Origin of the sequence: Streptomyces sp. NPDC016640, from assembly GCF_043076215.1 — a bacterium.
GTDB lineage: Bacteria > Actinomycetota > Actinomycetes > Streptomycetales > Streptomycetaceae > Streptomyces.
On sequence record NZ_JBIBRG010000005.1, the window covers coordinates 284092 to 339984 of the forward strand.

Consider the following 55893-nt stretch of genomic DNA (forward strand, 5'->3'; position numbering starts at 1 on the left):
TGGTGGAGTGCACCAACGGCGGCGGGGCCGGGGGGGGGGGGGGGGGGGGGGCGGGGGGGGGGGGGGGCGGGGGGGGGGCACCCCCCCCCCCCGGCCCTCCTCCGTCCGCTTTCCCGCTCTTCCCACCTCGCGGTACTTCCCGCGCGCGGGGGCGCGTTCAGCCGCCGTGGCCGGCGGCGTGCGAACCGCCGCCGTGCTTCCCGCCGCTGTGGTCGATGCCCTCCTCCAGGGTGCCGCCGAGCCGGCCCCGCAGGCCGGCGACCACGTCCGCGTGGCCGACTGCGACCCATTTGCGGCCGACGAGGTAGTGACCGCCGTAGTCCTTGGCCGTGTTGATCCACTCGCGCTGGCCCCGGTCGGTGGCGAAGGTGGCGAGGACGTACTTCTCGTCGCCCTTCCCGCACAGGGCCTGGCGGATGGTGTCGGCGTCGGTCTGCATGTCCGGCTCGCACTCGGCCTCGGCGGCCAGGTGCTCCAGGCTGCCGGTCGCGGTGGGCGGCGCCCGGTCCTCCCCGTCGCCCCCGGCCCCGCAGCCCGCCAGCGCCAGGGCCGCCAGCGCGCCGGTCAGCGCGAGCATCGGTCGGGTCACCCTCATGTGTTCCTCCGGTCCTTGACGGCCACGTCGTGACGGCGGCACGCCGCACGGGGCCCCGGCACGGGACCCCTCGGCCTTCGATACGGCCGCGCCGCCCCCGGCGCTCAAATCCCGGTGCGATCACGGGTCCCCGCGTGCGAGGGTGATCCGGTGGACAGCGACTGGGAAGACCGCGTGGACGCCGCCTGGGCGAGCTTCGAGGAGTACGCCGAGGAGGACGCGGCGGCCTTCCGGGCGGTGATCGACGCGCTCGCCGCGGAGCTTGCCGAGGACAGTCCGCTGGGTCCCTTCGAACGGGCCTGTGCCTGGGACTCCACCGGCCACCCGGACCGGGCGGTCCCGCTCTACCGGCAGGCGCTGGACGGCGGACTGGCCCGGGCCGACGGTTACCGGGCACGGCGGGCGAGGATCCAGCTGGCGAGTTCGCTGCGGAACACCGGCCGCGCGGCGGAGGGGGTGCGGCTGCTCACTCCCGAACTCGACGCTCCGCCGGACGAGCTGGACGACGCCGTACGGGCCTGTCTCGCCCTGTGCCTGTCGGATCTCGGACGGGACCGCGAGGGTCTGTCGCTGGTCCTCGGCGCGCTCGCCCCCCATCTGCCGCGCTACCGGCGCTCGATGGCGGCCTACGCCCGGCTGCTCGTCGAGCCCGCCGCGGAGTGACGCCCCCCGGGGGCAGGTGACCATCCACCGGTCCGCTCGTTCAGCTGGATGTGCAGTCACAGGATGCCGACCAGCCCTCCGCTCCCCCCTTCCCGGCCGGCCCGGCCGTGGACGTCGAGCAGGCCGAGGCCGCGCTCGTCGAGCACTACCCGCGCCTCGTCCGGCTCGCCTACCTGGTGCTGCCGTCCGGCACGGGCCGCGGCCGGCGGGTGCTCACCGCGCACTCCCTGGTCCAGCGGGCGCTCCCGCGCGGCCGCACCCCGGCACCGGCGATCCCCGCCCAGCCGGCCGGCCGCGACGGCGACCGGGGGTACGCGCTGGTCCGCCAGGAAGTGGTGCGTACGGCGCTGCGAGCGGGCCGGCCGCCGAGGCGGCGGGCGCACCTGCCGCCGCTGCTCCCCCAGGTGTGGGGCCTGAGGCTGTTCCCGCGCCCGGGCGGCGCCGACGGACTCGCGCTGGACCAGCGGCTGTCCACGCTGTCCGGCCCGGCCCGCGCGGCCCATGCGCTGCGCGGCCTGGAGCGGCTCCCGGACGGGGAGGTGCGCGCGGTGCTCACCGCCGCGGGCGTCACCGACGTGGACGGCGCGCTCGACGAGGCCGACGCGGTACCCGACGCGTACCGGCTGCTCGACTCCCCCGAGTTCGACCCCTGCTCGCTCCAGGCCCGGCCGACGGATCTGCTGCGCCGTCGCCGGCGCCTGCGGGCCGCCCTGGTCGCCGGGGCGGCGCTGGCGGTCTGCGGGACGCTGCTCGGGCTGCCGGGCGACGGCTGGGGCGGCGACGGCCCCGCCGCACCCCCGTACGCGCGCACCCCCTCCGCGCGGGCCGCCCTGGACCCGGGGAAGCTGACCCGGGTCTCCCCCACCGCCTGGAAGACCTCCGCGCGCACCGACTTCTCCGTGTGGCCGGCGCGCGGCGCCCTCACCGGCGACCGGCACCTGCTGCGCCGCGCCCTCGCCGTCTGGGCCCGGCCGGGCAGGAGCGTCCAGGTGTCGGCGACCCCCGGCACCCCCGCCGGCGGGCCGCCCGGACCGCCCCAGCTGCTGTACGCCGGGACGGTCGACACCGCCCGCGTGGTGATCCTCTACGACGGTCTGCGCATCGCCCGGTACGCCGAGCCGCAGGACGGCACCCGGGGCGCCGCGCTCGACTTCGCCCGGGTCGACGGCGCCGGCCGGGCCGGGGCGGGCGCGGTGGTGCTGAGCCGGACGGACGGCAACGTCCGCTTCCTGACGGCGCCCTGGGTGCGTGCGGCCGGCGAGCGCGACCTGCGCGCGCCGGGGTCCGGCACGCGGGACCTCACCCTCACCGGCGGTGTGACCCCGCTCCTGGCCAGCCCCGCCCTGAAGCCGGAGCCGTGCGCCTCGTGGAACGTGCTGCGGCTGACCGACGGCACCGGGACCCGGCTGGTGACCGATCTCGGTGAACTGGTCCCGGCCCTGCTGACGGCGGGCCCGCCCGAGGTGCCCCGGCCGGCCTGGGGTGCGCGGGAGCTGCGCACCTGGGCGCCGTTCGCCTGCTCGCTGAGCGCGATGCGTTCGGCGGGGGTGCGGAGTGTGAACGCCTGGGCGTTCGCCGAGCAGCCGCTGCCCGGCGCCTCCCGGGACGGGACCGGGCCGGCGGCGTGGGTGTGCACGCGGGCCGACACCTGGCGCGGCGGCGGGTCCCGGGTACTGGCCCAGTTCCACACACCCGGCGGGCGGTTCGGGGCGGTGGCCGCGAAGGCGCAGAACGTGCCGGCGTGCGGGAGGCGGGATCCGCGCGTGCTGGCCGGGGTGTTGTGGAGGTCCGCGTCGGGCTCCTGGTACCTGCTGGCCGCCGGCAGCGAGGGCACCGCGTCGGTCAGGGCGACGGGCGGCGTCGAGGGCTCGGCGCGGGGCCGTCTGCTGACCGTCCGCGCCGAGAAGGGCGCCCGGGCGTATCTCGAGGGCACGCTGGACAACGGGGAGGCGATCACCGGGCTGCGCTGATCCGGTGAACTCCTCTGGCCGGTCTGAACCGTTCACGGCCGGATTCGATCGGTAAGGTGTTCGTATGACTACCGGGGCGCGTCGCAGAATGGGAGTGGAGGAGCGGCGGCAGCAGTTGATCGGCGTGGCCCTCGAACTGTTCAGCCGTCGTTCCCCCGACGAGGTCTCCATCGACGAGATAGCGTCGCGCGCGGGCATCTCGCGTCCGCTGGTGTACCACTACTTCCCCGGCAAACTCAGCCTGTACGAGGCTGCGTTGCGGCGCGCCTCGGAGGACCTGGCGTCCCGGTTCGTCGAGCCGCACGAGGGCCCTCTGGGGTCGCGGCTGCGGCGGGTGATGAGCCGGTTCTTCGACTTCGTCGACGAGCACGGCCCCGGTTTCGCCGCGCTGATGCGCGGCGGCCCGGCGGTGGGCTCCTCGACGGCCGACGCGCTGGTCGACGCCGTCCGGCAGGCCGCGTACGAACAGGTGCTCTCGCACATGGGGGTGACCGGCCCGGTGCCGGCGCGGCTGGAACTGGTCGTGCGGTCCTGGATCTCGCTCGTCGAGTCGACGGCGCTGATCTGGCTGGACGGGCGGCGCATTCCGCGCGCCGAGCTGGAGGCACAGCTGGTGCAGGACTTCGCCGCGCTCGCCGCCGTCGCCGCCGCCCGCGACGAGGAGCTGGCCGAGCTGCTGCGCGGGCTGCTCGGGAAGGAGCCGGGCGACGGGCCGTTCACCGACCTGGCCACCCGGCTGATCTCGCTGGCTTCCTGAGACGGATCCCGTCTACTCCTCGGACTTCCGGTAGGAGGCGTCGAGGTCGCGGACCTCGGCGGAGGCGTGCAGCGTCAGGCCCCCGCCCGGCTTCACGTACTGCCGCAGCAGTTCCAGCACGGCCTCGGTGAGCCGGGCCTTGGTCTCCTCGCTGCGGCCCGCCAGCAGGCCGATGTGGACGTGCACCAGGGCGTGCCCGTCGGTGTCGGGGCCGACCACCACGTCCTCGGTGCGCCGGAAGCGCGTCTTGCACGCGGGCGGCTCGGCGGCCGCGATCTCCACGACGGCGGTGTGCAGGTCCCGCGCGAAGGCGGGCCGGTCGAAGCCGTCCGCCAGTCGCTCGGAGTAGTCGACGGTGATCTGCGGCATGAGCCCTCCTGTTCCGGGTCGGAAGGGCTCACCCTAACCGCAGCTCCGTGACCGGTCAGCCGGCCCTGGTGAACACCGCCACCGTGCGGGCCGGGACGGTGAACGTGCCGGTGTCCCGCGCGTAGGACGAGGTCTTCACGACCGCGTCCCCGCCCGCCGCCTGCACCGGGTGCAGCCGGTGCCCCGTCCCGGCGAGCGCGGCGACGCGCTGTTCCCGCCGCTCGGGCGTGGCGTTGAAGACCACGACCAGGTCACCGAGGGTCATGGTGATCACGCCGGGCGTCTCGTCCGTGCCGGACAGCGGGAAGGCGAGCCGGGACTGCACCTGCGCGGCCGTGTCGAGGGAGAACGCCTGCTCCGTCGAGCGGATCCTCAGCAGGTCCCGGTACGCGGCCGAGGCGCCCTCGATCTGCGGGCAGCCGGCCTCGACCGTGCCGAACAGGGGCTTGGCGTAGGGCCACTTGGCCTCGTTGTCGGCGGCCGGCGGCAGGCCGCGGCCGAAGCCGTTGCCGTCCGCGCAGTTCCAGTGGACGGCGTTGAACCAGTCGCCGCTGTCGTAGGAGTTGCGGTCCAGGGACTTGGAGCGCAGCAGATCGGTGCCCGCCTGGGAGAGGGCCGGGCCCTGCGAGAGGGTGGCCGTCGCCATGGCGAGGACCTGCATGCGGGCCCGGTCGTCCGCCGACGTCTCCCGGGGCAGTTTGAAGGCGAGCGCGTCGAACAGCGACTCGTTGTCGTGGGCGTCGGCGTAGGCGAGGGCGTCGCCGGGCGCGTCGGCGTATCCGGCGGGGGCGCCGTTGTAGTCGACCCCGGAGCCCTTGACCTCCCTGCCGCTGGTGTCGGTGAAGGTGTAGTCGGCGAGGTTGCCGCTCAGGCCCACCTTGATCAGGTCCTGGTAGTGCAGGAGGCGGGCCTTCTGCTCGGCCTCGGTGCCGTTGGCCTTCGAGGAGTTGGGGTCGGTGTAGAGGCCGGAGGCGAAGCCCTGCACACCGGGGTCCTCGTCGAAGGGGCCGCCGCCGCGCACGGCGTCCCGGGCCCGGTCGGAGAAGGTGGCGACGCCGGTGCCTGCCATGTTCTCCTGCGTGGCCTGGACGAAGCGGGCGTCGTCGGCGATCTCGCCGAAGTTCCAGCCCTCGCCGTACAGGATGATCTTCCTTCCGTCGACGCCGTCCTTCTCGGCGGTGAGCGCGTCGAGGGCCTCGCGGACGGCGAGGATGTTGGCCTTGGGGTGGTGTCCCATGAGGTCGAAGCGGAAGCCGTCGACCTTGTACTCCCTGGCCCAGGTGACGACCGAGTCGACGACCAGCTTGCCCATCATGGCGTTCTCGGTGGCCGTGTTGGCGCAGCAGGTGCTGTCGGCGACGGAGCCGTCGGCCAGCAGCCGCTGGTAGTAGCCGGGCACGATCCGGTCCAGGACACTGGTCTTCGCCTGGCCGCTCGCGGCGGTGTGGTTGTAGACGACGTCCATGACGACGCGCAGGCCGTCCTCGTTGAGCGCCTTGACCATCTCGCGGAACTCGACCGTGCGGGCGGTGCCGTCCGGGTCGGTGGCGTAGGAGCCCTCGGGGACGGTGTAGTGGTACGGGTCGTAGCCCCAGTTGTAGGCGTCCTTGGCGGCGGACTTCGCCACGCACTCCTGCTGCTTGTCGGAGTCGGCGGGGTAGGAGGCGAGGTCGCAGTCGACGCCCGCCCGGTCGGACTCCTTCTCGGGGATGGTGGCGATGTCGAACGCGGGCAGCAGGTGCACGTACGAGGTGCCGGCCTCCGCCAGCTCGCGCAGGTGCCCGGAGCCGTCGCTGTCCCGGTCGGTGAAGGCGAGGTAGGTGCCGGGGTTGCTCGCCGTGCGGTCCTCCACGGAGAAGTCGCGGATGTGCAGTTCCTGGATCTGGGCGTCCTTCAGCGGCACGGCCTTCGGCTTGTCCAGGCCGGACCAGCCCTTCGGGGCGAGGCTGCGGTCGTCGAGGTCGACGACGAGGCTGCGCTCGGAGTCGGTCGTCAGGGCCACGGAGTAGGGGTCGGTGACCTTGTTGGTGACGATCTCGCGGGTGGTGGGGGCCCACACCTTCACCGCGTACCGGTACGGCTTGCCCTTCCAGGAGCTCGGGCCGGTGACGGACCAGACGCCGGTGGCGTCGTCGCGGCGCATCCGGACGGTGCGGTCGCCGATCTCCAGGGACACGTCCCGTGCGGTCGGCGCCCACACGGAGAGGGTGGGCCGGCCGTGGTGGAACACCGGGCCGAGCCGCGCCTTCGTGGCGCCGGCGGCGTACAGGTCGTCGAGGACGCCCGCGAGCTGCACGCCGGTCGCCGCGAGCACGGCACCGTCGGCGGCGTGCTGGGAGGCGACGACCTGGCCGCGCAGGGCCTCGCGCACGCGGTCCCGGTCACGCGGGTCGACGGACCAGGCGGTGCCGTCCCCCAGGTGCGGGAACTTCGCCTTCTGGGCGTCGGTGAGGGCCGTCTCCGTCAGACGGAGCCAGTGCGCGTCCTCGCTGGTCAGCGCGCCGTCCTGCACCGTGACGGAACCGGTGCGGGAGGCGAGGAGCTGGGTGGAGGCGGCGGCCTCGGAGCCGTCCCAGACGAGGGTGTTCCGGTCGATCCAGACCGCCTTGGAGGTGGTCAGGTCGAGGGCTGCCGCCGAGCCGGCCGGCTGCGGCAGCAGGTGCTTCTCCCGGCCGTTCAACAGCCACACCTCGTGGCCGTCGGCCTTGAGGTCGAGCGACCGGTCGGTGGGCAGATCCTTCTCGTCGCCCTTGTGGAGGATGTAGCTGAGGCTGGTGGCGCCCTCGGCGAGCGGCACCTCGAAGACAGCGCCGTACGCGTCGGTCCTCACCGGCTCCAGCGGGTTCGACCACTCGGTGGGGTGCGCGGCGCCGGTCCAGGTGTGCAGGCCCCAGCCGTCGTAGTTCCCGTCGGCGCGGTGGTAGTGGAGCACCGCCTTGGTCGTGTCCTGGGCCGGGTACCCGGGCCGTTCGGTGGTGACGGTCTCCTTGCCCTGCTCGATCCAGATCTCACCGGTCCTGGTGAGGTCGATCGTGCGGTCGGTGGGGACGTCCTTGTCGCCGTCCTCGTCGATCACCAGGAAGCCGACGTCCGAGGCGCCGGGCTTGAGCTTGACGTAGGCGAAGGCGCCGTAGGCGTCGCGGCCGGTGAAGGGGTGGCTGTTCGGCCACTCGGTGGCCTCGCCGTCGGCGAGGTCGCCCCAGGCGTACAGGCCCCAGTCGTCGTAGTCGCCGTCGGCGCGCTTGTAGTGGACGATCGCGTAGTCGCGGGAGGCGGCGGTGGGCGGATCCTCGACCGGCGGGGTGCCGGTGGTGGAGGCGGCCAGGGCGCTCGCGGTGCGGCCGGCCGAGTCGATCACGACGGCCTTGTAGCGCAGGGCGGTGCCGGCGGGGACGTCCTCGCCGATGGTGTGGGTGACCTTGTGGGGGGCGTGGTCGGCGGAGCCGAGGGTCTTCCACGTGCCGTTGCCGGTCTGGGCGGCGAAGACGACCCGGTTGAGCTGTCCGCCCCCGACGTCGGCGGTCAGCTCGACGGTTCCGGTGGCGCCCGCCTCGGGGGCCTTCAGGGTGATCGTGGGCTTGGCGGCGGGCTCGGCGAGCGGGCCGGACGCCTTGAGGACGATCGCCGAGCCGGCCGGGACGGTGACGGTGATCTTCCTGTCGGCGTCGCTGGTCACGGTGGCGTCCGTGCCGTGGATACCGCGGAAGGCCATACCGGCGGAGTTGGTCGCGAAGGTCGCGGTCCTCTTCTCGTCGGCGTTGTTGAAGGCGACCACGTACTCCGTGGTGTCCTTCTCCGTGCCGGTGCGGGAGAAGGCGTAGACGCCCGCGCCGTCGGCGGCGTGGCGCTCCTGCTGGATGCCGTCGGTGAGGGCCGGGTGGGCCTCGCGGAGCTTCGCGAGGGCGCTGATCCGCCGGTAGAGCGGCGACCGCGTGTCGTAGGTGTCGTCGGCGTGGGTGCGGTCGGTGCCGATCAGGTCGTCGTCGAGGTAGTCGGCGGTGCGGGACGCGAACAGGGTCTGGCGGGCGTCCTTGTCGCCGCCGGCGCCGGTGAAGCCCTGCTCGTCGCCGTAGTAGACGACCGGGTTGCCGCGGCTGAGGAACATCAGCTCGTTGGCGAGCATGTCCTTCTTCAGCAGCTCGGCGTCGGACGCCCGCGGGTCGTCCTGCTTCAGGAACGTCCCGAAGCGGCCCATGTCGTGGTTGCCGAGGAAGGTGACCTGCTCGTAGGCGTTGGCCCGGTCGGTGGCGTACTTGTGGTCGTCGCCGAAGACGGCCGCGAGCTTCTTCGCGCTGCCGCCCTGGGAGGCGTACTGCCGGGCCGCTTCCTGGAACGGGAAGTCGAGCGTGGCGTCGAGCCGGCCCTCGGTGACGTACGGGGCGGTGACGTCGGTGTCGGCGGAGTAGACCTCGCCGAACATGAAGAAGTCGTCCCGGCCCTTCTTGGCCGCGTAGGCGTCCAGGGCGGTGGCCCACTGGGTCCAGAACTCCATGTTGACGTGCTTCACGGTGTCGATCCGGAAGCCGTCGATGTCGAAGTCCCGCACCCACCGCTGGTAGATCTTCTCCATGCCGCCGACGACCTCGGGACGCTCGGTCCACAGGTCGTCGAGCCCGGAGAAGTCGCCGTACTCGCCGGACTCGCCGGCGAAGGTGGAGTCGCCCCGGTTGTGGTACATCTCCGGGTCGTTGAGCCAGGACGGGACCTTGAGGTCCTTCTTCGCGGCGGGCACGACGGGGGTGCGCGGGAAGGAACCGGCGTCGACGCGCGGGAACCGGCGCGAGCCGTCGGCGTAGTCGGCGTCGTCGAAGGGTTCGCCGTCCTTCGTCAGGTACGGGAAGGCGCCCTTGGAGAGGTAGCCGTAGGACTTCTCCTCGTAGTCGACGACGTCGGCGGTGTGGTTGGTGATGACGTCGAAGAAGACCTTCATGCCCTTGGCGTGGGCCTTGTCGATGAGGGTCTCGAGGTCGGCGTTGGTGCCGAAGTGCGGATCGACCTGGGTGAAGTCGGTGATCCAGTACCCGTGGTAGCCGGCGGAGGCGTTCTCGCCGGTGCCCTGCACGGGCTGGTTCCTGAAGATGGGCGCCATCCAGATGGCGGTGGTGCCGAGCCCCTTGATGTAGTCGAGCTTCTTCGTCAGGCCCTTGAGGTCGCCGCCCTGGTAGAAACCCTTGTCGGTGGGGTCGTACCCGGTGGTGAGGCGCGAACCGGTCAGTCCGCCGCGGTCGTTCGTCGCGTCACCGTTGGCGAAACGGTCCGGCAGGACGAAGTAGAACTGCTCGCGGGTCAGGTCGTGCCGCGCGGGCGCCTGGGCGAGCTTCGCGTCCGAGGGGGGCGCGGGCGGGGTGGCGGCGGTGGCGGCGAGCGGCTGCACGAGGCCGGCGGCGAGCGCGGCCACGGTGACGGCGGCGACGCGTCCGCCCCGCGCGGTGCGGCGCCCCGGGGGCGCGGGCCATCTGGGTATCAAGGCGTGAACTCCTTGCGCTTGCGGCTCTTGTGGGTCGACCCCACGCCACGGCACGGCCTGTTTCGGCCACCTCACCGGAGCGTCGGCGTGACCGTATCCCCGTTGAAAGCCTTACAGCAAGGGTTGTGAAAGTAACGGTAAGGACTTGCAGGCGGACGCGGGCCGCGCCGCCGCCCCGTGAACGGCGGCGCGGTCCGCGTGCGTTCAGCAGCTCGACTTGCCCGCGTACACCGCGAGGGCCGTGTTCGAGCCCAGCGTGGCGGTCAGCTGTCCCGAACCGTTGACCGTCACCGTGGTGTTGTTCTGCACGTTGCAGTACGTGCCCGCCGGCAGGGAGGTCTGGTAGGTGCGGGTCAGCGAGCCGGACTCGTGGTTGATGACCACGAAGCCCTTGCCGCCCCGGCCGAAGGCGATCGCGTCACCGCCGTTGTCCCACCAGTTGGTCACCGACTGGCCCCGGGTCGCGTTGCGGAAGGCGACCATGGACTTGATCTCCGTCCAGGCGTGCTGGCACTTCCAGCCGCTCTGCCAGCAGGCGTCGACCCGGCCCCCGTTCGGCGGTCCGGCGTCGTGGTCGGAGAACTCGTAGCCGGAGTTGATGTCGGGGGCGCCGTAGGGCCAGGCCAGCATGAAGACGTTGGCCAGGGTGTAGTTGGCGCCGTCCTTGTAGCTCAGGGTCGAGCCGTTGCGCTCGGTGTCGTGGTTGTCGACGAAGACGCCGGAGACGGAGCTGTTCAGGTAGCCCCAGCCCTCGCCGTAGTTCTTGAGGTAGGCGAGGTTCTCGTTGGTGAAGACCCGCTTGAGGTCGTAGGCGTAGCGGAACTCCTGGACGTCGCCGTTGCCCGTGTACTCGGCGGGCTGGACGGCCTCCCCGGCGCCGTGGATGACCTCCTGCTTCCAGTACGCGCCGGGGTTGCTCAGGCGGGACTTGATGTTGGCCAGGTCGGCGGCGGGCATGTGCTTGGCCGCGTCGACGCGGAAGCCGTCCACTCCGAGGGAGAGCAGGTCGTTCATGTACCCGGCGATGGCTCCGCGGACGTAGTCCTCGCCGGTGTCCAGGTCGGCGAGGCCGACGAGTTCGCAGTTCTGGACGTTCCCGCGGTCCTGGTAGTTGGTGATCTGCGAGGTGCAGTTGTCGAAGTCGTACGAGGAGTACAGGCCGGGGTAGTTGTACTTGGTGTACGAGGAGCCGCCGGTGCCGGTGCCGCTGCCCGCCGACATGTGGTTGACGACGGTGTCGACGACGACCTTCACCCCGGCCGCGTGGCAGGTGTTCACCATGTTCCGGAACGCGGCGCGGTCACCGAGCCGCCCGGCGATCCGGTAGCTCACCGGCTGGTACGACGTCCACCACTGCGCGCCCTGTATGTGCTCGGCGGGCGGAGAGACCTGGACGTATCCGTATCCGGCGGGGCCGAGGGTGGTGGTGCACTCGCGGGCGACGGAGGCGAAGTTCCACTCGAAGAGGACGGCGGTGACGTCCTTCGTCCCGGGCGGGGAGGCCTCCGCACCGGTCGGGGCCATGACAACCGTGGCGGCCGCGAGCGCGGCGGCCACGGCGAGGGTTCTGCGTGCCATGTGGGGTTCCTTCTTCATCGAAGGGTGTGGGGAAACCGCCCAGGTCGGCTGAAGCTTCTTGCAGCAAACTTCAGCAACCTTGCGGCAACGCAGATGGTAGAGGCCCGCCGCCCGAAAGGGCAGCGGGCCGTACGAACTTCAAGGAAAAAAGTTGCGCGGCGGACCTGGCGCGGTCAGCCCGTGGTCCACCACACGGTGGTGTCGGCCGGGAGCTTCGCCTCGCCGGCCGCCTCCGCCATCTCACCGCTGGCGAGCAGCACCCGCCCGTAGGCCGGGGTGGTCACCGGCTCCCCCGTGGTGTTGACGACGCACACGAACTCCCCGCGCCGGAAGGCGAGGACGCCCTCGGGGGCCCGCAGCCACTCCACCGCGTCGCCCGCGCCCAGGTCGGACCGCTCCCGGCGCACGGCGAGCGCGGACCGGTACAGCTCCAGCGTCGAGCCGGGCACGCCGGTCTGCGCCTCGATGCTCAGCTCGCCCCAGCCCGCCGGCTGCGGCAGCCAGCTGCCGCCGTCGCCGAAGCCGTACGACGAGCCCTCGCGCGTCCACGGGATCGGCACCCGGCAGCCGTCACGGAAGCCGTCCTGGCCCGCGCCCCGGAAGTACGCCGGGTCCTGGCGCACCTCGTCCGGCAGGTCCACGACGTCCGGCAGGCCCAGCTCCTCGCCCTGGTAGACGTACGCCGACCCGGGCAGCGCCAGCATCAGCAGCGTCGCCGCGCGGGCCCGGCGCAGACCCAGTTCGCGGTCGCCGGCCAGGCGGATCTGGGTGCCGAGCCCTGCCGGGTTGGCGAAGCGGGTGGCGTGCCGGGTGACGTCGTGGTTGGACAGCACCCAGGTGGCCGGGGCGCCGACCGGGCGCATGGCGTCCAGCGTGCGGTCGATGACCTCGCGCAGTTCCGCGGCGTCCCAGTGGGTGCTCAGGTACTGGAAGTTGAACGCCTGGTGCAGCTCGTCCGGGCGGACGTAGTTGGCGGTGCGCTCGACGGTCGGGGTCCAGGCCTCGGCGACGAAGATGCGCTCGCCGCTGTACTCGTCCAGGATCAGCCGCCACTGGCGGTAGATGTCGTGCACGCCGTCCTGGTCGAAGAACGGCATGACGTCGTTGCCCAGCAGCTTCAGCTGCTCGTGCGATCCGAGGTCGGGCAGGCCCTCGGCCTTCACCATGCCGTGCGCGACGTCGATGCGGAAGCCGTCCACGCCCATGTCCAGCCAGAACCGGAGGATGGAGCGGAACTCGTCGCCGACCGCCGGGTGCTCCCAGTTGAAGTCGGGCTGCTCGGGCGCGAAGAGGTGCAGGTACCACTCGCCGGGCGTGCCGTCGGGTTCGGTCACCCGGGTCCAGGCCGGTCCGCCGAAGATCGACTCCCAATCGTTGGGCGGCAGCCCACCGTCCGCGCCCTTGCCGGGACGGAAGTGGTAGCGCTCCCGCAGCGGCGAGCCGGGGCCCTCGGCGAGGGCCCGCTTGAACCACTCGTGCTGGTCGGAGGAGTGGTTGGGCACCAGGTCGACGATGATCCGCAGGCCCAGTCCGTGGGCGTCCCGGATCAGCGCGTCCGCGTCGAGCAGGGTGCCGAACATGGGGTCGACGGCGCGGTAGTCGGCGACGTCGTAGCCGGCGTCGGCCTGCGGCGAGGCGTAGAAGGGGCTGAGCCACACGGCGTCCACGCCGAGGTCGCGCAGGTACGGCAGGCGGGAGCGGATGCCCTCCAGGTCGCCCATGCCGTCGCCGTTGCCGTCGGCGAAGCTGCGCGGGTACACCTGGTAGATCACCGCGTCCCGCCACCAGTCGCGGCGCCGGGCGACGGTGGCGACGGCCGCTTCGGTGGTGGGGGTCGGGGCCGGGGCGGCGGAGTGCTGCTGGCTCATGTCGTCCTTGATACGGGTTTCGGTCGGGAAGGCGAGTGGAGGGGCGGCTGTGGAACAAGGCGGCCGCGGTGACGGCGGGGTTTGGGGTACCCCCTGCCCGAGGGGCCCGGGGGTGGCCACCGCGGCCGCCCACCCGCGCGGGTCAGGCGCGCGGGAGTCGTTCCACGAAGGGGGTCAGCCCTTCGTGCCGCCGGCGGTGAGACCGGTGACCAGGTTCTTCTGCACGAGGTAGAAGAACGCGGAGACCGGTATCGCGATCAGGACCGCGGTGGCGGCCATGAGGTTGCGCTGTGCGTCGTGCTCGCTGACGAAGCTCTGCAGACCGACGGCGAGCGTGTACTTCTCGTCGTCGAGCATGAACGTCGTGGCGAAGGCGACCTCGCCGAACGCGGTGATGAAACTGTAGAACGCGGCGACCGCCAGCCCCGGCTTGGCGAGCGGCAGGATCAGCCGCGCGAACGTGCCGATGGGGGTCAGCCCGTCGACCCGTCCCGCCTCGTCGATCTCGAACGGGATGGTGTCGAAGTAGCCCTTCATCAGCCAGGCGCAGTACGGCACCGCCGTCGAGCAGTAGACGAGGATGAGTCCAAGGTAGCTGTCGATGAGCTGCAGGTCCGAGAGGATCTGGTACATCGGCACCATCAGGACCGCCACCGGGAACATCTGGGTGAGCAGCAGCACCCACATGAACTTCCGGTAACCCGGGAAGCGCATGCGGGAGACCGCGTAGCCGGTGGTGGCGGCGACCAGGACGCCGATGACCGTGGTGCCGAGCGAGACGATCAGCGAGCTCTTCAGCCAGTCGAAGAAGTTCGTGTTCTGCAGCACGAACGCGTAGTTGTCGAGCGTCATCTTGCCCCAGATGCCGCCGGGACGCAGGTAGTCGTCCTTGTCGGGGCCGAGGGACAGGAACACCAGCCAGGCGACCGGGAAGAGCGCGATCAGGCTCGCCCCGACGAGGATGCCGTGCGAGGTGAGTCTCGCCAGCGGGCCGCTCTCGCCGCGCCGGCGCGCCGGGCGGGGCGGGAGTGCGTCGTCGGCAGGCCGGTCCGCCGGAGCAGTGGTGGTGACGGTGGTGGTGCTCATGGGGACTCCTGCCTCAGATCGCGAGCTGCTGCTCGTTGCGGTTCAGCCAGCGGCGGTAGAAGGAGGTGAAGACGACCAGGATGGCCAGCAGCAGCATGCCGTAGGCCGCGGACTGCGCGAAGTCGCGCGGCTGCTGTCCGAAGCCGAGCTGGTAGGCCCAGGTCACGAGGATCTGGGCGTCCGGGGCGGTGTTGCCGAACAGCAGGAAGATCACGGCGAACTGGTTGAAGGTCCAGATGATGCCGAGCAGGATCACGGTGGAGCTGACCGGGCGCAGGCCGGGCAGGGTGACGTGGCGGAACCGCTGCCAGGCGGTGGCGCCGTCCATCTCGGCCGCCTCGTAGAGGCTGGCGTCGATGGACTGCAGGCCGCCGAGCAGGGAGACCATCATGAACGGCACGCCGCACCAGGTGTTGACCATGATCGCGGCGAACCGCTGCCAGAAGGTGTCCTCCAGCCACTGCGGCGCCGGCAGGCCCAGGGCGTCCAGGCCGGAGTTGATGATGCCGGCGTCGGCGAGCATGAAGCGCCAGCCGAAGACGGTGACGAAGGTCGGCACGGCCCACGGCAGGATCAGGATCAGCCGGTAGAAGGTGCGGCCGCGCAGCTTCTGGTTCAGCAGCAGCGCGAGGCCCAGGCCGATGCCGTAGTGCAGGGCGACGCAGGCCGCCGTCCACACGACCGTCCAGAGGAAGTGCGACCAGAAGCGGTCGTAGGCGGTCTCGCCCCACAGGATGTCGGCGTAGTTGTCCAGGCCGATGAACTTGTAGGTGGCCTCGATCTCGTTGACGCCGATGGTGCGGGCCGAGTTGAGGCTGTTGGCGTCGGTGAGCGTGAGGTAGAGGCCGTACCCCAGGGGGTACAGCACCAGGACGCCGAGCACGACGGCCACCGGCGCGATCATGACGTAGGCGTACCAGTGCTTGTCGAAACTGCGCTTCATGCGGCGGACCGGCCCGGGCCGGGGCGCGCGGTCACCGCGGCGCTCGCCGGTCGCGCGGTCGATGGCGACTGTCATGGTTCGGCACCTTCTGGATGATCAAGGGTTCCACGGCCGGTGACGGCCGGTACGGCACGGGCCGGCGGCCGCCGGACCCTCCCCTCCTGGAAGCGGGTCCGGCGGCCACGCGGGCGTTACTTGCTGAAGTCCGGCACCAGCTTGGCGATCGCGGTCTCCGCGTCACCCAGCCCCTTGTCCAGGGACTCCTTGCCGCCCGCGATCTGCGGCAGCTCGTCGTCCATCGGACCCCACAGCGAGCTGTACTCGGGCAGGGCCGGGCGCGGCTGCGCGGCGGGCAGGACCGTCTGGTAGCCGGCGATGCCCGGGTCGGTCTTGACCTTGGCGGTGTAGGCGTCGTCCCGCGTGGGCAGCGTGGAGTTCTTCAGCGCGATGGTCTCCTGCGCCTCGGCCGAGGTCATGAAGTTGACGAACTTCAGCGCGGCCTGCTGCTTGTCCTCGGTGGAACCGGCGTAGACGGAGAGGTTGTGGCCGCCGGTCGGGGCGCCCGCCTTGCCGGTGGAGCCGGCCGGGACGGTGGCGATGCCGAGGTTGTTCCTGTCCTTGAACGCGGAGCCCTTGTAGAAGTTGGTGATCTCCCACGGGCCCTGGATGATCGAGGCGACCTTGCCGTTGACGAACGCGTCCTGGATGTGGGCGTAGGCGTCCGCGGTGGTGTCGGCCTTGTGCAGGCCCTTGCCGTCGAAGAGGTCCAGCCAGGTGCCGTACGCCTTCTCGGCCTCCGGCGACTTCACGGTGACCTTCCTGGCGTCGGCGTCGACCATGTCGGTGCCCTCGCCGTAGAGGAACGGCTGGGCGTAGTAGCCCGCGGTGGAGCCCCAGTAGCCGTCGACGCCGGTCTCGTCCTTGATGGTGGCGGCGGCCTTCTTCAGGTCGTCCCAGGTCTTGGGGGCCTCGACGCCGGCCTTCTCGAACAGTTCCTTGTTGTAGACGAAGGCCAGGGTGTCCGTGGTGAACGGGACGCCGTAGGTCTTGCCCTCGTACTTGGCCTGCTCGATCAGGTTGGGCTGGAACGCGTCCTGGTCGGCGAGGGCCTCGGTGCCGTCCAGCGGCACGAAGAAGCCCTTCTTGGCGAAGGCGGGGGTCCAGCCGACCTCGGAGCGCAGCACGTCGGGGGCGCCCTTGGAACCGGCGGCGGTGTCGAACTTGTTCTGCGCCTGGTCGAAGGGGACGTTGACGTACTTGACCTTGATGTCCTTGTTGGCGGCCTCGAACTCCTTGACCAGGGCCTGGTACGTCGGCGCCTCGTTGGTCGCGTTGGAGGTGTCCCACCAGGTGATGGTGACCGGGCCGCCGGCCTGGTCGCCGCTGTCGCTGTCTCCGCCGCAGGCCGTCGCCGCGAGGGCGAGGGACGCCACCAGCGCGGTGGCCGCTATGCCACGCCGCATGAGTTCTCCTTGAGGGTGAAAGCCCGTGTGGTGCAGGGTGCGGCCCCGTCTGCCGCCCTGCCGACTTGCCGGACGCGCCGTTGCGGCCGCCGGGCGACGTGAACGTAACAGCGATGGAACCGATTCGAAAGACCTTGCAGAAAAGTTTTGCAAGCAGCACCTGGAGTTATCCCGTCGTGACCTGTTCCCGACCGTCGTGCGACCCGGGTTTCCGCCCGTACGGCAGGGGTTCGGACAGTTGTGCAAGACTCTGCAAGCACTTGCCATCCGTTGCCGCCGGGGGAATCATCCGTTGCGGACCGGACGCCACCACGACGTGAGGGACCGCGATGACCCAGCAGCCCGCAGCGGGCCGTTCGACGGCGCGCACCAGGCGTCCGAACGGTGCGCAAGGTCCGGCCCGGCCGCTACAGTCCGGTCCTGTGACCACAAGGCTCGCCGATATCGCCGCTCAGGCGGGAGTGAGCGAGGCGACCGTCAGCCGCGTCCTGAACGGCAAGCCGGGCGTCGCCGCCACCACCCGCCAGTCCGTGCTCGCCGCCCTGGACGTCCTCGGCTACGAGCGCCCGGTGCGGCTGCGGCAGCGCAGCGAGGGCCTCGTCGGCCTGATCACCCCGGAGCTGGAGAACCCGATCTTCCCCGCGCTGGCCCAGGTCATCGGGCAGGCGCTGACCCGCCAGGGCTACACCCCGGTGCTGGCCACCCAGACCCCGGGCGGGTCGACGGAGGACGAGCTGACGGAGATGCTCGTGGACCGCGGGGTGGCCGGCATCATCTACGTCTCCGGGCTGCACGCGGACACCAACGCCGACATGCAGCGCTACGAGCGGCTGCGCGCGCAGGGCGTGCCGTTCGTGCTGGTGGACGGCTTCTCGCCGAAGGTGCAGGCGCCGTTCATCTCCCCCGACGACCGGGCGGCGATGGCGCTCGCGGTCACCCACCTCGCCTCCCTCGGCCACACCCGCATCGGCCTGGCCCTCGGGCCGAAGCGGTTCGTCCCGGTGCAGCGCAAGATCGAGGGTTTCGTCCGCACCGTGCAGGACCTGCTGGGCCTGGGTGCCGAGACGGTCGAGACCGAGCTGGTCCAGCACTCCCTCTACACCCTGGAGGGCGGCCAGGCCGCCGCCACCGCGCTCATGGACCGCGGCTGCACGGCAGTGGTGTGCGCGAGCGACATGATGGCACTGGGCGCGATACGGGCCGCCCGGCAGCGCGGTCTGGACGTGCCGAAGGACATCTCGGTGGTGGGCTTCGACGACTCCCCGCTGATCGCCTTCACCGACCCGCCGCTGACCACGGTCCGCAAGCCGGTCCCGGCGATGGGCCAGGCCGCGGTGCGCACCCTGCTGGAGGAGATCGGCGGAACGCCCGCGCCGCACAGCGAGTTCGTGTTCATGCCGGAGCTGGTGGTGCGCGGTTCGACCGCGTCGGCCCCCGGGGAGCGGAATCGTTCCTGAGACGGAGGGACGACCTCCCGGGCGCTTCTCCGGCAGGAGGGACCGGGGTCCGTGCCCGGGGAGAACATGCGGGTCGGGTCCGACCGGGGGAGGATCCGGGGAGTGGGTTGTTTCTGGCAGACTCTGTGCCCATGGGTGACACGACCGTGACAACGCTGGAAGGCCGGGAAGAGGCCGTTCCGCACTCCGTCGCGGCCGAGACCGGGCGGACGTACCTGCGCCGTCCGCGTGTCCCCCGCCGGCCGCGGCTGTGGTTCGAGATCCTGCTGATAGCGGTGAGTTACTGGACGTACTCACTCGTCCGCAACGCCGTGCCCGAACAGCGGGCCGAGGCACTGCGCAACGCCGACGCGATCTGGCGCCTGGAGCAGCAGCTCGGCCTGGCCTTCGAGGAGTCCGTCAACCACGCCGTGAACGCGGTGACCTGGCTCGTCGTCGGCATGAACTACTACTACGCCACCCTGCACTTCGCGGTGACGCTGGGTGTCCTGGTGTGGCTCTACCGCAGTCATCCCGGCCGTTACGCGGCGACCCGGCTGGTCCTCTTCACCACCACGGGCATCGCCCTGCTCGGCTACTACCTGTATCCGCTGGCCCCGCCCCGGCTGATGAACGGCCAGGACTTCGTCGACACCGTCCTGGTCCACCAGACCTGGGGCTCGATGGCCTCCGGTGACCTGAAGAACATGTCCAACCAGTACGCCGCGATGCCGTCGATGCACATCGGCTGGTCGGTCTGGTGCGGCCTGACCCTCTTCGCGCTGGCCTCGGTGCCGTGGGTGCGCGTCCTGGGCCTGCTGTACCCGGCGGGCACGCTGGTCGTCATCGTCGCCACCGCCAACCACTTCTGGCTGGACGCGGTGGGCGGCGTCCTCTGCCTCGCCGTCGGGTACGGGATCGCGCTGGTCTGGTACGGCCGTCAGCCGTACGCCCTGCCGAGGCCGGCGGGCGGCCGGAAGCAGCCGGAGCCGGGCCCGGTGCCGCTGCCGAAGCAGGGCTGAGGGCCCGCGCGGGCGAACGGCCGGCGGGCCGCGCGGAGGGCTGCTACGACCCTCCGTAGAACAGTTCCTCCATCACGCCCCGCGCCCTGCGTGCCGTACGCCGGTACGCGTCGAGCATGTCGCCCGCGTGGCCGGGGCCGTAGCCCAGGTAGCGGCCGACGGCGCCCAGCTCCCGGGGCACGGTGGGGAAGGTGTCCCCCGCCCGGCCCCGGACCAGCATCACCGCGTTGCGCACCCGGGTGGCCAGCACCCACGCCTCGTCGAGGATGCCGGCGTCCTCCTCGCGGAGCAGCCCGGCCTCGCGGGCGGCGGCCAGGGCCTGACGCGTCCTGGTGGTGCGCAGGCGCGGCTCCTCCGCGCCGTGCCGCAGCTGGAGCAGCTGCACCGTCCACTCCACGTCGGACAGCCCGCCCGGGCCGAGCTTGGCGTGCAGCTTGGGGTCGGCGCCGCGCGGCAGCCGCTCGGACTCCATGCGGGCCTTCAGCCGCCGGATCTCACGGACCGCGTCCTCCTCGAGCCCGCCGGCCGGGTAGCGCAGCGGGTCGATCATGTCGAGGAAGCGGCGGCCCAGGTCCTCGTCCCCGGCGACGTGTTCGGCGCGCAGCAGCGCGTGCCGCTCCCACACCAGCGACCAGCGCCGGTAGTACGCCTCGTACGACTTCAGGGTGCGCACCAGCGGGCCCGACTTGCCCTCCGGGCGCAGGTCGGCGTCGATGAGCAGGGGCGGGTCGGCGCTGGGGATCTGCAGCAGCCGGCGCATCTCGGCGACCACCTTGTTGGCGGCCTCGGACGCCTCCCGTTCCCCCACGCCGTCGCGCGGCTCGTGCACGAACAGGACGTCGGCGTCGGAGCCGTAGCCCAGCTCGTGCCCGCCGAAGCGGCCCATGCCGATGATCGCGAACCGGGTGGGGAGCATCGCCCCCCAGCCCTGACGGACCACGGCGCGCAGGGTGCCGGCGAGGGTGGCGGCCGTCAGGTCGGACACGGCGCCGCCCACCAGGTCCACCAGTGCGCCCTGGTCGGCCACGGCGAGCTGGGACTCGGTGCCGTAGGAGCCGACGATGTCGGCGGCGGACGTACGGAACAGCTCGCGGCGGCGGACCCCGCGGGCGGCCGTGACGCCCTGGACGGCGTTGTCGGCGCGGCCGACGGCGGCCAGGATCTCCTGCTCCAGGGGGGCGCGGGAGCGCGTGGTCAGTCCCCCGCCGTCCCCGTCGCCGAGCAGCGCGACCGCCTCGGGGGCGCGCATCAGCAGGTCGGGGGCGAGCCGGCCGGCGGACAGCACCCGCGCCAGGTTCTCGGCGGCGGCGCCCTCGTCGCGCAGCAGCCGCAGGTACCAGGGGGTCTTGCCGAGGGCGTCGGAGACCTTGCGGAAGTTGAGCAGGCCGGCGTCCGGGTCGGCGGAGTCGGCGAACCAGCCCAGCAGCACGGGCAGCAGGGTGCGCTGGATGGCGGCCTTGCGGCTGACGCCCGACGCCAGCGCCTCCAGGTGCCTGAGCGCGGCGGCCGGGTCCTCGTACCCCAGGGCGACCAGCCGCTCCCGGGCCGCCTCCGCGCTGAGCCGGGACTCACCGGGGGCGAGCGCGGCGACGGCGTCGAGCAGCGGCCGGTAGAACAGCTTCTCGTGCAGCCGCCGTACGGCGGAGGCGTGCCGCTTCCACTCCCGGTTCAGCGTCGCGACCGGGTCGGTGCGCAGGTCCAGGGAGCGGCCGAGGCGCCGGAGATCGGTCTCGTCCTCGGGCACGAGGTGGGTGCGGCGCAGCCGGTGGAGCTGGATGCGGTGCTCCAGGGAGCGCAGGAAGCGGTAGGCGTCGTCGAGCTGGGCGGCGTCCGCACGGCCGACGTAGCCGCCGGCGGCGAGGGCCTTCAGCGCGTCCAGGGTGGTGCCGCTGCGCAGCGAGGCGTCGGCGCGGCCGTGCACCAGCTGGAGCAGCTGCACCGCGAACTCGACGTCCCGCAGGCCGCCCGGGCCCAGCTTCAGCTGGCGGTCGACCTCGGCGGCGGGGATGGTCTCCACCACCCGGCGGCGCATCTTCTGCACGTCGGCGACGAAGTTCTCCCGCTCGGCGGCCTGCCACACCAGCGGCTGGAGCGCGGCCACGTACTCCTCGCCGAGCGCGAGGTCGCCGGCGACCGGGCGGGCCTTCAGCAGCGCCTGGAACTCCCAGGTCTTGGCCCAGCGCTGGTAGTAGGCGAGGTGGGAGGCGAGGGTGCGCACCAGCGGCCCGTTGCGGCCCTCCGGGCGCAGATTGGCGTCGACGGGCCAGATGGAGCCCTCGACGGTGGTCTCGGAGCAGATCCGCATCATGTGCGAGGCCAGCCGGGTGGCGGCGCGCAGCGCCTTGTCCTCGTCGGCCCCGTCGGCCGCCTCCCCGACGAAGATCACGTCGACGTCGGAGACGTAGTTGAGTTCGTGTCCGCCGCACTTGCCCATCGCGATCACCGCGAGCCGGCACAGGGCGGCATCCCCGGGCGCGGCGTCCCCGGCGAGCGCGAGGGCGGCGCGCAGGGTGGCGGTGGCGAGGTCGGCGAGCTCGGCGGCGGTCTGGGAGACCTCGCTCGTGCCGCAGACGTCACGGGCGGCGATGGACAGCAGACAGCGCCGGTAGGCGACGCGCAGGGAGACCGGGTCGGTGGCGCCGGCCAGGCCGCGCTCGAACTCCTCGATCCCGGGGTGCAGGTCGCGCGGCTCGTAGGTGACGAGGGCCTGCCAGTCGCTCGGGTGCCGGGCCAGGTGCTCGGCGAGCGCGGCGGACGCGCCGAGCACCCCGAGCAGCCGGTCCCGCAGCGGCTTGGCGGCCACCAGCGTGTCCAGCAGTTCCCGGCGGGCGGTGGCGCCGTCCTGCGCCTCCAGCAGCCGCACCAGCCCGAGCAGCGCGAGATCGGGGTCGGCCGTGGCGCCGAGCGCGTCGAGCAGCACGGGGTCGCTGCGTACGGGCGTCAGCTCGGGGCCGTCCAGCAGCCGCTCGGCGCCCGAGGGATCGGTGAAGCCGTGCCGCAGCAGCCGCGTGAAGGTACTGCTCCTGCGCCCCGGCGCCGACGTCATCCCCGGCCTCCTCATGCCTCGCTCGGACCCGATCAGGTGGTACGGCCCCGAGCCTAGCCGGAGGACGGACGCACGGCTCCGGGGCCGCCCGCGATGAGTTCCGGGGGCGGGCGGGGTCCTATGGAGGAGCCGACGTACCGCCGGCCGGTGAGGGAGGACCCGTGAACGCCACCCCCGAGACCCGTCTCGACCCGCGCTACAGCGACCCCGCGGCCGCCGCCCCGCCCTGGTCCGCCGCGGAGCGGCTGCTCGCTGGGGCCGAACTGTTCTGGATCTCCACGGTCCGCCCCGACGGCCGCCCCCATGTGACCCCGCTGCCCGCCGTCTGGTCGGACGGCGCGCTGCACTTCTGCACCGGGCCGGACGAACGCAAGGCCCGCAACCTGGCGGAGAACGCGCACGTCGTGCTGACCACCGGCACCAACACCTGGGACGTGGGCTACGACCTGGTCGTGGAGGGCGACGCGGTACGGGTCGCCGACGACGCGCGGCTGCGCGAACTGGCGGCGGCGTGGGAGGCGAAGTACGGCGCCTTCTGGCATTTCGAGGTGCGTGACGGGTACTTCCACCACGGCGCGGGGCACGCCGTCGTGTTCTCGGTGGCGCCGCGGACCGTTTTCGGATTCGGTAAGGGGGAGCCGTTCAGCCAGACCAGGTGGCGGTTCTCCTGATCGCGGCCGCCCGGCCGCCTGCGCCTGCCGCCCGGCCGCCGAAGCCGACGAAGGAGCCGGACTCTCATGGACATGACACTCGAGGTGATTCCGCTCCCGGTGAGCGACATCGACCGGGCCAGGGACTTCTACCGGGACAGGGTCGGTTTCCACGTCGACATCGACGAGGAGGTCGTGCCGGGCCTGCGCATCGTCCAGCTGACCCCGCCCGGCTCCGGCTGCTCGATCGCCCTGGGGACCGGCATCTGGGAGATGACCCCGGGTCCCACCCCGGCCCCCGGCTCCTACCAGGGGCTCCAGCTCTGCGTCGCCGACATCGGGGCGGCCCGCGCGGAGCTGGTCGAACGGGGCCTGGACGTCTCCGAACCGGTCCGCCACGCCGAGGCCGACGGCGCCACCTTCATGTACTTCGAGGATCCGGACGGCAACAGCTGGGCGGTACAGGAGTACCGGCGCCGGGCGTCGGAGCCGCTGCACAGGCTGCTGGCGGAGCTGGCGGCCCGGCGGGCGTAGCGGCGGAGGGCCGCGTACGGCGGGCCGACGGGCCGGCCGGTTCGCCGGTCCGCCCGTCGGCTTGCGCGATCGCGGGGCAGGCGGGCTCGGCGGCTGATCGTCGGCTTGTCGGTTGTTCTTCAAAAAAGCGTGTCAAACGCGGATGAATGGCGACTCGGGGCGGGACGGACGGTCCACGGAAGGCCCGGCACCCACTGTCCGGTACGCGCCGGGTCTTCCAGGACACGGAACCGCACGAAGGACATCCGATGAGGAGAAGTCGCCGATGAGTGAGTCCGTACAGACCGGAACCGGAACTGGAAGTACCGGAGAGAAGGTCAAGGCAGAGACCTCCGCGACGGCCGGTCAGGCCAAGCAGGCCGCGGCCCAGGTCGCGGGGACGGCGGCGGAGCAGGCCAAGACCGTCGTGGGTGAGGCGCGGCAGCAGGCCGGCACGGTCATCGACGAGCTGCGCGTCCGGGTGACGAACGAGGCCGATGGGCAGACCCGGCGCGCGGCCGGCACGCTGCGGCAGTGGGCGGACGACCTCGCCGGGCTGGCCGAGAACGCGCAGAACGACTCCCCCGCCCGCAGTCTGGCGGCTCAGGCCGCCGACAAGGGCCACCGGGCGGCGGACTACCTGGACGACCAGGGCGTCGAGGGACTCGTCTCCGATCTCCAGGGTTTCGCCCGCCGGCGTCCCGGGGCGTTCCTCGGCGGCGCGCTGCTGGCCGGACTGGTCGTCGGACGCGTGGCCAAGGCGGCGGGAGCGGCCTCCCGGTCCGGCGGATCCGGGCAGGGGCAGGTCACCGGCACCGGCACGCCGGAGGAGGGCGTGCTGCCCGCGTACCCCGCGTCGCAGGCACTTCCCTCCGGCCCTCCGGCGGGGCCGGCACCGGCAGCACCGGCACCGGGAGCACCCGTACCGGGAACACCGGCACCGGCGGCACCGCCGCAGGCGCCGCCCCCTCCGCAGGAACCGCCGATCGTCGGCACGCCGCCGTACGGCACGCCGGGTCGTCCGTACCCGGAGGTGTGAGATGGCCTCGATCTCCCCCACGCCCGGCCCGCCCACGCCCGGACCGGTCGAGCCCCAGGGGCAGGAAAAGTCCCTGGGCGAGCTGCTGTCCACCGTGACCTCCGACCTGCAGACGCTGTTCCGCAAGGAGGTCGAGCTGGCCAAGGCCGAGATCAGGGAGGAGGCGGGCAGGGCGGGCAAGGCCGCCGGGATGTACGGCGGCGCCGGCTTCGCCGGCTACCTGGTCCTGCTCTTCCTGTCCCTGGCCCTGCTGTTCGGCCTGGCCAACGTGATGGACGAGGCCTGGGCCGCCCTGATCGTCATGGCGATATGGGCCGTGGTCGCGGCCGTGCTGTACCAGAAGGGCCGCGCGCGGATGCGCACCGTCTCCCCGAAGCCCGAGCAGACCGTCGAAACCATGAAGGAGAACGCGGAATGGGCACGTCACCCGACCAAGTGAGGGCTGAGATAGAGGCCACGCGCCACCAGTTGACGGCGGACGTGGACGAACTCACCGACCGGACCAGCCCCCGGCGTATGGTGACCCGCCGCAAGGAGAGGGTGCGCGGCACGGTGTCGGGTATCCGCGACCGGGTCATGGGCACCGCCTCGCAGACCGCGCACGGGGTGTCGCACACCGCGCAGTCGGCGGCCGGGTCACTGCAGGAGGGCACCGGCCGTGCGGCCGGCTCGGCACGCGAGGCGGTCGGCCAGGCCGGACAGACCGTGCAGCAGGCACCCGAGATGGCCCGGCGCCAGACCCAGGGCAACCCGCTGGCCGCCGGCCTGGTCGCCTTCGGGGTGGGTCTGCTGGCGTCCTCTCTGATGCCCGCCACGCAGACCGAGCAGGAGAAGGCCTCGGACCTGATGCGGAGCGACGCGCTCGAGCCGGTGAAGGAGGCCGCCGCCGAGTCCGCGCAGAACCTGAAGGAAGGCGCCAGGGAGGTCACGCAGGACGCCGCTGCGGAGGTGAAGGAGACGGCGGCGCAGGCCGCCCGCACCACCCGGCAGGAGGCGCGCGACCAGGGCACCCAGGTGGGCGAACAGGCCCGCGACTCCGGCCGGAGCGTCGCCGACGAGGCCCGCGGCCCGGGCCCGGCGTGAGCGCGGCGCCCTGACCGAACCGGCGGGAGGAAACCTGCCCCCGGCCCCTGTGCGGGCCGGGGGCTCTCCCCGTATGTCACCCGTAAGATCGAGGGCGGGAAGCGGATTCCCCGGCCCGGGTACCTGGAGAAGGCGGACGAGCTGCTGGGGGCGGGCGGTCTGCTCGCCGCGATGCGGGAGGACGTGGCGAAGGTCCGGTACCCGAAGGGGGTGCGGGAGCTCGCCCAGTCGGAGGCGCAGGCGGCCGAACTCCTTTCGTACGGCAGCCACAACCTGCACGGGGACCCGCAGACCGAGGAGTACGCCCGCGCACTGCTGGGCACGCGACGGCCGACTCCGCCGGAGGAGGAACTGCAACCGGCAGGTACGGATCCTCGAGCTGCGCTACGGCATCATCCGAGCCGAGGCGCTGACCGCACGGGAGTCACTGGCCTCCATCGAACAAGCGCTGGGGGAGACATGAACCGTATGGGCATGGGCGGAGAGGACCGCGATCCGGTCTGGTTCAAGAGCAGCTACAGCGACAGCAGCAACCCCGGCGACTGCGTCGAAGTCGCGATGACCACCGGCTCCGTCCACGTCCGGGACTCCAAGGCCCCCGACGGTCCCCGTCTCACGCTCACGGCGGCGTGGACCCGCTTCACCGCGCGTGACGCCGGCTGAGGCAGGGGGCCGTCCGCAGGGGACGGCCCCCTGGGTGTGCTAACCCGCGTACGTCTCCAACTCGGCGATCCGCGGGGCGCCGGACGAGCCGGTGATCTCGAAGGTGAGTTTCTTCAGGGAGGCCGGGGCGAAGCCGATGACGCCCGCTCCGGTGCCGGAGGCCAGGACCGCGCCGGTGTCGTGGTTGACGACCCGCCAGGAGCCGATGGCGCCCTGTGAGCCCGCCGCCTCACGCACGTTGATCTTCGAGACCGTGGTGGCGGAGCCCCACTTGACCGAGACGGAGCCGGTCGGGCCGGACGGCGACCAGTACGTGCCCATGTCGCCGTCCCGGACGTTGCCGTAGCTGGTCCCGTCGGCCTTGGAGGAGCCGTCGGCCCCGGCGGTGAGGCTCAGGTTGGTCCCGGTGGGCGGGTCGGTGGGGTCCGGGGGGTCGGTCGGGTCCGGGTCCGGGGGGTCGGTCGAGTCCGGGTTCTGCGGGGTGCAGCTCCCGTCCGACACCTTCAGGCCCTTGTTGGCGCCCGCCGTCTGGCTCACGACGCCCGGCACGCAGTTGGCGGCGTCCAGGGTGTAGGCGTACGGGATGCCGACGGAGGTGTTCGACGTCGGGTTCGGACCGGCCGGGTTGTGGTCGTCGCTGCGCGCGGACCAGGTCACGTTGTCGAAGATGTTGCCGCTGACCTGCCAGTAGCCGGCCGCGTCGGTGTAGAAGGTGCCGAGGACGTCCTTGGAGTCCTCGAAGTAGTTGTTGTCCACCTTCGCGCGGGCGCCGGCACGGGAGTTGATGCCGGACTCGTTGAGGTTCCTGTAGTGGTTGTTGTAGATGTGCGAGACGCCGCCGCGCAGCAGGGGCGTACGGGAGTCGATGTTCTCGTACAGGTTGTGGTGGAAGGTGACGTAGCCGTTGGAGGTGTCGCTCTCGCTGGAGCCGATGAGGCCGCCGCGGCCGGAGTTGCGCAGCGTGCTGTAGGACAGCGTCACGTACTGGGTGTTGTCCTTCATGTCGAAGAGGCCGTCGAAGCCCTCCGACTCGCCGCCCGACGCCTCGAGGGTGGTGTGGTCGACCCACACGTTGCGGACACCGCTCTCCATGCCGATGGCGTCTCCGCCGTTCGACGTGGGCGAACCCGACTTCTTGACGTTCCGGATGGTCACGTTCTGGATGATGATGTTGCGGGACTCCCGGATGTGGATGCCCAGTTGGTCGAAGACGGCGCCGTTGCCGACACCGACGATCGTGACGTTGCTGATCTGCTTGAGCTCGATGACACCGGCGGCGGTGCTGCAGCTGCCGCCGGACACCTTGGCGGTGTTGCCGTGGTTGATGGTGCCCTCGACCTGGATGGTGATCGGGGTGGAGCTGCTGGCCCGGCCGCACAGGGCCTGGTGGATGGCGGTGCCGGTGGTGGCACGGACCGTCTGCCCGCCGGCGCCGCCGGTGGTTCCGCCGTTCTGGGTCGCGTAGCCGGTGGGGCCGGAGGCCGCCGCGGCCGCCTCCGCCGTGGACAGCGCCACGCCGGTCGCGGCCGCCAGGGCTCCCGTGGCCAGTAACGCGGAGAGTCGCACTGCGACTGATCGCCTCATTCTCGTCTCGCCTCTCGTCCTCGTGCGCCGGCGTTCCGCACCGGCCGCGCTGCTATGTCATATGCATGTCAGCAGAACCGATGAGGGGCGGCGGGGTGGGCCGGACCCATCGGCGAGAAAGCGCTTTCTGTTGTCGCGACAGTAAAGCCACGCCCGAGGGACTGGCAAGGTTCCGCGCAGTTACGGAGAGCTCAATTCCGTTTCGAAACGGCGTGGTTGATCCACATGCCGTCACCTGCGTGCGGGTTTAGCGTTCTGGTATGGGCGTTGGGTACGGCGCCGTATGACCGGGTCCGACGGCAGGCCCGATGCGGCCAGTGCGCTTTGTGAGGCCCTCGCAGCGGTCGTGCTCCGCACAGGAGCCAAGATCGGGGGTGTCTACCTGCTGGATCCGGCCGAGGACGCGCTGGGTCTGGTCGCGCTGTACGGCGCACCCGTCGACGCGTTCGCACCGTGGTGGCGAGTCTCCTTCGCCGTGCACGGCCCGTCCCAGGACGCGATACGCGACGAGCGGCTGGTCTGGGTGAGTTCCCTCGAAGAGCTGGCCCACGTCTATCCGCGCGTCGCGGCGGCCATTCCGTATCCGCTCACGTTCGCGATGGCCCCGCTCAGCGGGGTCCGGCACTGCCGGGGCGCACTGCTTCTCGTGTACGAACCCGGCCGTTCTCCCCGTCTCGGCCACCATGAGCGCAGGCGCATCGCCTGGAGCACCCGGCGCATCGCCCACGCGCTGAACGCAGCCGACCGGCCCCCGGCCATTCCGGACCGGCCCTGTTTCGTGCCTCCGCGTCTCCCGGAGCCGCGGTCGCGGCCCGGGCTCACGGCGGCCGGCCTGGTGGAACGCCTGCCGTTCGGCGCTCTCGACCTCGACCTCGGAGGGCGTGCCACCCTCGTGAACACCGCGGCCGCCGATCTGCTGGGCCGACCGGCGGAGCAGTTGCTCGGAGCCGAGCCGTGGACGTTGCTGCCGTGGTTGGACAACACCACGTTCATGGACGCCTACCGGACGGCCCTGGCCAGCCGTGAGCCCCTCGCCCTGTCCGTCCTGCGTCCACCGGACCGGTGGCTCGACTTCCGCCTCCACGCGTACGAGAACGGCACGAGTGTTCTCGTGTCCCCCGACCGCTCGTCCAGGCCCTTCGACGCGCGGTCGGCCCTCACCGGGACTCCGCCGGAGAGCCGCATCCACCTCCTGATGGCACTGGCAGCCGCACTGACCGAGACCATCGGCGTCCAGGACGTCGTGGACCTGGTGGCCGACCAGATCCTGCCCGCGTTCCGAGCTCAAGGCATGATCATGTCCACCGCCGACGCGGGCCGGATACGGATCATCGGATACCGCGGCTACGCCCCTGCGGTCATCGAGCAGCTGGACGGCCTGCCCACGGACGCCGATCTGACCCCGGCGGGCCGCGCGCTGACCACCGGCGCCTCGTCGTTCTTCGCCGACCGCGGCGAACTGACCCGCGTCCATCCCGGGGCGCCGCAGTCCACCGGCATGGAAGCATGGGCCTTCCTGTCGCTGCCCGGCTCGGGAGGCCCCCTCGGCTGCCTCCTCCTCGCCTACGACCACCCGCACTCCTTCACCACCTCCGAGCGCTCCGTCCTCACGCCCCTCGCCGGCCTGATCGCCCAGGCCCTGGACCGTGCGCGCCTCTACGACATCAAGCACGGCCTCGCCCACGCCCTCCAGCAGACGCTGCTGCCCCACACGCTGCCCACCGTGACCGGACTCGATGTCGCCGCCTGTTACCTGCCCGCCGGCCACGGTATGGACATCGGCGGCGACTTCTACGACCTCATCCGGCTGACCGACACCACCGTCGCGGCAGTCATCGGAGACGTGCAGGGCCATGACATGAAGGCTGCCGCTCTCATGGGCCAGGTCCGCATGGCCGTTCACTCCCACGCGACGGCCGGGGCCACCGCCGACCAGGTGCTCGTCCTCGCCGACCGCGACCTCGCCGACCTGGACACCAGCCGTTTCGTCTCCTGCCTCTACGCCCACCTGGACCTGGCCCGCCACCAGGTGACCCTGGCCAGCGCAGGACACCCACCCCCGCTGCTGCGGGATCCCGACAACCGGACCCGGGTCGCGGACCTCCGTCCCGGCCCCCCTCTCGGCATCGGCATCGGAACCCCCGCCTACCCGCTCACCACTTTGTCCATGGCCCCGGAGTCACTGCTCGCCCTCTACACCGACGGCCTCGTGGAGCTGCCCGGCACCGACATCGCCCAGACCACGGCCGACCTGGCACACCGCCTGGGCGAGGCGGGCAACCTCCCCCTGCACCAGCTCGTGGACAGCCTCGTCCGGCACAGACGCCGTATCCACCACCACACCGACGACATCGCCCTGCTCCTGCTCCAGCCGGGCCGCACGGGCGGCCCGTGATCACCGGGCCGGCCCGGTGACCACGGAGACGGAACCGGTCCGCGCCTACAGCACCGGCAGGCTCTTGCGCAGCTCGAAGGCCGTGACCTCGGAGCGGTACTCCTCCCACTCCTGCCGCTTGTTGCGCAGGAAGAAGTCGAAGACGTGCTCCCCGAGCGTCTCGGCGACCAGGTCGCTGCGTTCCATCAGGGTGAGGGCCTCGCCCAGGTTCTGCGGGAGCGGCTCGATGCCGAGGGCGCGGCGTTCCGCGTCGGAGAGGGCCCAGACGTCGTCCTCGGCGCCCGGCGGGAGCTCGTAGCCCTCCTCGATGCCCTTGAGGCCGGCGGCCAGGAGGAGGGCGTAGGCCAGGTACGGGTTGGCGCCGGAGTCCAGGGAGCGGACCTCCACGCGGGCCGAGCCGGTCTTGCCGGGCTTGTACATGGGCACGCGGACCAGGGCCGAGCGGTTGTTGTGGCCCCAGCAGATGTACGACGGGGCCTCGCCGCCGGCGCCGGCCGTGCGCTCCGCGCCGCCCCAGATGCGCTTGTAGGAGTTGACCCACTGGTTGGTGACCGCGGAGATCTCCGCCGCGTGCCGCAGCAGGCCCGCGATGAAGGAGCGGCCGACCTTGGAGAGCTGGTACTCCGCGCCGGACTCGTAGAAGGCGTTCCGGTCGCCCTCGAAGAGCGAGAGGTGCGTGTGCATGCCGGAGCCGGGGTGTTCGGAGAACGGCTTGGGCATGAAGGTCGCCTGGACCCCCTGCTCGAGCGCCACCTGCTTCATGACCAGGCGGAACGTCATGATGTTGTCGGCCGTGGAGAGCGCGTCCGCGTAGCGCAGGTCGATCTCCTGCTGGCCGGGGGCGCCCTCGTGGTGGGAGAACTCCACCGAGATGCCCATGGACTCCAGCATGGTGATCGCCTGCCGGCGGAAGTCCATGCCGACGTTCTGCGGGGTGTGGTCGAAGTAGCCGGAGTTGTCCGCCGGGGTGGGACGGCTGCCGTCGAGCGGCCTGTCCTTCAGCAGGAAGAACTCGATCTCCGGGTGGGTGTAGAAGGTGAAGCCCAGGTCGGAGGTGCGGGCCAGGGCGCGCTTGAGGACGTAGCGCGGGTCCGCGAAGGACGGGGAGCCGTCCGGCATGAGGATGTCGCAGAACATGCGGGCCGTGCCGGGGGCCTCGGCGCGCCAGGGCAGGACCTGGAAGGTCGACGGGTCCGGCTTGGCGATCATGTCGGACTCGTACACCCGGGCGAAGCCCTCGATGGCGGAGCCGTCGAAGCCGATCCCCTCGTCGAACGCCTGCTCGAGCTCGGCCGGGGCGACGGCCACGGACTTGAGGAAGCCCAGTACGTCGGTGAACCACAGGCGCACGAACCGGATGTCGCGCTCCTCCAACGTCCGGAGCACGAACTCCTGCTGCTTGTCCATCTTCCGCTTCCCCATCCTTGCCGGTCGGGCCGCCTGTCCGCTCCCGCGCCACGAGAGGCGGCCGGGCGCCCGAGCATCCCACCACACCAGGGTTTCATACGCGTTGCCGACCTTGATCGGCCGGCTGAGCGCGGCGTGAACGCCTCACGCGCGACGAACGCCTCGCACACGACAGGTGTACCGCTCCGGCTCCCATCTTGCCTGTTCGGACCGGTATGCGTAACGGCCGACCCGTGGTCGGGCCCACGGACGGGGGGAGACGGCAGGCGGGAGCGGGGCCGCGGGGGCCGTGACGGTCCGCGATCCGGTGCGATTATGGGGATTATCCGGTCACGCGGTCCGGGGCGCCCGGTGCGAGGTGCCGCGCCCTCTACGACTCGCTCCACTCCCCCATTACGATCAGCTCACCCGCTCGTCCCACTTCTCCCCCGAAGGACACCTCCCATGGGCTCCGCCAAGAAGAGCAGCGCCTCACGCACGGCGCGCATAGAGGAGATGCGGCGCGCCGAGAAGGCCCGCGAGCGCCGCAACCGGATCCTCGTCATCGCCGCCGGCGTGGTGGTCGTCACCGGGCTCGTCGTCGGCGGCGTGGTGCTCGTCCAGTCGCAGTCGGACGACGACGGCGGCAGCGCGGCGGGCGACTCCAAGAACTCCGGCGAGTTCGTCACGGGCGAGGACGGCGTGCGGAAGTGGCAGGGGACCCTGGGGCGCAACCACGTGACCAAGGCCGTGGACTACCCCGTCTCCCCTCCCGTGGGCGGTGACCACAACCCCGTGTGGATGAACTGCAACGGGGACGTCTACACCGACGAGATCAACAACACCAACGCCGTCCACTCCCTGGAGCACGGCGCCGTCTGGGTGACGTACAACGCCGACGCGGAGAAGGCGGACGTCGACGCGCTCGCGGCGAAGGTGAAGAAGACGCCGTACACGCTGATGAGCCCGGTCGACGGCCAGCAGGAACCGCTCATGCTCACCGCCTGGGGGCACCAGCGCGCCGTGACCGGTGCCGACGATCCGGACGTCGACGCGTTCCTCGAGAAGTTCGTCCAGGGCGAGCAGACCCCCGAGCCGGGGGCCGCCTGCACCAACGGGCTGTCCAAGTGAGGCAGTTGGGTCTGATCGCGGGGGCCGCGGCGACGGCGCTCGTCGCGGCCGGCGCGATCAGTTACGCGGTGGCCGGGGACGAGGGGTCGGACGGGCCCCCCTCGGCCGGGTCCGCGGACGCCGGGTTCGCCCGGGACATGGCCGTGCACCATCAGCAGGCAGTCGAGATGTCGTACATCGTGCGGGACCGGACGGACGACGAGGACGTCCGGCGGCTCGCCTACGACATCGCCCAGACGCAGGCGAACCAGCGGGGCATGCTGCTGGGCTGGCTCGGTCTGTGGGAGCTGCCGAAGGTGTCCGCCGAGCCGCCGATGACCTGGATGGGCATGGAGGGCGCGGCCTCCGGCAAGGACGGCGCGCTGATGCCGGGGATGGCGACGAACACCGAGATGAAGCGGCTCGGCTCGCTGGACGGTGAGCGGGCCGAGATCTTCTACCTCCAGCTGATGACGGACCACCACGAGGGTGGGGTGCACATGGCGCAGGGGTGTGTCCGCGCGTGCGAGGTCGGCGTGGAGAAGCGGCTCGCGCGGGGGATGGTGGAGGCGCAGGAGTCGGAGATCGAGCTGATGGCGGGGATGCTGCGGGAGCGCGGGGCCGCGCCCCGCGACTGAGGCTCCCGGTCCCCCGCGGGTCCGGTCGTTCACGGTCCGGACCGGGCGTGGCAGTGCCGCCCGGGGCCGTTTCGGGCCTCGCGCGGAGAACCTCGCGCGCCTGGCAGGCGGCGCGGGTGAGGCTTTCCGGGTGCGCCGGGGCACGTTCGCGGTACGCACGCCCGCCGCGCGTTCGGGGCACGCGGAGCTGCCCGCGCGTTCGGGGTGCGTACGTCCGACCGCACATCGCGTCGCTCTGACGATTACACTGGGCCCGTGCCTCAACTACGTCTCGCCCTGAACCAGATCGACTCGAGCGTCGGCGACCTCGCCGGCAACGCCGAAACGATGATCCGCTGGACCCGGCACTCCGCCGAGCAGGGGGCCCACCTCGTGGCGTTCCCGGAGATGGCGCTGACCGGGTATCCCGTCGAGGACCTCGCCCTCAGGTCGTCCTTCGTGGAGGCCTCCCGCGCGGCCCTGCGCTCCCTCGCCGCGCGGCTCGCCGAAGAGGGCTTCGGGGAGCTGCCGGTGATCGTCGGCTACCTCGACCGCAGCGCCGCCGCCCAGCCGAAGTACGGGCAGCCGGCCGGTGCGCCGCAGAACGCCGCCGCCGTGCTGTACGGCGGTGAGGTGGTGCTGAGCTTCGCCAAGCACCACCTGCCCAACTACGGCGTCTTCGACGAGTTCCGGTACTTCGTGCCCGGCGACACCATGCCGGTGGTGCGGGTGCGCGGTGTCGACGTCGCCCTCGCCATCTGCGAGGACCTGTGGCAGGACGGGGGGCGGGTGCCGGCGGCCCGGTCGGCGAAGGCCGGGCTGCTGCTGTCGGTCAACGCCTCGCCGTACGAGCGGGACAAGGACGACACCCGGCTGGAGCTGGTGCGCAAGCGGGCGCAGGAGGCCGGGTGCACGACCGCGTACCTCGCCATGATGGGCGGGCAGGACGAGCTCGTCTTCGACGGGGACTCGATCGTCGTCGACCGTGACGGTGCGGTCGTGGCGCGGGCTCCGCAGTTCACCGAGACGTGCGTCGTGGTCGACCTCGACCTGCCCGCCGCGGACACCGACGCGCCCACGGGCGTCGTGGACGACGGCCTGCGGATCGAGCGGGTCGTGCTGTCGGAGGAGCCGGTGCCGGCGCACGACGCCGACGCGGACGCCGGCGCCGAGCGGACCGGTGCGTACGCGGAGCGGCTCGAGGGCGCCGAGGAGGTGTACTCCGCGCTGGTCGTGGGCCTGCGGGCGTACGTCACGAAGAACGGCTTCCGGTCCGTGCTGATCGGGTTGTCCGGGGGGATCGACTCGGCGCTGGTCGCCGCGATCGCGTGTGACGCGGTGGGCGCGGAGAACGTGTACGGCGTGTCCATGCCGTCGAAGTACTCGTCGGACCACTCCAAGGACGACGCGGCGGAGTTGGCCCGGCGGACCGGCCTGAACTACCGGACGGTGGCGATCGAGCCGATGTTCGACGCGTACATGGGGGCGCTGGGGCTGACGGGGCTCGCGGAGGAGAATCTGCAGTCGCGGCTGCGGGGGACGCTGCTGATGGCGATCTCCAACCAGGAGGGGCACATCGTGCTGGCGCCCGGGAACAAGTCGGAGCTGGCCGTGGGGTACTCGACGCTGTACGGGGACTCCGTGGGGGCGTACGGGCCGATCAAGGACGTGTACAAGACGTCGGTGTTCCGGTTGGCGGAGTGGCGGAACCGGGCGGCGGTGGAGCGGGGGCAGACGCCGCCGATTCCGGAGAACTCGATCGCGAAGCCGCCGAGTGCGGAGTTGCGGCCGGGGCAGGTGGACACCGATTCGCTGCCGGACTACCCGGTGCTGGACGCGATCCTGGAGCTGTACGTGGACCGGGACCGGGGGGCGGACGAGATCGTCGCGGCCGGGTTCGACGCGGAGCTGGTGGCGAAGACGCTGCGGATGGTGGACCGGGCGGAGTACAAGCGGCGGCAGTATCCGCCGGGTACGAAGATCTCCCCGAAGGGGTTCGGGAAGGACCGGCGGCTGCCGATCACGAACGGGTGGCGGGAGCAGGTGCCTCCGGCGGGGTGAGCGGGCGGGGATGCCTGCGGCGCCTGTGCGGCTCCGGTGGGGGGTGCGCGTGGCGCCCACCGGTGGGGGCGGGCCGGGGCCGGGGGTGCCCGTCTCCGGACCGGCGCGGAACCGGTCACCCGGGAAGCTCGGGGTGCGGACGCGCCGGCCGCTGCGGGCGGGCACCTTCGCCCCGTCCCCTCCGCGCCGTGGGCGGCGTACGCGGCTCCGCGCCGTACGCGGCGTGACCCGGGCCGTCGTGCCGCCCGGGGTGGCACGGGTGGGCGCGGCGGCATCCGGTAAGCGCCGGGCCGCGCTCACGGCCGCGGCGCGCACCGCCCCGGCGTCGTCTCAGCGCACGCGGTCCAGCGGCGCCGCCTGCTGCGGCACGCCGCCCGCGACCACCCGCTCGCGTCCGGCCGCCCCCGCCGTCGCCCCGCGGTCCACCGCGTACGCGACGACCGCCACGCCGATGCCGAAGGCGGAGAGCAGCGCCCCTGCGACCGCCGGGGACGTGGGTCCGAAGCCGGCCGCCAGGGCCAGGCCGCCGATCCACGCGCCGCCCGCGTTGGCCAGGTTGAAGGCCGCCTGGTTGGCGGAGGAGGCCAGCGAGGGGGCCGCGGCGGCCTTCTCCATGACCATCAGCTGCAGGGGCGAGCCCGTCGCGAACGCCGCCGTGCCGAGCAGGGTCACCGCCAGCGCCGCGGTGACCTCCGTGCGCATCAGGAGCGGGAAGAGGGCGAGGATCGCCGTCAGCGAGGCCAGGCCGCCGAAGAGGGTCGCGCGCAGGGCGTGGTCGGCCAGACGGCCGCCCAGCAGGTTGCCGGCCGTGGCGCCGACGCCGAAGAGGGCCAGCAGCAGCGTCACGCTGGTGCCGGCGTAGCCCGCGGCGTCCGTGAGCATCGGGGTGATGTAGCTGTACGCCGCGAACAGCGCGCCGAAGCCGGCGACCGTCGTGCCGAGGGCCAGCCAGACCGGGAGGGAACGCAGGGTGGCCAGTTCGCCGCGCAGGCCCTGCTGCGGGGCGGGGGTGTGGTCCCGGGGGATCAGGAGGGCCAGGGAGGCGATGGCGACCAGGCCGATGGCGCTCACGGCGAGGAAGGTCGCCCGCCAGCCGAACTTCTGGCCCATGAGCGTGGCCACGGGGACGCCTGCCACGTTGGCCGTGGTCAGGCCCAGGAACATCAGGGAGACCGAGCGGGCCCTGCGCTCCGGGGTCGCCATCGTCATCGCGACCACCGCGCCCACGCCGAAGAAGGCGCCGTGCGGGAGGCCGCTGAGGAAGCGGGCGGCCAGGAGCCAGGTGTGGTCGGGCGCGAGCGCCGAGAGGGCGTTGCCCGCGACGAAGAGGGCCATCAGGGCGATCAGGACCGTGCGGCGCGGCATCCGCGCGGTCGCCGCGGCGAGCAGCGGGGCGCCGACGACCACGCCCAGGGCGTAGGCGGAGACCAGGTGGCCCGCGCCGGGTATGGAGATGCCGAGGTCGTCCGCGACGTCGGGGAGCAGTCCCATCATCACGAACTCGGTGGTACCGATGCCGAAGGCACCCACGGCAAGGGCGAGCAGGGCCAGGGGCATGGGGCGGGGGCCTTTCGGGACTGTGAGCGCACTTCATATGTTCAAGTGCGGAACAAAGCATCTCGGGTTTTCTGTTCCCTCCGGTTGCGGACGGGTTGCGGGGAGGCAAAAAGAAGCGGGCTGACCTGGGGTTTCAGTGGTCCGGTGTGGTGACCTTCACACGGGCCGCGATGGGGAGGTGGTCGCTCGCCGTGGCCGGGAGGGTCCAGGAACTCTCCGGTTCCGCGCCCTTGACCAGGATCTGGTCGATCCGCGCCATCGGGAACGACGCCGGCCAGCTGAAGCCGAAGCCGCTGCCCACGGCGCCCTGGGTGGAACGCATCTGGGCCGTGACGGCCTTCAGGGCGCGGTCGTTCATCGTGCCGTTGAGGTCGCCGAGCAGGACGACGTTCCGCAGGGGTTCGGCGGCGATGGCCTCCCCCAGGGCGTCGGCGCTCTTGTCGCGCTGGCGGGCGGTGAAGCCGGCCTCCAGCTTCACCCGGACCGAAGGCAGGTGGGCGACGTAGACGGCGACCCGGCCGGCGGGGGCGGTCACCGTGGCGCGCATCGCGCGCTGCCAGCCGAGGCGGATGTCGACGGCCTCCACCTCGGTCAGCGGGTACTTGCTCCACAGGCCGACGGTGCCCACCACCGCGTGGTACTCGTACGTCCCCGCCAGCGCCGTCTCGTAGGTCGGGACCTCGCTCGCCTTCAGTTCCTCCAGGGCCAGGACGTCCGCGCCGGAGGCCGCCACGTCGCGGGCGGTGCGGGCGGGGTCCGGGTTCTCGGCGTTGACGTTGTGCGTGGCCACCGTGAGGTCGCCGCCCGAGGCGGTCTTGTCGGTGAGCAGTCCGCCGAAGAGGTTCAGCCAGACGGCCGCGGGCAGGATCGTCGCGATCAGCGCCGTCGCCGACTTGCGGAGCAGGCCGAGGAGGAGCAGGACCGGGATGAGCACGACCAGCCAGGGCAGGAACGTCTCGGTCAGGCTGCCCAGGTTGCCGATCGCGTTCGGGATGTGGGCGTGGGCCAGCATGACCAGGGCCAGCAGCGCCGCGAACGCGGCCAGGACCAGGCCGCGGCGCCAGATCCGGCGGTCGCCGCGCCAGTCCCCGCCCCAGCGATCGAGCAGGCGCCGGAGCCGGGACGTCCGGCGCTCGGGTCCCGGACTCCCGTTCTCCGCCTCCGTCATGTACGCCTGCTGCGCCATAGCGTCGCCTCACCACCTGCCGTGCACACCGTCGCCCCCGTGTCCGTAAGACCCTAGGGGATGATCGGTTCCGTTCCTGCCGCCCCTCGGCGGCCGTACGGGGTCGAGGACGCCCGGGGCGGCTCGACGAGTTCCGGCCGGAGGTGCGGAAAGCGCCCTCTGTGACGAAAAGCGCACACGGGTACGGCTGCTGACGGTGCGCAGGCCCCGCCGAAGGGTCCGGGACCCGGGGCCCGGGGCGGAACCCACAGGGGGCCCCTGGCCCTCGTCCGGTCGAGGTGCCACCATGGACGTGGTCCGGGGACGCCGTCAGGGCGCCTCGAGATGATGTGTTGGGAGACGGTTCAATGACGCAGCTTTCGGCTGCCCAGACCGGGACGTCGGGTCCCTCCGGCGGCGGCAAGACGCTGTACGGGGGCAAGGGCACACGCCGTATCACCGTCCGCGACGTCGCCGCCGCCAAGGAGCGCGGCGAGAAGTGGCCCATGCTCACCGCCTACGACGCGGCGACCGCCTCCGTGTTCGACGAGGCCGGCATCCCGGTGATGCTCGTCGGCGACTCGGCGGGCAACTGCCACCTGGGGTACGAGACCACCGTGCCCGTCACCCTCGACGAGATGACCATGCTGTCGGCCGCGGTCGTACGGGGCACCTCCCGTGCCCTGATCGTGGGCGACCTGCCCTTCGGCTCCTACCAGGAGGGACCGGTGCAGGCGCTGCGCTCGGCGACCCGGCTGGTGAAGGAGGCCGGGGTCGGCGCCGTGAAGCTGGAGGGCGGCGAGCGTTCGCACCGGCAGATCGAGCTGCTGGTGGAGTCCGGTATCCCGGTGATGGCCCACATCGGGCTGACCCCGCAGTCGGTGAACGCCATGGGCTACCGGGTGCAGGGGCGCGGCGAGGAGGCGGCCCAGCAGCTGCTGCGGGACGCCAAGGCCGTACAGGACGCCGGCGCCTTCGCGGTGGTGCTGGAACTGGTGCCGGCCGAGCTGGCCGCCGAGGTGACCCGGACGCTGCACATCCCGACCGTCGGGATCGGCGCGGGCCCGCAGACCGACGCGCAGGTGCTGGTGTGGACCGACATGCTCGGGCTGACCGGGGGCCGGGTGCCGAAGTTCGTCAAGCAGTACGCGAATCTGCGGGAGGTCATGAGCGGGGCGGTCAAGGCGTTCGCCGAGGACGTCGTCGGGGGGACGTTCCCGCAGGAGGAGCACTCCGTGCACTGAGCGGCTCCGCCGCCCCTGAACCACTGCCGCACCACCGGACGGCCCGCCGATCTTCCCCCCGTCGGCGGGCCGTCGCCGGTTCGCCGACGGCGGGGGTGCGCGGCCCGACGGCGAAGGTGCGCGGCCCGTCGGCGGGACGTCGGTGGTCTGTCGGTGGGACGTCGGTGATCTGTCGGTGGGGGCTGGCACCGTCGGCGGCATGAAGCGAATCGACAACGTCCCGGAGGGCGCGGGCAACGCCGTCACCGTGCGGGGGCTGGTCAAGCACTACGGCGCGACCAAGGCGCTGGACGGTGTCGACCTGGACGTGCGCGAGGGCACCGTGATGGGCGTGCTCGGGCCGAACGGTGCCGGCAAGACCACCCTCGTACGCATCCTGTCCACTCTCCTGGCGCCCACCGCCGGGCACGCCACCGTCGCCGGGTACGACGTGGTCCGCCAGCCCCGGCAGCTGCGCCGGGTGATCGGGCTGACCGGGCAGTACGCCTCGGTGGACGAGAAGCTGCCGGGCTGGGAGAACCTCTACCTCATCGGGCGGCTGCTCGACCTGTCCCGCAAGGAGGCCCGGGCCCGCGCCGACGAGCTGCTGGAGCGGTTCTCGCTCACCGAGGCGGCCCGGCGGCCGGCCGCGACCTACTCGGGCGGTATGCGCCGGCGGCTGGACCTGGCCGCGTCCATGATCGGCCGCCCCGCCGTGCTGTACCTGGACGAGCCGACCACGGGACTGGACCCCCGGACCCGCAACGAGGTGTGGGTGGAGGTCAGGCGGCTGGTCGGGGACGGGGTGACCGTGCTGCTGACCACCCAGTACATGGAGGAGGCCGAGCAGCTCGCGGGCGAGCTGACCGTCGTGGACCGGGGCCGGGTCATCGCGAGCGGCGGCATCGAGGAACTGAAGGCCAAGGTCGGCGGCCGCGCCCTGCGGGTCCGCCCGGCCGATCCGCTGCAGTTGCGTCCGCTGGCCGACGCCCTCGACACCCTGGGCATCACCGGGCTCGCCACCACCACCGTGGACACCGAGCGGGGTGCCGTGCTCGTCCCGGTGCTGAGTGACGAGCAGTTGACCGCCGTGGTCGGCGCGGTCACCGCGCGCGGGATCACGCTCAGCTCCATCACCACCGAACTGCCCAGCCTGGACGAGGTGTTCCTGTCCCTCACCGGCCACCGGGCCAGTGCCCCGCAGGACGCCGTGCCCGCCGAGAAGCGCGAGGAGGCCGCCGTATGAGCGCCACGACCCCGGACACCGCCGGCCCGCGCGCGGACGCCCGGATCACGCTGCGCGGTCATCTGCGCCACACCGGCGCGCTGATACGCCGCAACCTGCTGTGGATCCGGCAGGATCCGGAGTCGATGTTCGACGCCGTGCTCTTCCCGATCGTCTTCACCCTGCTGTTCGTGTACGTCTTCGGCGGCTCGATCGGGCAGTCGCTGGGCGGCGGTCAGGAGGCGTACGTGCAGTACATCGTGCCCGGCCTGATGGCCATGATGGGCATGAACATGGCCCAGGGGGTGGGCACCGGGTTCAACCAGGACTTCAACACCGGGGTCATGGACCGCTTCCGGTCGCTGCCGATCGGGCGCGGCTCGGTGCTGTTCGCCAAGATCTCCGTCGAGATGATGCGGATGCTGATCGCCACCGCGATCCTGATGGTCGTCGGTGTGCTCGTCGGCTTCGACATCACCAATTGGCCGGGGCTGTTCGCGGCCGTGGGGCTGTCCGCGGTGTTCGGCTCGGCGCTGATGTGGATCTTCATCACGCTGGGCGTGGTGATGAAGAACGCGCAGTCGGTGCAGGCGATGGGCTTCCTGGTGCTCATGCCGCTGCAGTTCGGCTCGTCGATCTTCGCGCCGACCCGGTCGATGCCGGGCTGGCTGGAGACCTTCACCGAGTACAACCCGCTGTCCGCCCTGGCGGACGCCGCCCGCGGGCTGATGGTCGGCGGTCCCGTCGCACACGACCTGTGGCTGACGCTGGCCTGGTCGGTGGGGCTCACGGCGGTGATGGCCCCGATCGCCGTCCACAAGTTCCGCACGAAGAGCTGACGGACGCGGCGGTGCGCGTCACAGGAGGGCGACGGCCTCGTCGGGGGTGAGGGCGGCGCCCTGCGCGTACGCGGTCTCGTAGGCGGCGTCGCCGAGGACCGACCGGATGCGGGCCTCCGCGCAGCGGCGGACCTCGCGTTCGGTGCCGGCGGCGACGTGGCCGGCCGGCAGCCAGGAGTCGGCGGCGCCCATGCAGCGGGCCGCGTCCCGGGCGCGGTGCCCTCCGTCGAGTCCGGCGAGGGCGGCCGCGCCCATGGTGACGAACGCCGAGCGCATCTGGGGAGCGATGGCGGCGGACAGCGGCTCACCGGCCTGCCGGAGCGCCTGGCGGAGGACGACCAGGGCCTGCTCGTGCTTGCCGTCGAGCACGTCGAGCCAGCCCTCGGCGCCGAGGATGAACGCGTCGAAGACGGCGTAGTGCGCGATGCCGAACTCATTGCGCAGCAGCCGCAGTTGTTCCCGCGCCTCGGCGGTGCGTCCGGCCGTGCCGAGCCAGCCGGCCAGGAACAGCCGGGCGGCGGGCAGGGCCTCGTTGGGTCCGCCGGGCGGGCCGTCGATGACCTCGCGCAGCAGCCGTTCCCCGCGCTCCGTGTCGCCCGACTCCAGCAGCACGCTGCCCAGGCGGGCGGTGAGCAGCGCCTTCTGCGTCCGGGCGCCCAGGCGTTCGGCGTGTTCGATCGCCGCCGCGTAGTCCGCGGCGGCGGCCTCGTGGGCACCGCTGCGCTCGTTGGCCTCGCCCCGCGCCGAGAGGGCCTCGGCGGTGCCCCAGGCGTCGCCCAGCCGGCGGTAGGCCTCCAGTGACTCGTCGGCGTCGCGCCGCGCGTCGCCCGCCCAGTCGCTGCGGTTGGCCAGCAGGTTGGCGCGCAGCTGGAGGTTGGCGGCGAGCTCCCAGTCGAACCCGGGTGTCTCCCGGCAGGTGCGGACGGCGGCGTCGACGACGGTGCGCAGCCGGTCCATGTCCCCGCTCAGCATCACGGCGAACACCCAGAGCATGCCGGGCGGACGGCAGAGCTGCGGCATCCCGGGTTCGTACGTCGCCGCGACGAGGCGCAGCTTGTGCTGCGCCTGCGGGGTCTGCCAGTCGTCCAGCTCGGTGTCCATCTGGGCCATGTGCAGCAGGTGCACCCCGCGCCGGGCCTCGGCGAGGACCTCGCCGGCCATCGGGGGCGGGGCGTCGGTGCAGCGCTGCCACACCGGGGCGGCGGGCCGCACCGGATCGGTGAACGGGGTCGGGCCGAGGGACATCGCCTCGGCGCACCAGCCCCGGGCCTCGATGCGCAGGTCGCGCATCTGCCAGTACCAGCCCAGGGACAGCGTGAGGCACAGCACCTCCTGCTCGTCGCGCAGGGTGAGGGCGCGCCGCAGGGCGGTGCGCACGTTCTCGTACTCCCGCTCCAGCCGTTCCATGGCCGCGGACTGGTCCGGGCCGCGCAGCAACGGGTCGGTGGTGCGCGCGAGTTCGCGGTAGTACGTCAGGTGCGCGCGCTCGGCCTCCGTACGGCGGCCGGTCTCGTCGAGGCGCTCGCCCGCGTACTCGGCGACGGTCTCCAGGAGCCGGTAGCGCATCTCGCCGTCACCGGACGGGGCGGCCACCACGAGGGACTTGTCCACGAGGGAGCCGAGCGCCTCGAGCGCGACCGGCCCGCAGACGGCCTCGGCCGCGGCGAGACCGCAGCCGCCCGCGAAGACCGACAGCCGGCCCAGTACGTCGCGTTCGTCCTCGTCGAGCAGGTCCCAGGACCAGTCGACGACGGCCCGCAGGGTCTGCTGACGGGGCAGGACGGTGCGGCTGCCGGAGGTGAGCAGGCTGAAGCGGTCGTCGAGCCGGCCGGCGATCTGGCGCGGGGTGAGCATCCGCAGCCGGGCGGCGGCGAGTTCGATGGCCAGGGGCAGTCCGTCGAGGCGGCGGCAGATCTCCGCGCAGGCCGCCGCGGTGTCCTCGTCGGCGTCGGTGCGGAAGCCGGGGCGGGCGGCGGCCCCGCGGTCGGCGAGCAGCCGCAGGGCGACCGGTTCGGGCAGCGGTTCCACCGGGCGCAGCAACTCCCCTCGTACACCGAGGGGTTCGCGGCTGGTGGCGAGGACGGTGAGGCCGGGGCAGCGTTGCAGCAGTGTCTCGACGAGCCGGGCGGCGGCCTCGACGACGTGCTCGCAGTTGTCCAGGATCAGCAGCATGCGGCGCCGGGCGACGTGCTCGGCGAGACGGTCCACGGGGTCGGCGGGCCGGTCGGTGACGGCCCGCATGCTCTCGGCACCGGCGCCGTACAGGACGGTCTCGCGGGCGCCGACGGCGGTCAGGACGGCCTCGGGGACGGCGTCGGGGTCCTCGACGGGGGCGAGTTCGGCGAGCCACACCCCGTCCGGGGTGGTCTGCCGTACGGCTTCGGCGGCCTCCTGGGACAGCCGGGTCTTGCCGGCGCCGCCCGGTCCGAGGAGGGTGACCAGCCGGGTGGCGGCGAGGTCCACGCGGAGCGTCTCGATGTCCGTCTCACGGCCGACGAACGAGGTCAGCCGGGCCCGCAGGTTGCCCGGTCGCGCCGGCTTGCCGGGCCCGGCGGCGGCCGGCGCCGACTGGTCGAGCAGCTCCGCGTGCAGCGCCCGGAGTTCCGCTCCGGGGCCGGAGCCGAGGCGGTCCGCGAGCAGGCGCCGTACGTCCTCGAAGGCGGCGAGCGCCTCGGCGGTGCGGCCCGTGTCGCGCAGGGCGCGCAGCCGCAGGGCCTGGAGGGGCTCGTCGAGGGGGTGGCCGTCGCAGAGCGCGGTCAGCTCGGGCAGGCGCTGCTCGGCGTCGCCGAGGGCGAGGGCGGCGGTGTGCCGGGCGCGCAGCACCTCCAGGTGCCGGGTCTCCAGGCGGGCCGTCTCGGCGGTGTGGCCGGGCAGGCCGCCCAGGACCGGGCCGCGCCACAGGGTGAGGGCATCGTCCAGCACGACGGCGGCCTTCGCGGGGTCCCCGTCGGCGAGGGCCCGCAGGCCCTCGCCGGCCAGTCGCCCGAAACGGTGCAGGTCGATGTCGTCGGGCGCGGCGGCGAGGCGGTAGCCGCCCTCGGCGGAGGCGACCGCGTCCGCGCCGAGCACCCGGCGCAGCCGTCCGACCAGGGCCTGCAGCGCCCCGGTCGCGTCGGCGGGCGGATCACCGTCCCACACCTCGTCGACCAGCAGTCCCACGGGCATCGTGCGGCCGGGCCGCAGGGCGAGCACCGTCAGCAGCGCACGCAGCCGCGCCCCGCCGACCGGGACGGCGGTGCCGTCGGGACGGAGTGCCTGGGTGGTGCCGAGGATGCGGTAGCGCACGGGGTCCATTCTCTCCGGTGGCGTTGCCCGGGGTCACAGGGGCCGGGCGGTGTGGCGCCGGTGCGCGGGGCCCGGGCGCGGCCCGCCCGGCCGCCCGGTTCCCGCGGAGGGGCCGTTGCACCCTGCGTGGAACCGGCCGACCGCGCGGGACGTTCTCCCCGTGCGCCCGGTACCGTCGGGCAGTCCCCCACGTGTCCCCGCGTGCGCCCGACGTCCAGGGAGTCCCATGACCACCGCCACCACCCGCCGCAGCGACCGGAGGGTCAGCCCCGTGTTCCTCGGGATACTGGCCGTCACGGCGGTGACCGGATGGGCCACCTGGACCGGGTTCGCCGAGCAGCCCGGGGTCGCCGTGTTCCTGTTCGTGACGGCCGCCTGGATCGTCTCCCTGTGCCTGCACGAGTACGCGCACGCGCGCACCGCCCTGCACGGCGGCGACATCTCGGTCGGCGCGAAGGGCTACCTCACGCTGAACCCGATGAAGTACACGCACGCCCTGCTGAGCATCGTGCTGCCGGTGCTGTTCGTCGTCATGGGCGGGATCGGCCTGCCGGGCGGGGCCGTCTTCATCGAGCGGCACCGGATCCGGGGCCGCTGGCGGCACAGTCTGATCTCGGCGGCGGGCCCGCTGACCAACGTCGCGTTCGCCGTGGTGTGCACGGCCCCGTTCTGGCTGGACGCGCTGGACGGCGTACCGGCGGACTTCCGGTTCGCGCTCGCCTTCCTCGCGCTGCTCCAGGTGACGGCCGCGATCCTGAACTTCCTGCCGGTGCCCGGCCTCGACGGGTACGGCGTGATCGAGCCGTGGCTGTCGCACGGCGTCCGCCGGCAGGTGGAGCCGTTCGCGCCGTTCGGGCTGCTGTTCGTGTTCGCGCTGCTGTGGGTGCCCGCGGTGAACGGCGTGTTCTTCGACGTGGTCGACTCGCTGCTGAAGACCCTGGGCATCCACGAGTTCGACACGTACTGCGGTTACGAGCTGTTCCGGTTCTGGCGGGGTGAGAACGAGTTCTGTGCGGCCGGCGCGTGAGGGAGCGTCGCCGGTCGCCGTCACCGGCCGGCCGTCGCCGACGCGCCGTCGCCGGCTGCCCGGCGGACGTCAGCCCCTGACGGGGCCGTCCCCCGCCGCCGGCCGGCCCCGCTTGACGTAGTACCACGTCATGTTGGACGACAGGCCCGCCAGCAGCACCCACACGACGCCGGCGAACACGCTGCCCCGCACGAAGGAGACGACGGCCGCGGCGACGGCGAGGAGGCAGACGGCGAGGGCGCAGAGGGCGAGGCGGGGCATGGTGGCGGGCTCCTGTCGGGGGACACTGCTACGCCGTCCAGTGTCCCCCATCGCCTCATACGTCCGTGACGCGGAGCCCGGCGTGCGCCTTGTACCGGCGGTTGACCGAGATCAGGTTGGCGACCAGCGACTCCACCTGGTGGGCGTTGCGCAGCCGCCCGGCGAAGATCCCCCGCATGCCGGGGATGCGGCCGGCCAGCGCCTGGACGATCTCGACGTCGGCGCGGGCCTCGCCGAGCACCATCACGTCGGTGTCGATCTCGTCGATCCCCGGGTCCTGGAGCAGTACGGCCGACAGGTGGTGGAAGGCGGCGGTGACGCGGGAGTCCGGCAGCAGCGCGGCGGCCTGCTCGGCGGCGCTGCCCTCCTCCGGCTTCAGCGCGTAGGCGCCCTGTTTGTCGAAGCCGAGCGGGTTGACGCAGTCGACGACGAGCTTGCCGGCCAGTTCCCCGCGCAGGGACCGGAGGGTCTCGCCGTGACCGTCCCAGGGCACGGCGACGATCACGATGTCGCTGCGCCGGGCGGTCTCGGCGTTGTCGGCGCCCTCGACGCCGTACCCGAGTTCGCCGGCCGCCGCCCGGGCGCGCTCGGCCGCGCGGGAGCCGATGATCACCTTCTGGCCGGCCCTGGCGAGCCGGTGGGCCAGGCCCTTGCCCTGCGGCCCGGTGCCGCCGAGCACGCCGACGACCAGCCCGGAGACGTCGGGCAGGTCCCAGGGGTCCTTGGCCGGGGCCTTCGCGGGCCGTGGGGCGTTCTCGGGCTGCTGTGCGCTGTCGCTGGAGGTCATGGGCCGACTCTACGTCCGCCCCGGCGCCCTTCCCGGCCGGCGTGAGCCCGTCACGGTCGCGCCCGCCGGATCCCCGGGACGGGCGAATCCGGGTCGAACACGGGGACGCGGACCAGGGACCGGGGGCAGGATGCGGTCGCATGGATGCGGTACGGGTGGCGTTGCTGCGGGACGTGCTCGCCGGGACCGAGTGGCTGGGCGCCACCCGGCGGTTCGCGGGGACGCTGCGCGGGTCGGTGGTCTCGCACGGGGGCGGGCTGCTGCTCGTGGGCACGCCGGAGTACGAGCCGTGGCATCTGGCGGCGCACCTGGTGGACGAGGCCGCCTGGTCGGGCACCCCGGAGCTGGCCCCCACGCTGGTACGGCACGGCGCGCGCGCCTCCGACCCCGCGCACCTGGCGGTGGGCCTGGGTCGCCTGGAGGCGGCGCGGCGGGGCGAGACGCTGCTGGTGGTGGCGCCCGGGGAGCCGTCCGCCCCGCTTCTCGAACGGGTGTGTGACGCCCGCCGGGCCGGGGCGACACTGCTCTCCCTCGGCCCCGGCGAGGGGGAGCTGCCGGCGCTGGCCCACGAGGTGCTGGCCGTGCCCGACGGCTCCGAGCTGGACCTGGACACCGTGCAGCACCTGGTCAGCGCGGCGGCCGGGGAGAACGCCCGGCCGGCCGCCCGGGGCCGCCGCCGTTTCCGGGACCGCCTGTCACGGCTGGCGGACCTGCTGACGGCTCCCCCGCCGACGCCCTGGTGAACCGCGGGCCCGGCGTACGGGAGTGATCAGCCGCCGTCCCGTTCGCCCGCGGGGGCGTCGTGCCACTTGGGGTCGTTCTCCCACTGGAGGTTGCGGTCGCGGGCCGTCTGCATGGCGTGCTCGGCCTCGGTGCGGCTCGCGTACGGCCCGAAGCGGTCCTTGCCGGGGCAGTCAGGGCCCTCCTCCACCTTCTTGTGCTCCAGGCAGTAGTACCATTCGCCCGGCTTTCCGACCGTCCGCTTCTTGAACAGGGACATGACCGGCTCCTTTCGCCACGAAGATGGTCCCCCATCGCCGCTGAATTAGACTCGCGGACATGTCTGGCCAGTCGCTGCTCGTACCGGGGGAACTGTCCCCCACCCGTTCCGTGCCCGGGAACATCCGCCGTCCCGAGTATGTCGGCAAGCCCGCCCCGACGCCGTACACCGGGCCGGAGGTGCAGACGCCCGAGACGATCGAGGCGATGCGGACCGCCGGCCGGATCGCGGCGCGGGCGATGGAGGAGGCGGCGAAGCTCATCGCGCCCGGCGTGACCACGGACGAGCTGGACCGGGTGGCGCACGAGTACATGTGCGACCACGGCGCCTATCCCTCGACGCTCGGCTACCGCGGTTTCCCCAAGTCCCTGTGCACGTCGGTCAACGAGGTGATCTGCCACGGCATCCCGGACTCGACGGTGCTGCGCGACGGCGACATCGTCAACCTGGACGTGACGGCGTACATCGGCGGGGTGCACGGCGACAACAACGCCACGTACCTGGTGGGGGACGTGGACGAGGAGAGCCGGCTGCTGGTGGAGCGCACGCGGGAGTCCCTCGCCCGCGCGATCAAGGCGGTCAGGCCGGGCCGGCAGATCAACGTCATCGGCCGGGTGATCGAGTCGTACGCCAAGCGCTTCGGCTACGGCGTGGTCCGCGACTTCACCGGCCACGGCATCAACTCGTCCTTCCACTCGGGCCTGATCATCCCGCACTACGACAGCCCGCACGCGACGACGGTGATCCAGCCGGGGATGACCTTCACCATCGAGCCGATGCTGACGCTCGGCACCCACGAGTACGACCTGTGGGACGACGGCTGGACGGTCGTGACGAAGGACCGCAGGCGCACGGCGCAGTTCGAGCACACGCTGGTGGTCACGGACACCGGCGCGGACGTCCTGACCCTGCCGTAGCGCTCCCCGCTCCCCGGGCCCGCCCTCCTGCGAAGAGGGCGGGCCCTCTTGTTTGCGCCGGTCCCGATGAGGGGAGGTTTCCCGACACCTTGTCGGCAAGGCATTGACTTAGGTGACCCTAACCACAGAAAATCGGAATCATGGACTCCTTCTCCGCTCTCCTCCGCACCGCCTCCCACGAGCAGCACGTGGAGGCGGAGACCTCGACGTTCATGAGCGATCTGCTGGGCGGGCGGCTGGGGGTGGACGCCTACGCGCGCTACACCGAGCAGCTGTGGTTCGTCTACGAGGCGCTGGAGTCCGGCGCGCAGCGGCTGGCCCCGGATCCGGTGGCGGGCCCGTTCATCCGGCCGGAGCTGTTCCGGCTGGCCTCGCTGGAGCGGGACCTGGCGCACCTGCGCGGCCCCGGCTGGCGCGCCGGCCTGACCGCCCTGCCCGCCACCCGTGCCTACGCCGAGCGGGTCGCCGAGTGCGCCCGGGACTGGCCGGCCGGCTATGTCGCCCACCACTACACCCGCTACCTGGGCGACCTGTCCGGCGGGCAGATCATCCGCGACAAGGCGGAGCGGACCTGGGGCTTCGAGCGCAAGGGCGACGGCGTCCGCTTCTACGTCTTCGAGGAGATCACCAACCCGGCCGCCTTCAAGCGGGGTTACCGCGAACTGCTGGACGCGCTCCCGGCGGACGACCTGGTCAAACAGCGCATCGTGACCGAGTGCAAGCGCGCGTTCGCCCTCAACACGGCCGTCTTCCGGGCACTGGGCGAGGAGTTCCCGCTGTCGGCGTGAGACCGGCGGGGGTCACAGCAGCCGCAGACCCTCCCCGGCGGTGCGCTGCTCGCACCGCCGGCGGTGGGCGAGCGCCGCGACGAGCGGCGGGCCCCGCCCGCCGGTCCCGTCGTCGCCGGGCTCCCGCACTTCGGGGCGTCCGCCTTGTTCCATGGGTCCGGGCCGTACGTCGTACGGGGCTTCCCCGAGGAAGCGGCGCTCGACGTGGTCCCGGCGGACAGCCCCACCGGCTCGATGCGGCTGGAGCGGGAGGCCGGAGTCGCCCGCTGTCAGGAGCTGTTCGACGCCGCCCGTACGTCCGCGCTGTCCCCGGTGGTATCCCGCACGGTCATCCGGCGCAGGGCCGAGGAGCCCGGGGCGTGGACACCGCACCCCACGGCATACCGAACCCGGCGGACGCGGAGTGGCGCAGCAGTACGTACAGCGGCGGCAACGACGAGTGCCTGGAACGCGCGCACCATGTCCCCTCTTTCGTCCCGGTCCGGGACAGCAAGGCCCCGGACCGGGACGGTGATCCTCTTCGGCCGTGAGGCCTGGAAGGCTTTCGTCACGGAGTCGGGGCGTCAGCGTTCCAGGCGGACCCTGCCGCCGATCTCCGTCCAGCCTTCCGGTTGCGGGGCCGTGAGGATCTGGGAGCCCGTGCCCTGGGTGATGTTCAGGGCGCGGCCCAGCCTGTCCGTGAGGAGGAGGGCTGCCGCGCCCGTCGCCTCGTCCTCGTCGATGCCGTCGTCGCGGCCGGGGAAGGCGCGGGCGCGGACACGGCCCGCCGCCTCGTCCAGCCAGGCCCAGGCGTAGACCCACTCCCCCGGCGGCGGCACCTCCAGGTCGTCCACCTCGGCGGCCGTGGCGTACTGGCGCAGGGTGCGCGGCGGCGCCCACTCCGCCCGGGCCTCGATCCAGCAGAACTCCCCGTCCTGGCGGGCGCCCACCACCCCGGCCGGGACGACGAGTTCGGGGACGTCGAGGAGCCAGGCCGCGCCGACGCAGGGGTGGCCGGCGAAGGGCAGGCGCTGGGTGGGGGTGTAGACGTCGATCACCCCGCGCTCGGGGTCGTCGACGAACACGGTCTCGCTGAAACCGAGTTTCGCGGCGAGCGCCTGCCGCTCCTCCCGCCCGGGCAGCACGGACCCCTCGCGGACGACACCGAGTTCGTTGCCGTACCCGCCCCGGGGTCCGCAGAAGACGCGCAGCACGTCGTAGTCAGTCACGGGGGCATTCAAGCACCGCGCGGGGTCCGGGGTCGTCCGGGATCGTCGGCGGCGTGACCTAGGGGCGACCCCGAGGGGCGGGGGCCGGATATGAGGGGGCGGTCTCCTGCGTGTGCAGGATCTCGCGGGCGTCCGCGATCAACAGGATGGAGTGCGTCCGGAGCAAGCCAATTCCCCTTACCAACAGGAGCATCGGCCCATGAAGGTCCGTACCCGTACCGTCCTCGTTTCCGCGCTGCTGGGCTCCCTGGTGCTCGGTCCGCTCGCCGGAGCGGCGGCCGCCCGGCCCGCCACGGCGGCTGCCGGGTCCGTGTCCGCCGGGTCCGCCCCGGCCGTCGACGGGCCCGACACCGCCGCGCTGGAGAAGGCCCTCGTCGGCATCCCGGACGGCGACGTCTCGGCGGCCCTCGTCCGGGTCGGCGGCAAGGGCGGCTGGACGGGGACCGCCGGCGTCCGGAGCCTGCGTACCGGGGCCCCGGCCCTGGAGAACGCGAGGTTCCGGGCCGGGTCGACGACCAAGACGGTCACCGCGGCGCTCGTGCTCCAGCTCGCCGCGGAGGGCCGGATCGACCTGGACGCGCCCGTCACCCGCTATCTGCCCGGCCTGCTGCCGTCCTCCTTCACCGAGCCGCCCACCGTGCGGCACCTGCTCACGTACACCAGCGGCCTGAAGCCCGGCGCGAACCTGGGCTCGACCACCGAGGAGATGTACGAGAACCGGTTCCGGACCCTCACCCCGGAGCGGGTGGTGGCCGCGGCCGTCGCGAAGGGTCCGGCGTTCACCCCGGGGGAACGGCAGGTGTACCAGAACATCGACTACACGGTGCTCGGCCTGCTGATCGAGAAGGTGACCCGCGACAGTTACGAGCACCAGGCGGACGTACGGATCTTCCGCCCGCTGGAGATGCGGCACACGGACTTCCCGGCCGGGCCGGACCCGCGCGTACACGGCCCGCACCACCGGGCCTACGCGGACATCGGCGGGCGGACCACCGATGTCACGGAGTGGAACATGTCCGACCGCTGGGCGGCCGGGAACATGATCTCCACGACCGCCGATCTGGAACGCTTCCTGGTCGCCGTTTTCGAGGGCCGGGTGGTGCCGCAGCCGCTCCTGGACCAGATGCTCACCGTCCCCGCGATCGAGGGCGCGACCTACGGCATGGCCTGGCAGCGCTTCGTCCACAACGGGACGGAGATCTGGGGCAAGACGGGTTCCCGGCCCGGCTACCACACGGTGCTGGCCGCGACCCGCGACCTGTCCCGGACGGTCGTGCACTCGGTGAACGCCAGGAGCGCCCGGGAGGACGGCTTCCCGCTCGTCGCGCGGTTCGCCCTGCCCGCCTTCAACCGCTAGTCACGCCCCCGCGGTTCACTCGACGGCCGTGCGCCTCCCGCGCACGGCCGGGACGACACCCGCGTCCTCCCCGGGCCGGCGGTGCTCCGGCCGGTCCGGGCGCTCGCGCCGTTCCGGGCCCCGGTAAGGTTCGCCTCCGGGAAGGGGAGGGTGACGGAACCGGATGAGCAGGGATCTCGGCCTTCGAAGGCGCAACAGGCTCCGCGGGCTTGAGCGGAGCGCGCTGATCGCGGCGTCGGTGACCGCTTTGTCGCTGACGGCGAGCGGCTGTGTGGTGGTGCACGGCGAGCGCGAGGTGCTCCCTGCCGCCACCCGCGCAGAGGCGGCGGAGGCGCTCGAGGAGTTCACGGCCGCCTACAACGCCGCCGACAAGGCGTACGACGGTTCCCTGGACGCCGACCACACCACCGGCGCGCTCGCCGACATCGACGGGGCGCGGTTGAGGGCGGGGCGGGCCAACAGCCCGCGGGGCAACGCCGGCCACGTGCCGCTGAAGCTGACGGACGCGAAGTTCACCATCGTCGAGAAGGCCGGCTGGCCGCGCTGGTTCCTCGCGGACGCGGCCGGCAACAAGGGCGGCCGGGCGCGCTGGCTGCTGGTGTTCACCCGGGGCGGGCTGGACGAGCCGTGGGAGGTGGCGTACCTGACGCTGGTGGCCCCGGACGCCGTACCGGAGTTCAAGACGGACGAGGACGGCTGGGCCGAGGCCGTGCCCGCGAACTCGGCCGGTCCGGCGGTGCCGCCGGCCGAGCTGAGCCGGCGCTACGCCACGTACCTGAAGGACGGCGGGGACGTGTTCGCCGAGGGACCGCACACCAGCGCGTGGCGGGCGCTGCGCGCGAAGCGGTCGGAACGGCCGGGGCTGGTGACGCAGTACATCGACGAGCCGATGACGAACGGCGACTACGCGCCGCTGGCGCTGCGCACGCAGGACGGCGGGGCGCTGGTGTTCTTCACGACGCGCCACTACGAGAAGCAGACCGCGGCGGACGGGGCGTCCGTGCCGACGCCGAACAAGGACGTGCTGGCGCTGACGACCGGTGAGATCAGGCAGTCGCTGACGATGGAGTTCGTCTCCAACGAGGTGGCGCTGGACCCGGCCGACGGTGCGGTGCGGGTGCTGGGGCGGATCCAGGGGCTGACGTCGGCGAAGGGCGAGTAGCCCGCGCCCGCGCGCTCAGCGGCGCAGGGGCCAGGCCGCGCCCGCGTGGTCGGAGTGCTCGCCGGCATGGCGGGAGCAGGAGTCGGTGAGGACCTCCAGGAGGCTCAGCGGGTCCGGGAGCGGATGCTCGGGGCCGCGTACCCAGTGCACCGACCGGTCGTCGTCGCCGGGCAGCCGGGCGGGTGGTACGAGGACGTAGGAGCCGCGGCAGTGCCAGCGCAGGCCGGGGTGCTCGTCCATGGTCTCCGGGTGGCAGTCCAGCTCGCACGGCCACCACTCGTCCTCGTCCTCGGGGGTGCCGCGGGTGAGGGTGAAGAACAGCAGGCGGCCGTCGTCGCTCTCGGCGACGGGACCGACCTCGATGTCCGCGTCGAGCAGGCGGGTGAGCGCCTCGCGTCCGGCGTCGAGGGGGACGTCGAGGACGTCGTGCACCATGCCGGTCGCGGTGATGAAGTTGGCCTGCGGCTGGTGGCGGGCCCAGCGCTCGATCTGCGTGCGGTCGGTGGTGGACTGCGTCTGCCAGGCGAACGACACCGGGTGCCGGGCGGGGGTCGGACAGCCCACGCGGTCGCAGGAGCAGCGGTATCCGGCGGCGGGGTGGGCGGCGGGTGCGAGCGGCAGTCCCGCGTCGGCGGCGGCGAGCAGCAGGGCCTCACGGCCGCCTTCGTCGGCGGCCTGCTTCGGGCGGCGTCCGCGCAGCCACTGGGAGATTTTGCCCTGCCGGCCGCTTCGGCCGCCGAACTCCGCGCTCATCTATCCCCTCGCCTCGCCGTCGTGCGCAACAGCATGCCCTATCGTCCCACGATCGTGCGCATCGGGGGGCCGGAGCCCACAATCCGCACAGGTGGGACGAGAACGCCCCGACTGGACGAGGGGGATCCGGTGGGACGAAGGGTATGCCCTCGGGAGGGACGCGCGGCGTACCGGAGCGGGTGTCATTGCGCGCCGTGCCCGGACGCGCGCGCCTACCGTGGTCGCCATGGTCACAAGCATCGCGTCGACGGGCCTGGGGGCCCTGGCCTGCGTGGTCTCGCTGACCCTCGCGGGCCGCTCCGGCGGCCCCGCGGGGCCGCTGGAGTGGGGCGGCGGACCGCTGACGGTGGACGCGCTGCCCCGGGTCACGTACGTCGCCCATCGCGGCGGGGCCCGCGAGGTCCCGGAGAACAGCATGTCGGGGCTGATGGCGGCGTACCGGCGCGGTACGGCGCAGGTGCTGGACTTCGACACCCGGGTGCTGCGCGACGGTACGCCGGTGGTCTTCCACGACGCGTCGCTGAACCGCACCACCTTCCTGGGCGGCGAGGTGGGCGCGCTGGACGCCGCCGAGTGGCGGGGCGTACGGCTGCGTCCGCGCGACGGGCTGCCGGGGAGCTGGCGCTCGGAGCGGCCGCCGACGGTCGCCGAGGTGCTGGACCGCTTCGGCGGGCGGACCGTGCTGATGCTGGAGGCGAAGGATCCGCGCGGTCTCGACCGGCTGGCCTCGCTGATCCGCTCGCGCGGTCTGACCCGCTCGGTGTTCGTGAACACCAACGACCCCGGGGTGGCCCGCCGCATCCACGACTCGGGCCTGCTGACCCAGCTGTGGCGCTCGGCCCGCCAGCTGCGCACCGACCGCCCCGGGCGCTGGCGCTCCTTCGTCGACCTGCTCGACGTCGACATCGGGGCCCGGGACGCGGACCTGCGGCGCGCGGTGCGTTCCGGCATCCCCCGGGTGTGGGCCCACACGGTTCTCACCCCGGCCCAGCGCGACCGCGCCCTGGCACTGGGCTGCGACGGCGTCATCACGGACGCGCCGGGCCGCCTGGCCCGTCACCCGGCCCGCACGCCGGGGGCGGTCAGCGCGGCGCTGGGACGGTGAGGGGCCGGGGGGGGGAGCCTCCGGTCAGCGGGGAGCGAGGCCGTACAGGGCGTAGTCGACGAGGGTGTCGGTGTAGTCGTAGGTGATCGGGCCCGTGCGCTGGAGCCAGCGCTGGGCGAGGGGGGAGACGAAGAGCTCCAGGGCGACGCACGGGTCGATGTCCGCGCGGACGTCTCCGGCGTCCTGGGCGGAGCGCAGGCGGTCGGCGTAGAGCTGGAGCGAGGGCTGCAGCAGCGCGGCGACGAATCTGCGGCCGAGTTCCTCGTTGACGACGCCCTCGGCGGCCAGGGCGCGGGACGGGACCTCGAAGACCGGGTCGTGCAGTTCGTCGACCGTGGCGCGCAGGACGGACTTGAGGTCGGCTGCGAGGTCACCGGTGTCGGGGATGACGTACGGCTCCTGCCCGGCTGTCCGGGTCGCCTGCTCGCTCAGGTCGACGAACGCCTCCAGCAGGACGTCCGCCTTCGACGGCCACCACCGGTAGATCGTCTGCTTGCCGACGCCGGCCCGGGCGGCGATGCCCTCGATGGTCGTCTTCGGATAGCCGACCTCGGCGACCAGCGCGAGGGCGGCGTCGTAGATGGCCCGCCGGGAGCGCTCGCTGCGGCGGGCGGCGTCCGGGGCGGACTGCTGGGCGGAAGGGGTATGGGCCATGGCGCGAATCTATCAGGTTGACAAGACGCCACGTCTCGCCGGACAGTGGTATGTGTCGAGAGACGAGACGAATCGTCTCACGTGGAAGGGAGACGGTCATGTCGCGAGGCGGAAGCGGAAACATGCTGGGCGTCGGCGGCGCCCGGCAGCATCTGGGCCGCAAGGCCCTGCGCGGGGACGGACCCGGCGGCCGGATCGGCGGCGGCCTGGACCCGC

At 72.6% G+C, this 55893-nt stretch carries 48 protein-coding genes and 2 pseudogenes (1 of these 50 only partly in view); 29 read left to right on the forward strand and 21 right to left on the reverse strand.

The window, feature by feature from the left end; genetic code table 11:
• Positions 1-157: 157 nt before the first annotated feature.
• Entirely contained in the window at positions 158-595 is a 438-nt protein-coding gene (locus ACF07S_RS13365) for a hypothetical protein (RefSeq protein WP_391974201.1), read from the reverse strand.
• 150 nt (positions 596-745) lie between these two features.
• Between ACF07S_RS13365 and ACF07S_RS13370 the strand changes: the two genes are divergently transcribed.
• The 3 genes from ACF07S_RS13370 (at position 746) to ACF07S_RS13380 (ending at position 3985) form a co-directional block, all read left to right on the forward strand.
• Positions 746-1258, forward strand: coding sequence for a tetratricopeptide repeat protein (locus tag ACF07S_RS13370; RefSeq protein ID WP_391974202.1), 513 nt, complete (start codon positions 746-748; stop codon positions 1256-1258).
• 50 nt (positions 1259-1308) lie between these two features.
• Positions 1309-3228 (forward strand): hypothetical protein, encoded by a 1920-nt coding sequence (locus ACF07S_RS13375; RefSeq protein ID WP_391965254.1) that lies wholly within the window; start codon positions 1309-1311, stop codon positions 3226-3228.
• A gap of 64 nt (positions 3229-3292) precedes the next feature.
• Positions 3293-3985: a TetR/AcrR family transcriptional regulator gene (locus tag ACF07S_RS13380; protein ID WP_391965255.1), complete on the forward strand. Its 693-nt coding sequence runs from the start codon at positions 3293-3295 to the stop codon at positions 3983-3985.
• Between the two features lie 12 nt (positions 3986-3997).
• Here ACF07S_RS13380 and ACF07S_RS13385 read toward each other — a convergent pair whose 3' ends face one another.
• The 7 genes from ACF07S_RS13385 to ACF07S_RS13415 all read right to left on the reverse strand — a co-directional run bounded on the left by ACF07S_RS13385 (position 3998) and on the right by ACF07S_RS13415 (position 16759).
• Positions 3998-4354, reverse strand: coding sequence for a 5-carboxymethyl-2-hydroxymuconate Delta-isomerase (locus ACF07S_RS13385; RefSeq protein ID WP_391965256.1), 357 nt, complete (start codon positions 4352-4354; stop codon positions 3998-4000).
• Between the two features lie 55 nt (positions 4355-4409).
• Positions 4410-9821, reverse strand: a complete 5412-nt coding sequence (gene pulA, locus ACF07S_RS13390) for a pullulanase-type alpha-1,6-glucosidase (protein WP_391974203.1) — start codon at positions 9819-9821, stop codon at positions 4410-4412.
• Positions 9822-10025: 204 nt separating this feature from the next.
• Positions 10026-11399 carry an alpha-amylase family protein gene (locus ACF07S_RS13395; protein WP_391974204.1) on the reverse strand — a complete coding sequence of 458 codons (1374 nt, stop codon included), beginning with the start codon at positions 11397-11399 and terminating at the stop codon, positions 10026-10028.
• A gap of 173 nt (positions 11400-11572) precedes the next feature.
• Positions 11573-13267: a glycoside hydrolase family 13 protein gene (locus ACF07S_RS13400; RefSeq protein WP_391974205.1), complete on the reverse strand. Its 1695-nt coding sequence runs from the start codon at positions 13265-13267 to the stop codon at positions 11573-11575.
• Positions 13268-13441: 174 nt separating this feature from the next.
• The gene (locus tag ACF07S_RS13405; protein WP_391965260.1) at positions 13442-14353 is read right to left on the reverse strand and encodes a sugar ABC transporter permease; all 912 of its coding nucleotides are present in this window, start codon (positions 14351-14353) and stop codon (positions 13442-13444) included.
• Between the two features lie 13 nt (positions 14354-14366).
• Positions 14367-15371 (reverse strand): carbohydrate ABC transporter permease, encoded by a 1005-nt coding sequence (locus tag ACF07S_RS13410; protein ID WP_391965261.1) that lies wholly within the window; start codon positions 15369-15371, stop codon positions 14367-14369.
• Positions 15372-15487: 116 nt separating this feature from the next.
• Positions 15488-16759 carry an extracellular solute-binding protein gene (locus ACF07S_RS13415; protein ID WP_391974206.1) on the reverse strand — a complete coding sequence of 424 codons (1272 nt, stop codon included), beginning with the start codon at positions 16757-16759 and terminating at the stop codon, positions 15488-15490.
• A 422-nt stretch (positions 16760-17181) separates the two neighbouring features.
• Here ACF07S_RS13415 and ACF07S_RS13420 point away from each other — a divergent pair, with 422 nt between their 5' ends.
• Both ACF07S_RS13420 and ACF07S_RS13425 read left to right on the forward strand, forming a co-directional pair.
• Positions 17182-18216: a LacI family DNA-binding transcriptional regulator gene (locus tag ACF07S_RS13420; protein ID WP_391965263.1), complete on the forward strand. Its 1035-nt coding sequence runs from the start codon at positions 17182-17184 to the stop codon at positions 18214-18216.
• 131 nt (positions 18217-18347) lie between these two features.
• Positions 18348-19217, forward strand: a complete 870-nt coding sequence (locus tag ACF07S_RS13425; RefSeq protein ID WP_391974207.1) for a phosphatase PAP2 family protein — start codon at positions 18348-18350, stop codon at positions 19215-19217.
• A 43-nt stretch (positions 19218-19260) separates the two neighbouring features.
• Here ACF07S_RS13425 and ACF07S_RS13430 read toward each other — a convergent pair whose 3' ends face one another.
• Complete coding sequence (locus ACF07S_RS13430; protein ID WP_391965265.1) at positions 19261-22263, reverse strand: bifunctional [glutamine synthetase] adenylyltransferase/[glutamine synthetase]-adenylyl-L-tyrosine phosphorylase; 3003 nt, start codon at positions 22261-22263, stop codon at positions 19261-19263.
• Between the two features lie 161 nt (positions 22264-22424).
• On the opposite strand from ACF07S_RS13430, the gene ACF07S_RS13435 reads away from it, so the two are divergent.
• The 7 genes and pseudogenes from ACF07S_RS13435 (at position 22425) to ACF07S_RS13465 (ending at position 26211) form a co-directional block, all read left to right on the forward strand.
• A complete protein-coding gene (locus tag ACF07S_RS13435; RefSeq protein WP_391965266.1) occupies positions 22425-22934 on the forward strand; it encodes a pyridoxamine 5'-phosphate oxidase family protein in 510 nt (169 codons plus the stop codon).
• 66 nt (positions 22935-23000) lie between these two features.
• Positions 23001-23447 (forward strand): VOC family protein, encoded by a 447-nt coding sequence (locus tag ACF07S_RS13440; RefSeq protein ID WP_391965267.1) that lies wholly within the window; start codon positions 23001-23003, stop codon positions 23445-23447.
• 265 nt (positions 23448-23712) lie between these two features.
• Complete coding sequence (locus ACF07S_RS13445) at positions 23713-24465, forward strand: hypothetical protein (protein WP_391965268.1); 753 nt, start codon at positions 23713-23715, stop codon at positions 24463-24465.
• A 1-nt stretch (position 24466) separates the two neighbouring features.
• A complete protein-coding gene (locus ACF07S_RS13450; protein ID WP_391965269.1) occupies positions 24467-24904 on the forward strand; it encodes a phage holin family protein in 438 nt (145 codons plus the stop codon).
• A complete protein-coding gene (locus ACF07S_RS13455) occupies positions 24880-25548 on the forward strand; it encodes a DUF3618 domain-containing protein (protein WP_391965270.1) in 669 nt (222 codons plus the stop codon). The genes ACF07S_RS13450 and ACF07S_RS13455 overlap by 25 nt, the downstream gene beginning before the upstream one ends.
• A gap of 84 nt (positions 25549-25632) precedes the next feature.
• Positions 25633-25911 (forward strand): annotated as a pseudogene (locus tag ACF07S_RS13460) (Scr1 family TA system antitoxin-like transcriptional regulator); the annotation flags it as partial.
• Between the two features lie 96 nt (positions 25912-26007).
• Positions 26008-26211, forward strand: a complete 204-nt coding sequence (locus ACF07S_RS13465; RefSeq protein WP_391974208.1) for a DUF397 domain-containing protein — start codon at positions 26008-26010, stop codon at positions 26209-26211.
• 39 nt (positions 26212-26250) lie between these two features.
• Here the strand turns inward: ACF07S_RS13465 and ACF07S_RS13470 are convergent, their stop codons facing one another.
• On the reverse strand, positions 26251-27795 hold the full coding sequence (locus ACF07S_RS13470; protein ID WP_391974209.1) for a polysaccharide lyase family 1 protein: 1545 nt from the start codon (positions 27793-27795) through the stop codon (positions 26251-26253).
• A 283-nt stretch (positions 27796-28078) separates the two neighbouring features.
• Between ACF07S_RS13470 and ACF07S_RS13475 the strand changes: the two genes are divergently transcribed.
• Positions 28079-30190, forward strand: coding sequence for a SpoIIE family protein phosphatase (locus tag ACF07S_RS13475; RefSeq protein WP_391974210.1), 2112 nt, complete (start codon positions 28079-28081; stop codon positions 30188-30190).
• Positions 30191-30235: 45 nt separating this feature from the next.
• On the opposite strand, the gene glnA is transcribed toward ACF07S_RS13475, so the two are convergent.
• Positions 30236-31597: a type I glutamate--ammonia ligase gene (gene glnA, locus ACF07S_RS13480; RefSeq protein ID WP_391965273.1), complete on the reverse strand. Its 1362-nt coding sequence runs from the start codon at positions 31595-31597 to the stop codon at positions 30236-30238.
• A 444-nt stretch (positions 31598-32041) separates the two neighbouring features.
• Here glnA and ACF07S_RS13485 point away from each other — a divergent pair, with 444 nt between their 5' ends.
• From ACF07S_RS13485 to ACF07S_RS13495, 3 genes are all read left to right on the forward strand, one after another.
• Entirely contained in the window at positions 32042-32707 is a 666-nt protein-coding gene (locus ACF07S_RS13485) for a DUF3105 domain-containing protein (RefSeq protein WP_391974211.1), read from the forward strand.
• A complete protein-coding gene (locus tag ACF07S_RS13490; protein WP_391974212.1) occupies positions 32704-33324 on the forward strand; it encodes a DUF305 domain-containing protein in 621 nt (206 codons plus the stop codon). The genes ACF07S_RS13485 and ACF07S_RS13490 overlap by 4 nt, the downstream gene beginning before the upstream one ends.
• 255 nt (positions 33325-33579) lie before the next feature.
• Positions 33580-35364 (forward strand): NAD+ synthase, encoded by a 1785-nt coding sequence (locus ACF07S_RS13495; RefSeq protein WP_391974213.1) that lies wholly within the window; start codon positions 33580-33582, stop codon positions 35362-35364.
• A 330-nt stretch (positions 35365-35694) separates the two neighbouring features.
• On the opposite strand, the gene ACF07S_RS13500 is transcribed toward ACF07S_RS13495, so the two are convergent.
• Both ACF07S_RS13500 and ACF07S_RS13505 read right to left on the reverse strand, forming a co-directional pair.
• On the reverse strand, positions 35695-36921 hold the full coding sequence (locus ACF07S_RS13500) for an MFS transporter (RefSeq protein WP_391965277.1): 1227 nt from the start codon (positions 36919-36921) through the stop codon (positions 35695-35697).
• A 133-nt stretch (positions 36922-37054) separates the two neighbouring features.
• The gene (locus ACF07S_RS13505; RefSeq protein ID WP_391974214.1) at positions 37055-38107 is read right to left on the reverse strand and encodes an endonuclease/exonuclease/phosphatase family protein; all 1053 of its coding nucleotides are present in this window, start codon (positions 38105-38107) and stop codon (positions 37055-37057) included.
• A 347-nt stretch (positions 38108-38454) separates the two neighbouring features.
• Between ACF07S_RS13505 and panB the strand changes: the two genes are divergently transcribed.
• The 3 genes from panB (at position 38455) to ACF07S_RS13520 (ending at position 41373) form a co-directional block, all read left to right on the forward strand.
• Positions 38455-39330, forward strand: coding sequence for a 3-methyl-2-oxobutanoate hydroxymethyltransferase (panB, locus tag ACF07S_RS13510; protein WP_391965279.1), 876 nt, complete (start codon positions 38455-38457; stop codon positions 39328-39330).
• A gap of 199 nt (positions 39331-39529) precedes the next feature.
• Entirely contained in the window at positions 39530-40555 is a 1026-nt protein-coding gene (locus ACF07S_RS13515) for an ATP-binding cassette domain-containing protein (RefSeq protein ID WP_391974215.1), read from the forward strand.
• Positions 40552-41373 carry an ABC transporter permease gene (locus ACF07S_RS13520; RefSeq protein ID WP_391965281.1) on the forward strand — a complete coding sequence of 274 codons (822 nt, stop codon included), beginning with the start codon at positions 40552-40554 and terminating at the stop codon, positions 41371-41373. The genes ACF07S_RS13515 and ACF07S_RS13520 overlap by 4 nt, the downstream gene beginning before the upstream one ends.
• Before the next feature lie 18 nt (positions 41374-41391).
• Here ACF07S_RS13520 and ACF07S_RS13525 read toward each other — a convergent pair whose 3' ends face one another.
• Positions 41392-44667 carry a BTAD domain-containing putative transcriptional regulator gene (locus ACF07S_RS13525; RefSeq protein WP_391974216.1) on the reverse strand — a complete coding sequence of 1092 codons (3276 nt, stop codon included), beginning with the start codon at positions 44665-44667 and terminating at the stop codon, positions 41392-41394.
• Positions 44668-44884: 217 nt separating this feature from the next.
• On the opposite strand from ACF07S_RS13525, the gene ACF07S_RS13530 reads away from it, so the two are divergent.
• Entirely contained in the window at positions 44885-45685 is an 801-nt protein-coding gene (locus ACF07S_RS13530; RefSeq protein ID WP_391965283.1) for a site-2 protease family protein, read from the forward strand.
• Positions 45686-45754: 69 nt separating this feature from the next.
• On the opposite strand, the gene ACF07S_RS13535 is transcribed toward ACF07S_RS13530, so the two are convergent.
• Together ACF07S_RS13535 and npdG are read right to left on the reverse strand one after the other, a co-directional pair.
• Positions 45755-45997, reverse strand: a complete 243-nt coding sequence (locus ACF07S_RS13535; protein WP_391965284.1) for a hypothetical protein — start codon at positions 45995-45997, stop codon at positions 45755-45757.
• Positions 45998-46001: 4 nt separating this feature from the next.
• A complete protein-coding gene (gene npdG / locus ACF07S_RS13540; RefSeq protein WP_391965285.1) occupies positions 46002-46733 on the reverse strand; it encodes an NADPH-dependent F420 reductase in 732 nt (243 codons plus the stop codon).
• 140 nt (positions 46734-46873) lie between these two features.
• Here npdG and ACF07S_RS13545 point away from each other — a divergent pair, with 140 nt between their 5' ends.
• Positions 46874-47476: a hypothetical protein gene (locus ACF07S_RS13545; RefSeq protein WP_391965286.1), complete on the forward strand. Its 603-nt coding sequence runs from the start codon at positions 46874-46876 to the stop codon at positions 47474-47476.
• A gap of 26 nt (positions 47477-47502) precedes the next feature.
• On the opposite strand, the gene ACF07S_RS13550 is transcribed toward ACF07S_RS13545, so the two are convergent.
• Positions 47503-47733 (reverse strand): hypothetical protein, encoded by a 231-nt coding sequence (locus ACF07S_RS13550; protein ID WP_391965287.1) that lies wholly within the window; start codon positions 47731-47733, stop codon positions 47503-47505.
• Positions 47734-47792: 59 nt separating this feature from the next.
• Here ACF07S_RS13550 and map point away from each other — a divergent pair, with 59 nt between their 5' ends.
• Both map and ACF07S_RS13560 read left to right on the forward strand, forming a co-directional pair.
• Positions 47793-48650, forward strand: coding sequence for a type I methionyl aminopeptidase (gene map, locus ACF07S_RS13555; protein ID WP_391965288.1), 858 nt, complete (start codon positions 47793-47795; stop codon positions 48648-48650).
• A 140-nt stretch (positions 48651-48790) separates the two neighbouring features.
• Positions 48791-49438 carry a heme oxygenase (biliverdin-producing) gene (locus tag ACF07S_RS13560; RefSeq protein ID WP_391965289.1) on the forward strand — a complete coding sequence of 216 codons (648 nt, stop codon included), beginning with the start codon at positions 48791-48793 and terminating at the stop codon, positions 49436-49438.
• Positions 49439-49450: 12 nt separating this feature from the next.
• Here ACF07S_RS13560 and ACF07S_RS13565 read toward each other — a convergent pair whose 3' ends face one another.
• On the reverse strand, positions 49451-49591 hold the full coding sequence (locus ACF07S_RS13565) for a hypothetical protein (RefSeq protein WP_391974217.1): 141 nt from the start codon (positions 49589-49591) through the stop codon (positions 49451-49453).
• On the opposite strand from ACF07S_RS13565, the pseudogene ACF07S_RS13570 reads away from it, so the two are divergent.
• A pseudogene (locus ACF07S_RS13570) lies at positions 49583-49765 on the forward strand (XRE family transcriptional regulator); the annotation flags it as partial. The gene ACF07S_RS13565 and the pseudogene ACF07S_RS13570 sit on opposite strands and share 9 nt — an antisense overlap.
• A gap of 32 nt (positions 49766-49797) precedes the next feature.
• On the forward strand, positions 49798-49968 hold the full coding sequence (locus ACF07S_RS13575) for a DUF397 domain-containing protein (RefSeq protein ID WP_391974218.1): 171 nt from the start codon (positions 49798-49800) through the stop codon (positions 49966-49968).
• A 33-nt stretch (positions 49969-50001) separates the two neighbouring features.
• Here the strand turns inward: ACF07S_RS13575 and ACF07S_RS13580 are convergent, their stop codons facing one another.
• Positions 50002-50646, reverse strand: a complete 645-nt coding sequence (locus ACF07S_RS13580; RefSeq protein ID WP_391965292.1) for a PhzF family phenazine biosynthesis protein — start codon at positions 50644-50646, stop codon at positions 50002-50004.
• A gap of 199 nt (positions 50647-50845) precedes the next feature.
• Between ACF07S_RS13580 and ACF07S_RS13585 the strand changes: the two genes are divergently transcribed.
• Both ACF07S_RS13585 and ACF07S_RS13590 read left to right on the forward strand, forming a co-directional pair.
• Positions 50846-52003, forward strand: coding sequence for a serine hydrolase domain-containing protein (locus tag ACF07S_RS13585; RefSeq protein WP_391965293.1), 1158 nt, complete (start codon positions 50846-50848; stop codon positions 52001-52003).
• 163 nt (positions 52004-52166) lie between these two features.
• Positions 52167-53165: a hypothetical protein gene (locus ACF07S_RS13590; RefSeq protein ID WP_391974219.1), complete on the forward strand. Its 999-nt coding sequence runs from the start codon at positions 52167-52169 to the stop codon at positions 53163-53165.
• A gap of 15 nt (positions 53166-53180) precedes the next feature.
• Here the strand turns inward: ACF07S_RS13590 and ACF07S_RS13595 are convergent, their stop codons facing one another.
• On the reverse strand, positions 53181-53918 hold the full coding sequence (locus ACF07S_RS13595; protein WP_391965295.1) for a bifunctional DNA primase/polymerase: 738 nt from the start codon (positions 53916-53918) through the stop codon (positions 53181-53183).
• 226 nt (positions 53919-54144) lie between these two features.
• Between ACF07S_RS13595 and ACF07S_RS13600 the strand changes: the two genes are divergently transcribed.
• Entirely contained in the window at positions 54145-55023 is an 879-nt protein-coding gene (locus ACF07S_RS13600; protein WP_391965296.1) for a glycerophosphodiester phosphodiesterase, read from the forward strand.
• A gap of 24 nt (positions 55024-55047) precedes the next feature.
• On the opposite strand, the gene ACF07S_RS13605 is transcribed toward ACF07S_RS13600, so the two are convergent.
• Complete coding sequence (locus ACF07S_RS13605; protein WP_391965297.1) at positions 55048-55677, reverse strand: TetR/AcrR family transcriptional regulator; 630 nt, start codon at positions 55675-55677, stop codon at positions 55048-55050.
• Between the two features lie 98 nt (positions 55678-55775).
• On the opposite strand from ACF07S_RS13605, the gene ACF07S_RS13610 reads away from it, so the two are divergent.
• Positions 55776-55893, forward strand: the 5' portion of a protein-coding gene (locus ACF07S_RS13610) for a DUF6243 family protein (protein ID WP_391965298.1). 95 nt of this gene lie beyond the right edge of the window; 118 of the gene's 213 nt are visible here — the first part of the coding sequence; it begins with the start codon at positions 55776-55778; the stop codon falls past the right edge of the window.

Coding starts and splice junctions, on each gene's coding strand:
- ACF07S_RS13365 (WP_391974201.1), bottom strand. CDS start 595: ATGAGGGTGACCCGACCGATGCTCGCGCTGACCGGCGCGCTGGCGGCC.
- ACF07S_RS13380 (WP_391965255.1), top strand. CDS start 3,293: ATGACTACCGGGGCGCGTCGCAGAATGGGAGTGGAGGAGCGGCGGCAG.
- ACF07S_RS13385 (WP_391965256.1), bottom strand. CDS start 4,354: ATGCCGCAGATCACCGTCGACTACTCCGAGCGACTGGCGGACGGCTTC.
- ACF07S_RS13395 (WP_391974204.1), bottom strand. CDS start 11,399: ATGGCACGCAGAACCCTCGCCGTGGCCGCCGCGCTCGCGGCCGCCACG.
- ACF07S_RS13400 (WP_391974205.1), bottom strand. CDS start 13,267: ATGAGCCAGCAGCACTCCGCCGCCCCGGCCCCGACCCCCACCACCGAA.
- ACF07S_RS13405 (WP_391965260.1), bottom strand. CDS start 14,353: ATGAGCACCACCACCGTCACCACCACTGCTCCGGCGGACCGGCCTGCC.
- ACF07S_RS13410 (WP_391965261.1), bottom strand. CDS start 15,371: ATGACAGTCGCCATCGACCGCGCGACCGGCGAGCGCCGCGGTGACCGC.
- ACF07S_RS13415 (WP_391974206.1), bottom strand. CDS start 16,759: ATGCGGCGTGGCATAGCGGCCACCGCGCTGGTGGCGTCCCTCGCCCTC.
- ACF07S_RS13425 (WP_391974207.1), top strand. CDS start 18,348: ATGGGTGACACGACCGTGACAACGCTGGAAGGCCGGGAAGAGGCCGTT.
- ACF07S_RS13430 (WP_391965265.1), bottom strand. CDS start 22,263: ATGACGTCGGCGCCGGGGCGCAGGAGCAGTACCTTCACGCGGCTGCTG.
- ACF07S_RS13440 (WP_391965267.1), top strand. CDS start 23,001: ATGGACATGACACTCGAGGTGATTCCGCTCCCGGTGAGCGACATCGAC.
- ACF07S_RS13445 (WP_391965268.1), top strand. CDS start 23,713: ATGAGTGAGTCCGTACAGACCGGAACCGGAACTGGAAGTACCGGAGAG.
- ACF07S_RS13450 (WP_391965269.1), top strand. CDS start 24,467: ATGGCCTCGATCTCCCCCACGCCCGGCCCGCCCACGCCCGGACCGGTC.
- ACF07S_RS13455 (WP_391965270.1), top strand. CDS start 24,880: ATGGGCACGTCACCCGACCAAGTGAGGGCTGAGATAGAGGCCACGCGC.
- ACF07S_RS13465 (WP_391974208.1), top strand. CDS start 26,008: ATGAACCGTATGGGCATGGGCGGAGAGGACCGCGATCCGGTCTGGTTC.
- ACF07S_RS13470 (WP_391974209.1), bottom strand. CDS start 27,795: ATGAGGCGATCAGTCGCAGTGCGACTCTCCGCGTTACTGGCCACGGGA.
- ACF07S_RS13475 (WP_391974210.1), top strand. CDS start 28,079: ATGACCGGGTCCGACGGCAGGCCCGATGCGGCCAGTGCGCTTTGTGAG.
- glnA (WP_391965273.1), bottom strand. CDS start 31,597: ATGGACAAGCAGCAGGAGTTCGTGCTCCGGACGTTGGAGGAGCGCGAC.
- ACF07S_RS13485 (WP_391974211.1), top strand. CDS start 32,042: ATGGGCTCCGCCAAGAAGAGCAGCGCCTCACGCACGGCGCGCATAGAG.
- ACF07S_RS13500 (WP_391965277.1), bottom strand. CDS start 36,921: ATGCCCCTGGCCCTGCTCGCCCTTGCCGTGGGTGCCTTCGGCATCGGT.
- ACF07S_RS13505 (WP_391974214.1), bottom strand. CDS start 38,107: ATGGCGCAGCAGGCGTACATGACGGAGGCGGAGAACGGGAGTCCGGGA.
- panB (WP_391965279.1), top strand. CDS start 38,455: ATGACGCAGCTTTCGGCTGCCCAGACCGGGACGTCGGGTCCCTCCGGC.
- ACF07S_RS13515 (WP_391974215.1), top strand. CDS start 39,530: ATGAAGCGAATCGACAACGTCCCGGAGGGCGCGGGCAACGCCGTCACC.
- ACF07S_RS13520 (WP_391965281.1), top strand. CDS start 40,552: ATGAGCGCCACGACCCCGGACACCGCCGGCCCGCGCGCGGACGCCCGG.
- ACF07S_RS13525 (WP_391974216.1), bottom strand. CDS start 44,667: ATGGACCCCGTGCGCTACCGCATCCTCGGCACCACCCAGGCACTCCGT.
- ACF07S_RS13530 (WP_391965283.1), top strand. CDS start 44,885: ATGACCACCGCCACCACCCGCCGCAGCGACCGGAGGGTCAGCCCCGTG.
- ACF07S_RS13535 (WP_391965284.1), bottom strand. CDS start 45,997: ATGGGGGACACTGGACGGCGTAGCAGTGTCCCCCGACAGGAGCCCGCC.
- npdG (WP_391965285.1), bottom strand. CDS start 46,733: ATGACCTCCAGCGACAGCGCACAGCAGCCCGAGAACGCCCCACGGCCC.
- ACF07S_RS13545 (WP_391965286.1), top strand. CDS start 46,874: ATGGATGCGGTACGGGTGGCGTTGCTGCGGGACGTGCTCGCCGGGACC.
- ACF07S_RS13550 (WP_391965287.1), bottom strand. CDS start 47,733: ATGTCCCTGTTCAAGAAGCGGACGGTCGGAAAGCCGGGCGAATGGTAC.
- map (WP_391965288.1), top strand. CDS start 47,793: ATGTCTGGCCAGTCGCTGCTCGTACCGGGGGAACTGTCCCCCACCCGT.
- ACF07S_RS13560 (WP_391965289.1), top strand. CDS start 48,791: ATGGACTCCTTCTCCGCTCTCCTCCGCACCGCCTCCCACGAGCAGCAC.
- ACF07S_RS13565 (WP_391974217.1), bottom strand. CDS start 49,591: ATGGAACAAGGCGGACGCCCCGAAGTGCGGGAGCCCGGCGACGACGGG.
- ACF07S_RS13585 (WP_391965293.1), top strand. CDS start 50,846: ATGAAGGTCCGTACCCGTACCGTCCTCGTTTCCGCGCTGCTGGGCTCC.
- ACF07S_RS13590 (WP_391974219.1), top strand. CDS start 52,167: ATGAGCAGGGATCTCGGCCTTCGAAGGCGCAACAGGCTCCGCGGGCTT.
- ACF07S_RS13595 (WP_391965295.1), bottom strand. CDS start 53,918: ATGAGCGCGGAGTTCGGCGGCCGAAGCGGCCGGCAGGGCAAAATCTCC.
- ACF07S_RS13600 (WP_391965296.1), top strand. CDS start 54,145: ATGGTCACAAGCATCGCGTCGACGGGCCTGGGGGCCCTGGCCTGCGTG.
- ACF07S_RS13605 (WP_391965297.1), bottom strand. CDS start 55,677: ATGGCCCATACCCCTTCCGCCCAGCAGTCCGCCCCGGACGCCGCCCGC.